This is a genomic window from Vibrio sp. 2-2(8) (assembly GCF_963888495.1).
Taxonomy (GTDB): Bacteria; Pseudomonadota; Gammaproteobacteria; order Enterobacterales; family Vibrionaceae; genus Vibrio; species Vibrio anguillarum.
The window spans coordinates 230,686-288,356 of the sequence record NZ_CAWPJM010000044.1 but is presented as its reverse complement, the minus strand read 5'-3'; the positions used below and the strand labels follow the sequence as shown (position 1 = coordinate 288,356).

At 44.6% G+C, this 57,671-nt stretch carries 52 protein-coding genes, 1 pseudogene and 1 riboswitch (2 of these 54 only partly in view); of the genes and pseudogenes, 26 read left to right on the top strand and 27 right to left on the bottom strand.

The window, feature by feature from the left end:
- The 3 genes from potC to AACV12_RS12425 form a co-directional block, all read left to right on the top strand.
- Positions 1-621, top strand: the 3' portion of a protein-coding gene (gene potC, locus AACV12_RS12435) for a spermidine/putrescine ABC transporter permease PotC (RefSeq protein WP_013856883.1). It extends 150 nt beyond the left edge of the window; the window shows 621 of its 771 coding nt (coding positions 151-771); the start codon falls outside the window, past its left edge; the stop codon is at positions 619-621.
- 106 nt (positions 622-727) lie between these two features.
- Positions 728-1,762, top strand: coding sequence for an extracellular solute-binding protein (locus AACV12_RS12430; protein WP_026027330.1), 1,035 nt, complete (start codon positions 728-730; stop codon positions 1,760-1,762).
- Positions 1,763-1,887: 125 nt separating this feature from the next.
- Complete coding sequence (locus AACV12_RS12425) at positions 1,888-2,925, top strand: extracellular solute-binding protein (RefSeq protein WP_013856881.1); 1,038 nt, start codon at positions 1,888-1,890, stop codon at positions 2,923-2,925.
- Between the two features lie 31 nt (positions 2,926-2,956).
- On the opposite strand, the gene cobB is transcribed toward AACV12_RS12425, so the two are convergent.
- The 3 genes from cobB to AACV12_RS12410 all read right to left on the bottom strand — a co-directional run bounded on the left by cobB (position 2,957) and on the right by AACV12_RS12410 (position 7,020).
- Positions 2,957-3,694 carry a Sir2 family NAD+-dependent deacetylase gene (gene cobB, locus AACV12_RS12420; RefSeq protein WP_013856880.1) on the bottom strand — a complete coding sequence of 246 codons (738 nt, stop codon included), beginning with the start codon at positions 3,692-3,694 and terminating at the stop codon, positions 2,957-2,959.
- A gap of 169 nt (positions 3,695-3,863) precedes the next feature.
- On the bottom strand, positions 3,864-5,084 hold the full coding sequence (locus tag AACV12_RS12415; protein WP_170900408.1) for an ammonium transporter: 1,221 nt from the start codon (positions 5,082-5,084) through the stop codon (positions 3,864-3,866).
- A gap of 346 nt (positions 5,085-5,430) precedes the next feature.
- A complete protein-coding gene (locus tag AACV12_RS12410) occupies positions 5,431-7,020 on the bottom strand; it encodes an ABC-F family ATPase (RefSeq protein ID WP_017042874.1) in 1,590 nt (529 codons plus the stop codon).
- A 236-nt stretch (positions 7,021-7,256) separates the two neighbouring features.
- Here AACV12_RS12410 and AACV12_RS12405 point away from each other — a divergent pair, with 236 nt between their 5' ends.
- The 9 genes and pseudogenes from AACV12_RS12405 (at position 7,257) to AACV12_RS12365 (ending at position 17,218) form a co-directional block, all read left to right on the top strand.
- Positions 7,257-7,892, top strand: coding sequence for a response regulator (locus tag AACV12_RS12405; protein WP_013856877.1), 636 nt, complete (start codon positions 7,257-7,259; stop codon positions 7,890-7,892).
- An 8-nt stretch (positions 7,893-7,900) separates the two neighbouring features.
- Complete coding sequence (locus AACV12_RS12400) at positions 7,901-9,520, top strand: MASE1 domain-containing sensor histidine kinase (RefSeq protein WP_170900407.1); 1,620 nt, start codon at positions 7,901-7,903, stop codon at positions 9,518-9,520.
- A gap of 87 nt (positions 9,521-9,607) precedes the next feature.
- Positions 9,608-10,939, top strand: coding sequence for an MFS transporter family glucose-6-phosphate receptor UhpC (gene uhpC, locus AACV12_RS12395; RefSeq protein WP_170900406.1), 1,332 nt, complete (start codon positions 9,608-9,610; stop codon positions 10,937-10,939).
- 126 nt (positions 10,940-11,065) lie between these two features.
- Positions 11,066-12,100: an ABC transporter substrate-binding protein gene (locus AACV12_RS12390; protein ID WP_013856874.1), complete on the top strand. Its 1,035-nt coding sequence runs from the start codon at positions 11,066-11,068 to the stop codon at positions 12,098-12,100.
- A gap of 109 nt (positions 12,101-12,209) precedes the next feature.
- Positions 12,210-14,306 (top strand): ABC transporter permease, encoded by a 2,097-nt coding sequence (locus tag AACV12_RS12385; RefSeq protein WP_026027999.1) that lies wholly within the window; start codon positions 12,210-12,212, stop codon positions 14,304-14,306.
- 17 nt (positions 14,307-14,323) lie between these two features.
- Complete coding sequence (gene fbpC / locus AACV12_RS12380) at positions 14,324-15,379, top strand: ferric ABC transporter ATP-binding protein (protein ID WP_017044718.1); 1,056 nt, start codon at positions 14,324-14,326, stop codon at positions 15,377-15,379.
- A gap of 268 nt (positions 15,380-15,647) precedes the next feature.
- Positions 15,648-16,235: a molybdenum cofactor guanylyltransferase MobA gene (mobA, locus tag AACV12_RS12375; protein WP_170900405.1), complete on the top strand. Its 588-nt coding sequence runs from the start codon at positions 15,648-15,650 to the stop codon at positions 16,233-16,235.
- A pseudogene (gene mobB / locus AACV12_RS12370) lies at positions 16,232-16,744 on the top strand (molybdopterin-guanine dinucleotide biosynthesis protein B); the annotation flags it as partial. The gene mobA and the pseudogene mobB, both read left to right, overlap by 4 nt.
- A gap of 198 nt (positions 16,745-16,942) precedes the next feature.
- Positions 16,943-17,218, top strand: coding sequence for a DUF2960 domain-containing protein (locus tag AACV12_RS12365; protein WP_026027239.1), 276 nt, complete (start codon positions 16,943-16,945; stop codon positions 17,216-17,218).
- A 79-nt stretch (positions 17,219-17,297) separates the two neighbouring features.
- On the opposite strand, the gene nagK is transcribed toward AACV12_RS12365, so the two are convergent.
- Positions 17,298-18,209: an N-acetylglucosamine kinase gene (gene nagK / locus AACV12_RS12360; RefSeq protein WP_170900404.1), complete on the bottom strand. Its 912-nt coding sequence runs from the start codon at positions 18,207-18,209 to the stop codon at positions 17,298-17,300.
- 156 nt (positions 18,210-18,365) lie between these two features.
- Complete coding sequence (locus AACV12_RS12355; RefSeq protein ID WP_017050512.1) at positions 18,366-19,097, bottom strand: tRNA-uridine aminocarboxypropyltransferase; 732 nt, start codon at positions 19,095-19,097, stop codon at positions 18,366-18,368.
- Between the two features lie 92 nt (positions 19,098-19,189).
- Here AACV12_RS12355 and AACV12_RS12350 point away from each other — a divergent pair, with 92 nt between their 5' ends.
- Entirely contained in the window at positions 19,190-19,981 is a 792-nt protein-coding gene (locus AACV12_RS12350) for a sterol desaturase family protein (protein ID WP_170900403.1), read from the top strand.
- Positions 19,982-20,018: 37 nt separating this feature from the next.
- On the opposite strand, the gene AACV12_RS12345 is transcribed toward AACV12_RS12350, so the two are convergent.
- Complete coding sequence (locus AACV12_RS12345) at positions 20,019-22,094, bottom strand: methyl-accepting chemotaxis protein (RefSeq protein WP_017050513.1); 2,076 nt, start codon at positions 22,092-22,094, stop codon at positions 20,019-20,021.
- Between the two features lie 58 nt (positions 22,095-22,152).
- Between AACV12_RS12345 and AACV12_RS12340 the strand changes: the two genes are divergently transcribed.
- Positions 22,153-22,665 carry a C40 family peptidase gene (locus AACV12_RS12340; RefSeq protein ID WP_017042506.1) on the top strand — a complete coding sequence of 171 codons (513 nt, stop codon included), beginning with the start codon at positions 22,153-22,155 and terminating at the stop codon, positions 22,663-22,665.
- Between the two features lie 11 nt (positions 22,666-22,676).
- Here the strand turns inward: AACV12_RS12340 and AACV12_RS12335 are convergent, their stop codons facing one another.
- Positions 22,677-23,018: a DUF3802 family protein gene (locus tag AACV12_RS12335; RefSeq protein ID WP_026027237.1), complete on the bottom strand. Its 342-nt coding sequence runs from the start codon at positions 23,016-23,018 to the stop codon at positions 22,677-22,679.
- A 404-nt stretch (positions 23,019-23,422) separates the two neighbouring features.
- Here AACV12_RS12335 and AACV12_RS12330 point away from each other — a divergent pair, with 404 nt between their 5' ends.
- The 3 genes from AACV12_RS12330 (at position 23,423) to AACV12_RS12320 (ending at position 26,272) form a co-directional block, all read left to right on the top strand.
- Positions 23,423-24,289 carry a fructosamine kinase family protein gene (locus AACV12_RS12330; RefSeq protein WP_013856861.1) on the top strand — a complete coding sequence of 289 codons (867 nt, stop codon included), beginning with the start codon at positions 23,423-23,425 and terminating at the stop codon, positions 24,287-24,289.
- Between the two features lie 157 nt (positions 24,290-24,446).
- Positions 24,447-24,650: a CPXCG motif-containing cysteine-rich protein gene (locus AACV12_RS12325; protein ID WP_010320526.1), complete on the top strand. Its 204-nt coding sequence runs from the start codon at positions 24,447-24,449 to the stop codon at positions 24,648-24,650.
- A 251-nt stretch (positions 24,651-24,901) separates the two neighbouring features.
- Positions 24,902-26,272 (top strand): MATE family efflux transporter, encoded by a 1,371-nt coding sequence (locus AACV12_RS12320; RefSeq protein WP_026027236.1) that lies wholly within the window; start codon positions 24,902-24,904, stop codon positions 26,270-26,272.
- 78 nt (positions 26,273-26,350) lie between these two features.
- On the opposite strand, the gene AACV12_RS12315 is transcribed toward AACV12_RS12320, so the two are convergent.
- The 9 genes from AACV12_RS12315 to AACV12_RS12275 form a co-directional block, all read right to left on the bottom strand.
- Entirely contained in the window at positions 26,351-27,199 is an 849-nt protein-coding gene (locus tag AACV12_RS12315) for a DNA ligase (RefSeq protein WP_047689512.1), read from the bottom strand.
- Positions 27,200-27,379: 180 nt separating this feature from the next.
- Positions 27,380-28,243 (bottom strand): patatin-like phospholipase family protein, encoded by an 864-nt coding sequence (locus AACV12_RS12310; protein WP_212754892.1) that lies wholly within the window; start codon positions 28,241-28,243, stop codon positions 27,380-27,382.
- Positions 28,244-28,400: 157 nt separating this feature from the next.
- Positions 28,401-29,585: a tetratricopeptide repeat protein gene (locus AACV12_RS12305; protein WP_170900402.1), complete on the bottom strand. Its 1,185-nt coding sequence runs from the start codon at positions 29,583-29,585 to the stop codon at positions 28,401-28,403.
- Complete coding sequence (locus tag AACV12_RS12300) at positions 29,582-30,202, bottom strand: energy transducer TonB (RefSeq protein ID WP_017044729.1); 621 nt, start codon at positions 30,200-30,202, stop codon at positions 29,582-29,584. Before AACV12_RS12300 ends, AACV12_RS12305 begins: the two co-directional genes overlap by 4 nt.
- On the bottom strand, positions 30,202-30,606 hold the full coding sequence (locus tag AACV12_RS12295) for an ExbD/TolR family protein (RefSeq protein WP_170900401.1): 405 nt from the start codon (positions 30,604-30,606) through the stop codon (positions 30,202-30,204). Before AACV12_RS12295 ends, AACV12_RS12300 begins: the two co-directional genes overlap by 1 nt.
- The gene (locus tag AACV12_RS12290; RefSeq protein WP_170900400.1) at positions 30,603-31,151 is read right to left on the bottom strand and encodes a MotA/TolQ/ExbB proton channel family protein; all 549 of its coding nucleotides are present in this window, start codon (positions 31,149-31,151) and stop codon (positions 30,603-30,605) included. Before AACV12_RS12290 ends, AACV12_RS12295 begins: the two co-directional genes overlap by 4 nt.
- Positions 31,151-32,491 (bottom strand): MotA/TolQ/ExbB proton channel family protein, encoded by a 1,341-nt coding sequence (locus AACV12_RS12285; protein ID WP_170900399.1) that lies wholly within the window; start codon positions 32,489-32,491, stop codon positions 31,151-31,153. The genes AACV12_RS12290 and AACV12_RS12285 overlap by 1 nt, the downstream gene beginning before the upstream one ends.
- Complete coding sequence (locus AACV12_RS12280) at positions 32,488-33,261, bottom strand: DUF3450 domain-containing protein (protein ID WP_170900398.1); 774 nt, start codon at positions 33,259-33,261, stop codon at positions 32,488-32,490. Before AACV12_RS12280 ends, AACV12_RS12285 begins: the two co-directional genes overlap by 4 nt.
- A gap of 155 nt (positions 33,262-33,416) precedes the next feature.
- Positions 33,417-34,193 carry an MBL fold metallo-hydrolase gene (locus AACV12_RS12275; RefSeq protein WP_115339916.1) on the bottom strand — a complete coding sequence of 259 codons (777 nt, stop codon included), beginning with the start codon at positions 34,191-34,193 and terminating at the stop codon, positions 33,417-33,419.
- Between the two features lie 165 nt (positions 34,194-34,358).
- Here AACV12_RS12275 and AACV12_RS12270 point away from each other — a divergent pair, with 165 nt between their 5' ends.
- The 3 genes from AACV12_RS12270 to AACV12_RS12260 all read left to right on the top strand — a co-directional run bounded on the left by AACV12_RS12270 (position 34,359) and on the right by AACV12_RS12260 (position 37,727).
- Entirely contained in the window at positions 34,359-35,066 is a 708-nt protein-coding gene (locus AACV12_RS12270) for a glycerophosphoryl diester phosphodiesterase (protein ID WP_017044733.1), read from the top strand.
- A gap of 126 nt (positions 35,067-35,192) precedes the next feature.
- A complete protein-coding gene (locus tag AACV12_RS12265; RefSeq protein ID WP_170900397.1) occupies positions 35,193-36,026 on the top strand; it encodes a CPBP family intramembrane glutamic endopeptidase in 834 nt (277 codons plus the stop codon).
- 189 nt (positions 36,027-36,215) lie between these two features.
- Positions 36,216-37,727 (top strand): M28 family metallopeptidase, encoded by a 1,512-nt coding sequence (locus AACV12_RS12260; protein ID WP_170900396.1) that lies wholly within the window; start codon positions 36,216-36,218, stop codon positions 37,725-37,727.
- A 40-nt stretch (positions 37,728-37,767) separates the two neighbouring features.
- Here AACV12_RS12260 and maiA read toward each other — a convergent pair whose 3' ends face one another.
- Genes maiA through hppD form a run of 4 tightly spaced genes read right to left on the bottom strand, consistent with a single transcriptional unit; the run spans position 37,768 to position 41,634 of the window.
- A complete protein-coding gene (gene maiA, locus AACV12_RS12255) occupies positions 37,768-38,418 on the bottom strand; it encodes a maleylacetoacetate isomerase (protein WP_094163527.1) in 651 nt (216 codons plus the stop codon).
- Positions 38,415-39,428, bottom strand: coding sequence for a fumarylacetoacetate hydrolase family protein (locus AACV12_RS12250; protein WP_094163529.1), 1,014 nt, complete (start codon positions 39,426-39,428; stop codon positions 38,415-38,417). Before AACV12_RS12250 ends, maiA begins: the two co-directional genes overlap by 4 nt.
- A 9-nt stretch (positions 39,429-39,437) precedes the next feature.
- On the bottom strand, positions 39,438-40,568 hold the full coding sequence (locus tag AACV12_RS12245) for a homogentisate 1,2-dioxygenase (RefSeq protein ID WP_170900395.1): 1,131 nt from the start codon (positions 40,566-40,568) through the stop codon (positions 39,438-39,440).
- Entirely contained in the window at positions 40,561-41,634 is a 1,074-nt protein-coding gene (hppD, locus tag AACV12_RS12240; RefSeq protein WP_017042492.1) for a 4-hydroxyphenylpyruvate dioxygenase, read from the bottom strand. Before hppD ends, AACV12_RS12245 begins: the two co-directional genes overlap by 8 nt.
- 559 nt (positions 41,635-42,193) lie before the next feature.
- Between hppD and AACV12_RS12235 the strand changes: the two genes are divergently transcribed.
- Positions 42,194-43,300, top strand: coding sequence for a M20/M25/M40 family metallo-hydrolase (locus AACV12_RS12235; protein WP_026028716.1), 1,107 nt, complete (start codon positions 42,194-42,196; stop codon positions 43,298-43,300).
- 68 nt (positions 43,301-43,368) lie between these two features.
- Here the strand turns inward: AACV12_RS12235 and AACV12_RS12230 are convergent, their stop codons facing one another.
- Together AACV12_RS12230 and AACV12_RS12225 are read right to left on the bottom strand one after the other, a co-directional pair.
- Positions 43,369-44,103, bottom strand: a complete 735-nt coding sequence (locus AACV12_RS12230; protein WP_013856842.1) for a hypothetical protein — start codon at positions 44,101-44,103, stop codon at positions 43,369-43,371.
- A gap of 19 nt (positions 44,104-44,122) precedes the next feature.
- Positions 44,123-44,281, bottom strand: a complete 159-nt coding sequence (locus AACV12_RS12225) for a hypothetical protein (RefSeq protein WP_010319274.1) — start codon at positions 44,279-44,281, stop codon at positions 44,123-44,125.
- A gap of 358 nt (positions 44,282-44,639) precedes the next feature.
- Positions 44,640-44,733: riboswitch (glycine riboswitch) on the top strand.
- A gap of 123 nt (positions 44,734-44,856) precedes the next feature.
- Here AACV12_RS12225 and AACV12_RS12220 point away from each other — a divergent pair.
- Positions 44,857-46,236, top strand: coding sequence for an alanine/glycine:cation symporter family protein (locus tag AACV12_RS12220; protein ID WP_170900394.1), 1,380 nt, complete (start codon positions 44,857-44,859; stop codon positions 46,234-46,236).
- A 335-nt stretch (positions 46,237-46,571) separates the two neighbouring features.
- Here the strand turns inward: AACV12_RS12220 and AACV12_RS12215 are convergent, their stop codons facing one another.
- Positions 46,572-47,204 (bottom strand): LysE family translocator, encoded by a 633-nt coding sequence (locus AACV12_RS12215; RefSeq protein WP_013856840.1) that lies wholly within the window; start codon positions 47,202-47,204, stop codon positions 46,572-46,574.
- Positions 47,205-47,424: 220 nt separating this feature from the next.
- Here AACV12_RS12215 and AACV12_RS12210 point away from each other — a divergent pair, with 220 nt between their 5' ends.
- Entirely contained in the window at positions 47,425-48,906 is a 1,482-nt protein-coding gene (locus AACV12_RS12210) for a carboxypeptidase M32 (protein WP_170900393.1), read from the top strand.
- A gap of 72 nt (positions 48,907-48,978) precedes the next feature.
- Here the strand turns inward: AACV12_RS12210 and AACV12_RS12205 are convergent, their stop codons facing one another.
- Complete coding sequence (locus AACV12_RS12205; protein WP_094163960.1) at positions 48,979-50,382, bottom strand: MDR family MFS transporter; 1,404 nt, start codon at positions 50,380-50,382, stop codon at positions 48,979-48,981.
- Between the two features lie 98 nt (positions 50,383-50,480).
- Between AACV12_RS12205 and AACV12_RS12200 the strand changes: the two genes are divergently transcribed.
- Positions 50,481-51,392, top strand: a complete 912-nt coding sequence (locus AACV12_RS12200; protein ID WP_013856811.1) for a LysR family transcriptional regulator — start codon at positions 50,481-50,483, stop codon at positions 51,390-51,392.
- An 89-nt stretch (positions 51,393-51,481) separates the two neighbouring features.
- Here the strand turns inward: AACV12_RS12200 and AACV12_RS12195 are convergent, their stop codons facing one another.
- Complete coding sequence (locus AACV12_RS12195) at positions 51,482-51,964, bottom strand: porin family protein (protein ID WP_017044743.1); 483 nt, start codon at positions 51,962-51,964, stop codon at positions 51,482-51,484.
- Positions 51,965-52,067: 103 nt separating this feature from the next.
- Positions 52,068-56,003 (bottom strand): ATP-dependent RNA helicase HrpA, encoded by a 3,936-nt coding sequence (gene hrpA / locus AACV12_RS12190; protein ID WP_094150916.1) that lies wholly within the window; start codon positions 56,001-56,003, stop codon positions 52,068-52,070.
- A 240-nt stretch (positions 56,004-56,243) separates the two neighbouring features.
- On the opposite strand from hrpA, the gene AACV12_RS12185 reads away from it, so the two are divergent.
- Positions 56,244-56,648 (top strand): hypothetical protein, encoded by a 405-nt coding sequence (locus AACV12_RS12185; RefSeq protein WP_017050533.1) that lies wholly within the window; start codon positions 56,244-56,246, stop codon positions 56,646-56,648.
- A gap of 84 nt (positions 56,649-56,732) precedes the next feature.
- Positions 56,733-57,176: a tellurite resistance TerB family protein gene (locus tag AACV12_RS12180; protein ID WP_026027231.1), complete on the top strand. Its 444-nt coding sequence runs from the start codon at positions 56,733-56,735 to the stop codon at positions 57,174-57,176.
- 6 nt (positions 57,177-57,182) lie between these two features.
- Here AACV12_RS12180 and AACV12_RS12175 read toward each other — a convergent pair whose 3' ends face one another.
- On the bottom strand, positions 57,183-57,671 hold the 3' portion of the coding sequence (locus AACV12_RS12175; RefSeq protein WP_047689084.1) for a 3'-5' exonuclease. The gene runs 42 nt beyond the window's last position; 489 of the gene's 531 nt are visible here — the last part of the coding sequence; its start codon lies beyond the right edge, outside the window; its stop codon occupies positions 57,183-57,185.

Genomic DNA, 57,671 nt, shown 5'->3' with positions numbered 1-57,671 from the left:
GCAAACGACAGCTTAGTTCAGGCCGCATGGCACTCGCTGAATGTAGCGGTTTTTTCAGCCACAGCAGCGACGCTGATTGGCAGTTTAACTGCTGTAGCCCTTTTTCGTTATCAATTTAAAGGTAAACGTGCAGTTAATGGTATGTTGTTTGTTGTGATGATGTCCCCAGATATTGTCATGGCAATTTCGCTACTTGCGCTATTCTTAGTGTTAGGTGCTCAGCTAGGTTTTCTTACTTTGTTGATTGCACACATTACATTCTGCTTACCTTTCGTTGTTGTGACTGTTTACAGTCGCCTCAACGGATTTGATGTAAAGATGCTCGAAGCTGCCAAAGATCTCGGTGCTGGCGAATGGGTGATTTTGACCAAAATCATTTTGCCATTAGCGAAACCGGCAGTTGCGGCTGGTTGGTTGCTGAGTTTCACACTGTCATTAGATGATGTGATCATTAGCTCGTTTGTAACTGGCCCTACTTACGAAATTTTACCATTGAAGATTTATTCTATGGTTAAAGTTGGGATTTCCCCAGAAGTTAACGCTCTGGCGACCGTGATGTTAGTTGTCTCATTGGCTCTAGTAATCACATCACAGTTGTTAGCAAGGGAAAAAGTGAAGTAGAATCGACATCTTGTAATACATTACGCGAAACAGAATGACAAATCGTCATTCTGTTTTTCTATCTAACGCCTAAAAATAGGCAACGTTTGGTTTGGAGCTAACGTCAATGAAAAAATGGGCTACTCTATTAGCTGGTAGTGCATGTGCGCTTTCTTTGTTCTCTGGAGCAGTAACAGCGGATGAAAACAAGGAACTAGTATTCATGAACTGGGGGCCGTACATTAACAGTGGTCTTCTAGAGCAGTTTACGAAAGAGACCGGCATCAAGGTCATTTATTCAACTTATGAATCGAATGAAACCCTGTATGCAAAGCTAAAAACTCACAACCAAGGTTATGATCTTGTTGTTCCATCCACCTACTTCGTTTCTAAAATGCGCGATGAAGGTATGTTACAAAAGATTGATAAGTCTAAATTAAGCAACTTTAAAAACCTTGATAACAACTATTTGAATAAACCTTACGATCCAAATAATGATTATTCAATTCCACACGTGGTTGCTATCACTGGGCTTGCGGTTAATACCGATATGTATGATCCCAATGATTTCCAAAGCTGGGGTGACCTATGGAACCCAGAGTTGAAAGGCCAGCTAATGTTGATGGATGATACTCGTGAGGTATTCCATATTGCCCTTCGTAAGTTAGGTTACTCAGGTAACACTACGGATGAAAAGCAAATTGATGAGGCCTACGCTGAGCTGCAAAAACTAATGCCCAATGTATTGGTATTTAACTCAGATAACCCTGCCGCTCCTTACCTCTCTGGTGAAGTTGGCTTAGGTATGCTGTGGAATGGCTCTGCAGCAGCGGCGCAAAAAGAAGGCTTGCCAATTAAGCTTGTTTTCCCTAAAGAAGGCGGTATCGGTTGGGTTGACAACTTTGCTATCAGTTCTGGTGCCAAAAACGTAGAAGCCGCACATATGATGATCGACTTCTTGCTACGTCCAGAAATTGCAGAACAAATTTCTCGCGACACGGGTTATTTAACTGGCGTGAAAGCGTCTAATGAGAAATTTAAAGACAGCCCTGCTCTTTTCCCATCTCAAGATGATTTAGATCGTGTTGAATGGCAATCTGCCGTTGGTGAAAAAACTGTGCAGTATGAAGATTACTTTATGAAGTTAAAAGCGGGTCAATAATTCCGCAAAAAGTATGAAATAGGCAGCACTAGCTGCCTATTTTCGTTAAAACTGGTATACTTTGCACTTTCGTATCACGCACCCTTGCCTAGTTAAGCTTTGGCACCGACTAAAATGGAAACGTAATGAAAAGCACACTGTATGCTGGCGCTATTTGCGCAGCAACTCTATTCACTACGCCTGCAATGGCTGCAGATCAAGAGCTTTATTTTTACAACTGGTCTGAATATATCCCCCACGACGTTCTCGAAGATTTCACCAAAGAGACAGGAATTAAAGTCATTTACTCAACCTATGAGTCTAATGAAAGCATGTATGCCAAGTTAAAGACTCAAGGTTCCGGCTACGATCTTGTCGTGCCATCCACCTACTTTGTTTCTAAAATGCGTAAAGAAGGCATGTTGCAGGAGATTGACCACGCTAAGCTTTCTCATTTTGCTGATCTTGATTCTAACTATCTCAATAAATCGTTCGACCCAAACAACAAATTTTCTATCCCTTATATCTGGGGCGCAACGGGGATTGGTATTAATACCGACATGCTTGATAAATCACTGATCAAAAACTGGGGCGACTTATGGGATGCCAAGTGGGAAGGTCAGTTGATGATGATGGACGATGCTCGTGAGGTGTTCCATATTGCACTGAGTAAGCTTGGTTACTCACCTAATACGACGGATCCTGACGAAATTAAAGCGGCCTATGAAGAGCTTAAAAAACTGATTCCAAACGTGTTAGTGTTCAACTCCGACTTTCCGGCAAACCCTTTTTTAGCGGGTGAAGTTTCTTTAGGTATGTTATGGAATGGCTCGGCGTATATGGCCCGCCAAGAAGGCGCTTCAATTGACATTATTTGGCCAGAAAAAGGCGCGATTTTCTGGATGGATAGCATATCCATTCCGGCCGGGGCCAAAAACGTTGATGCGGCTCATAAGATGATTGATTTCTTATTGCGCCCTGAGAATGCAGCAAAAATCGCATTAGAAATTGGTTACCCAACTCCCGTTAAAACAGCCTATTCACTGTTACCCAAATCTTTCGCCAATGATCCTAATATCTTCCCTCCACAATCTGTGATGGACAGCGGGTTTTGGCAAGATGAGGTGGGAGAAGCGAATGTGTTGTACGACGAATACTTCCAGAAGCTCAAAGTAAATAATTGATCATATTCAATGTTTAGATAACACGCCTACTCTAGGCGTGTTTCTTTTTTGGCATTTCTAACCCTAATATCTCTTCCACTAACCGCGGAACTTCAATACTGGCTTTACCGTAGCGTTTTTCCTCAAACTCACTTTCAACGGCACTCGGTTCTAAGTTGATCTCAATGGTGTGCGCGCCATGCATTCTGGCATCATGAACAAAGCCTGCAGCAGGATAAACAACACCCGATGTACCGATAGAGATAAAAAGATCAGCCGTCTCGAGTGCTGAATAAATATCGCCCATGCGCAGTGGCATTTCGCCAAACCAAACAATATGAGGTCGCATTTGAGCTGGAATTTGACAGCAATGACAAAGCTCTCCGCTCAGAATGTCGTCTTTATGCTCTATTACTTGGTTAGAAACGCTGCAGCGTGCTTTAAGCAGCTCACCGTGCATATGAATCACCTGTTTGCTACCACCCCGCTCATGAAGGTTATCAATATTCTGCGTAATAATCGTTACGTTTCCCTCTAGCTCTTGCTCTAATTTACCAAGCGCGATGTGGGCGGCATTAGGTTGTATTGATTCAGATTGGAGTTTTCGACGACGCTGATTATAGAAATCCTGTACGAGATCGGGATCACGTGCGAAACCTTCAGGGGTCGCGACATCCTCTATTTTATGGTTTTCCCATAACCCATCTTGAGCACGAAATGTTTTGATGCCTGATTCCGCTGAAATGCCTGCCCCCGTGAGGATCACGATATTCTTGTAAGGGAAATTCATACTATCTCCTTATTGCACGCTTTTTTGCTAGCTTAGCACCGATGCAATAACAACAGTAGTTTTGAGGGTTAGACCATAGTATAAAATGGCCATTGATTGCTTATTTTCTGTGACATAAACCGAGCTATGAAATAGACCGAAGTACCGCGCGGCTTCGGTCTATATGTAATCAATCTTCGTTAATGGCGGAGATTTTATGGATAGCCAAATCCGCGCCGTTAAATTCGTCTTCTTCAGATAAACGCAATCCAGTCAATACATTGAGAGAGCCATAAACGATTGCGGCGCCTAATACTGCCACTGAAATACCCAATAAGGTTCCTAGTAGTTGAACGGCGAGGCTGACACCACCTAGGCCGCCGAGTGATGATTGGCCAAAAATACCAGCGGCAATCCCGCCCCATGCACCACAAACACCATGTAATGGCCATACACCTAATACATCGTCTATTCTCGTTCGGTTTTGTAATTGAGTGAACAACCAAACAAATAAAGCACCCGCAACCACTCCTGTCACTAAGGCACCCAGTGGGTGCATCAAGTCCGATCCTGCACACACCGCGACTAATCCCGCTAGAGGACCATTGTGGATAAAGCCAGGGTCATTTTTTCCGACAATTAACGCTGCTAAAATACCACCAGTCATGGCCATTAAAGAGTTCATCGCGACTAATCCACTAATTCCATTTAATGTTTGCGCTGACATGACGTTAAAACCAAACCAGCCCACACAAAGAATCCACGCGCCCAATGCTAGGAACGGAATGTTGGATGGAGCAAAGTTGGTGTGCTTTCCTGCACGTACTCTTCCCTTACGCATTCCTAGAAACATGACAGCGATGAGTGCAATCCATCCGCCGACCGCATGCACGACCACCGAACCAGCGAAATCGTGAAAAGCAGCACCGAATTGAGCTTCAAACCAGTTTTGCACGCCATAATTGCCATTCCAAATCATTCCCTCAAACAGAGGATAAACAAACCCAACTGTGAAAAAAGTAGCAATGAGAATCGGGTAAAACCGAGCGCGCTCGGCAATGCCTCCAGAAACGATAGCAGGAATAGCGGCGGCAAACGTCAATAGAAAAAAGAACTTAACTAGATGATAGCCGTTCCCTTGGGCAAGGGTTTGTGCATCAGCAAAGAAATGAGCGCCGTAGGCTATCCAGTAACCGATAAAAAAATAGGCGATTGTAGAAATACCGAAATCGGCGAGAATTTTTACCAGCGCGTTCACTTGGTTCTTTTTACGCACAGTCCCCACCTCAAGAAAGGCAAATCCGGCGTGCATTAAAAACACCATGATTGCACCGAGCAGCAAAAATAGCGTATCAGAACTTTGAGTCAGGGCTTGTACGGCACCTTGAACCTGACTTACGGTTTGAGTCATCTTAGTGATTCTCCATTGAAATGTTGTGCACCAATCCTGTGCTACTTGATTATTTTCTCACCAATATAGTGAGTTATTGGTATTGAACAGCCTTAAAGCAAAATACATTCCAAAATAAACAAATGAATCAATAACTTTTCAATATCAAATAACTTATTGAAATAGAGTGAATTATATAAATATCAAGGGAGTTGTTGCATGATGGAAGAATAAACGCATTCATAAGAAGCGCACCAAATTGGAACGTGCGCTCCATTTTAATGCACTCTATTTTTTGGCTCGTTCCAGATTGCAGGCATTAAAAAGGCCTCCCGCAGGAAGCCTTTTCTTAAGAGTAAACCGTGGATTAGTTTACGCCACGAGATTTCAAGAATTCAGCATAAGTGCCTTTGAAATCGGTCAGTTTGTTATCACGGATTTCAATGATGCGCGTTGCCAGTGAATCCACAAATACGCGGTCGTGAGATACGAAGAACAGAGTCCCTTTGTAGTTCTCCAACGCCGTGTTGAGCGATTCGATCGATTCCATGTCCATGTGGTTGGTTGGCTCATCCATCAACAGCATGTTTGGCTTATGCATCATTAGCTTACCAAGCAACATACGGCCTTGTTCACCACCAGAGATGACCTTAACAGATTTCTTGATGTCATCTTGGCCAAACAACATGCGCCCTAAGAAGCTGCGGATCACTTGCTCGTCATCCCCTTCTTGACGCCATTGGCTCATCCAGTCAAACAGGTTCATATCTTCGGCAAAATCGTGCGCGTGATCTTGAGCGTAGTAACCAATGTTCGCGTTTTCAGACCATTTGTAGCTGCCGCTACGAGGCTCAAGTACACCCGCTAAGGTGTTAAGCAGTGTTGTTTTACCGACGCCGTTTTCACCAATGATCGCTACGCGTTCGCCTACTTCAAAAATGGCGTTGAAGTTACTGAATAGATCGTTTTCAAAACCTTGGCTAAGGTTTTCAACTTCTAACGCGTTGCGGAACAACTCTTTCGATTGTTCAAAACGAATGAAAGGGTTTTGGCGGCTAGAGGCTTTAACTTCGTCCAATTGGATCTTGTCAATCTGCTTAGCTCGTGACGTCGCTTGCTTCGCTTTAGATGCGTTCGCAGAAAAGCGTGCAACGAAAGTTTGCAGTTCAGCAATCTGTGCTTTCTTCTTGGCATTATCAGAGAGCAGACGAGCACGCGCTTGTGATGCCGCTGTCATGTACTCGTCATAGTTACCCGCGTAAAGACGCAGTTCACCATAATCCAAGTCAGCCATATGTGTACATACGCTGTTTAAGAAGTGACGGTCGTGCGAGATGATGATCATGGTGCAGTTACGTTGGTTTAGCGTATCTTCTAGCCAGCGAATGGTATCCATATCCAAGTTGTTGGTTGGTTCGTCAAGCAGCATGATGTGTGGTTCAGCAAACAAAACTTGCGCCAATAGCACACGCAGTTTCCAACCTGGTGCCACTTCGCTCATCAAACCAAAGTGCTGTTCAAGAGGAATGCCTACCGCAAGCAACAATTCACCGGCTTTAGACTCGGCCATGTAGCCGTCCATTTCCGCGAATTCAGTTTCGAGATCCGCAACCTTCATGCCATCTTCTTCGGTCATTTCAGGCAGAGAATAGATACGGTCACGTTCTTGTTTAACTTTCCACAACTCTTTGTGGCCCATGATTACCGTGTCGATAACCGTGAACTCTTCGTAAGCGAATTGATCCTGATTCAGTTTCGCCACACGTTCGTTAGGATCATAGCTAACGTTACCACTCGAAGGTTCAAGCTCTCCGCTTAGAATCTTCATAAATGTTGACTTACCACAACCGTTAGCGCCAATCAGGCCATAGCGATTACCTTCGCCAAACTTAACGGAAATGTTTTCAAACAGAGGCTTTGCGCCAAATTGTTGAGTGATATTCGCGGTGGAGATCAAAACCAGTACCTTAATAAATGTGAATTGTATAAAAAACTGCGCAACGTTACTTGTTCAAGGCTCGAACTGCAAGCGATGTTTTTGTTTCACTGCCCTCGTAGTGCGAGTAACTCGCTCATTTAATGCCTACCTGCCACTGATCATAAGTTTCGAGAGAGCAATCACATCCCCTGCGCTGGTTTTTGATACTTATTGATACATCTGCGACTATCACTGCAAACCTATAGGATACCCGTATGATTTCAGTTGCTTTGGTGGATGACCACCTCATGGTTCGCTCTGGTTTTGCACAACTGTTATCGGTTGAACCAGACATTCATGTCCACAGTGAGTATGGTAGCGCGCGCGAAGCATTTCGTGCTCTGGTGAACGCTTCTATCGATGTGGCAGTTATCGACATTTCAATGCCCGACGAAAGTGGGCTTGTGTTGTTAGAGAAACTGCGCCGCGCTCAGCCGGACTTTAAAGCCATCATTCTCTCTATTTATGATTCAGCGTCCTTTGTCAGTAAAGCGTTAGAAGCTGGCGCTTGTGGTTATTTATCAAAACGTTGTGGGCCTGGAGAGTTAGTGAGCGCCATTCGTACCGTGGCTAATGGTGATCGCTATTTGTGTGCCGATGCCTTAATTAACCTAAGCAATGCTTCAGGTACGCCATCTGTCCTTGAAGGGTTAACTAAACGCGAAAGAGAGGTGTTTGATCACCTGATTTTAGGCAAAGACGTCAAAGAGATTGGTTACGATTTATCAATTAGCCACAAAACGATTCACGTGCATCGGGCAAATATTTTAAGCAAACTGGGGCTTACCAACAATGTGGATCTCATCCGCTTTGCTATTACTCACCAACTGTTGGTTAACGAGACGTTATAGAAGCGACTATGCATTTTCATCATCGATTTTCTGAAGCTTTACCTCGGTTGTCTCTCTCCTCTGGCTTTAGCTATGCATTTGCATGCGTTTTGTATTCAATTGGTTGGTTTTGTTTATGGAACATCAGCCGCTACTTAACTCCTGATTTATTGCTGGCTGGTCTGTTTTTGCCCACAGGCTTAAAGCTGGCCACACTCGCTCTTGCACCACGTCGTTTTTGGCTTGGGATCACTTTATGCGAAATGGCTATAGTGGTGTCGCTCGGGCATGTGTTGGCTATCGCTGCTCATGAATATCTATTACTGCTGTTTGCATTGATCGCTTATTGGCTGGCGATTGCCTTTCAATCTCTCTGGACATCACTGCACGTTTATTGGAAAAAACTGTTGGCGCTTACCGGGTTGACGGTCGTTTACGGCATCTTATGTGGGAGCTCGGTTTTGCTGTTGGTCAAACCGCTCAACCTCGAACTGCATTACGTGGCACAAGCGACCGTTTCAGCTCTGACCGGCGGTATACTGCTCACTCCGTTCTTATTTCTCCTGTACGATTATCTACATCAGCAGATCTGGAGACCACTGTCACCCGATCTCATCCATCAGGACGTAACACTTCGCCCCTCTGCGTTGCTGTGGTGTTTGCTTTTTTTTAGTGGCGGATTGATCGCGGAGTTAACCTTGCTAGAGCAGCTCAAACCGATCGCCCTGCTCATTTTCCTGCTTCCCAATATTTTTATGGCTTATAAATACGGTTGGCAAGGCGGCGTATTGGCTAGTCTAATGAACAGTATTTTGCTTGCTACGGCACGGCAAATGACAGGTTCATTTGAATCCGATATTGAACTACAAAGTTTTATAGCGACGCAGGCTTTTGTTGGTTTAGGGCTTGGTATTGCGATTAGCCGTCAATATTTCTTGGCGCAACGCTTAGCTAAAATTAACCAAAAGCTGGCAATCGAACTCGCGAACAAACAGCAACTGGCTCGGCAATTAGTCAAGGTTGAAGAGCAAATCCGAAAATCAGTTGCACGCGAACTGCATGATGAAATTGGCCAAAATATCACCGCGATACAGATCCAATCCATGCTCGCTAGTCGCTTGGCACAAAATGAAAAACAAACCAACATCGCTGAGACGATCAACACGCTCGCGCTACGAATTCACTCATCGACACGTCAATTATTAACCGAGCTTCGCCCTCATGCGCTTGATGAATTGGGGCTTGAGAGCGCAATTCGGCAGCTTGCAAGTGAAATGAAATTTGCGGAACGACACGTCGATTTTCGTCTGAATTTCGGAATTTTTGCAGAGCGTTTAGATGACATTACGGCCGTTACACTGTATCGAATTATTCAAGAGCTGCTTAATAACGTGTGCAAACATGCACAAGCATCAGCCGTGCAATTAAGCCTTGTTCCCGGTGACATGTTCAGTGTCGAGCTGCGTGATAATGGCATTGGTTTAGCTTCCGATTGGCGCAGCAAAGGCCAAGGCTTACTCGGCATCGAAGAACGCGTCAGCGCACTGGGTGGCACATTTTTAATTGAATCGCAGCGTAGCCAAATACCGCTTGGGACGCGCATAACTGTTAACTTGCCCACAAAACCGCTCACAATATCAACAAACTAGGAAAATTTCCTAGTCACTTATAACTTTGTCTCATTCATTTGATGAATCACTCCGATACCATCTCTTAGCACTAGGGAGAAACAAAGCATGCTGGGTTTTCTGATTTCAAAACCGACATCAGCACCTATAGAACCACAGGACATTGATGCAACCTATCGTTACTGGCGCTTGCATTTAATGTTATCGATGTACGTCGGCTATGGGGTGTTTTATTTCACACGCAAAAGTCTCAATTTTGCCATGCCTGCGATGCTCACTGATCTCGGGCTTGAACATTCCGATGTTGGTCTGCTTGGTACGCTCTTTTACATGACCTACGGTTTGTCAAAGTTTGTTTCTGGCATGGTCAGCGACCAATCAAAACCGAGTTACTTCATGGGTTTGGGGCTGGTTGCAACGGGCGTGATCAATGTGCTGTTTGGTTTGAGCTCTTCCCTAGCCGCATTTACCGTGCTTTGGACATTGAACGCTTTTTTCCAAGGTTGGGGATGGCCGCCGTGCGCTAAATTGCTCACCACCTGGTATTCCCGATCTGAACGTGGGTTTTGGTGGTCTATCTGGAACACTTGCCACAATTTAAGTGGCGCACTCATTCCGATAAGCATTGGTTTTATCGCTGTGACTTTTGGTTGGCGGTACGGATTTATTGCACCGGGTTGCTTGGCGATCATCGTTGGTTTAGTGCTCTGCTTTCGCATGCAAGATAAGCCCACAACGTTAGGGTTACCCCCAGTGGGTGAGTGGCGTAACGATGAATTAGAAAAGCGCCATGAGTCTGAAGGTAAAGGGCTGCCATTTCGCCAAATTTTAAGTCGTTACGTGCTAGGGAATAAGTACATTTGGCTGTTATGTAGCTCCTATCTACTGGTGTATGTGGTGCGTATCGCGCTAAATGATTGGGGTAATTTATACCTCACTGAACGGCATGGTTATGAGCTTTTTTCGGCCAACGCTGCCGTATCAATGTTTGAAGTCGGAGGATTTTTAGGATCGCTATTTGGTGGTTGGGGCTCGGACAAATTTTTTAAAGGCAATCGAGCGCCGATGAACTTGATTTTTGCGCTAGGCATTTTCATTTCAGTGGCCGCGTTATGGCTAACACCGATTGACAACTTTGTGGTGTTGTCGAGCTGCTTCTTTTCCATCGGATTTTTTATTTTTGGTCCGCAAATGATGATAGGAATGGCCGCCGCTGAATGTTCGCACAAGGATGCGGCTGGAACCGCGACCGGTTTTGTCGGCTTATTTGGCTATCTTGGTGCAGCGTTAGCCAGTTACCCATTGGCTGTCATTATTGAACAATTTAGTTGGGAAGGATTTTTCAGTGTCATTACCCTCTCAGCCGCACTGATTGGATTACTGATTTTGCCCTTTTTAAAAGCGCAACAGCGTGCAGGGAATGCCGTCACTATGTCATAACCTTTCCTCACGTTGTTTTCTGATTTCGCTGTGTCATGCAGCAAAAACGAAATCACAGGAATGTGATGAAACTTAACGCTGCCCTACGTCTACGTTAAGTAATGAAAATAACAAGAGGAAACAGACATGAAAGATAGATTACCTCGCAGTGTACTTGCTACCTGCATTCTCGGTGCTTCGCTTGCCGCGCCTCAAGCATTTGCTGAAGGCCGACTCGTGGTTTATTGCAGTGCCACTAACGCCATGTGCGAGACAGCGACTAAAGCCTTTTCTGATAAATATGACGTAAAAACCTCTTTTGTTCGCAATGGCTCTGGTAGCACGCTGGCCAAAATCGAAGCAGAGAAGAAGAACCCACGCGCGGATGTTTGGTATGGCGGCACGTTGGATCCTCAATCACAGGCGGGTGAAATGGATCTCTTACACGCTTACCAATCCCCGCAGCTTGAATTCATTATGGATGGATTTAAAGATCCAGCGAAACGCAAAGGGAACTACTCTTCGGCCGTTTATATGGGTATTTTAGGTTTTGGGGTGAATACTCAACGTTTGGCTGAAAAAGGATTACCGATCCCGCGCTGCTGGAATGATTTAACCAAACCTGAATACAAAGGAGAGATTCAAATCTCTGACCCACAAAGTTCGGGGACTGCCTATACCGCATTAGCCACCTTCATTCAACTTTGGGATGAAGATAAAGCCTTTGATTATTTCAAAGCACTCGACAAAAACGTCTCTCAATACACCAAATCAGGTGTTACCCCTTCACGTAACTCAGCGCGTGGTGAAATTGCGATTGGTATTGGTTTTTTGCATGACTACTCACTCGAACAATCGAAAGGAGCACCGCTGGAGCTGATTTCGCCTTGTGAAGGTACAGGTTATGAAATTGGTGGTGTGAGCATTATCAAAGGGTCGCGTAACCTTGATAACGCGAAACGGTTTGTTGACTGGGTCATGTCAAAAGAAGGACAAGAGCTGGCATGGAAAGAAGGTCAATCTTTCCAAATTTTAACTAACACTCAAGCGGAACAATCCCCCAACGCCCTCGACCCTAAAAAGTTAACCTTGATCGATTATGACATGGATACCTACGGATCCTCTGATGAACGTAAGCGATTGATTAATAAGTGGGTTAATGTTGTAAAAATGGGTGAATAGCCAACGCATTCCCTTATCTTAGCCTCGATGGGCAGTGCCTACTGCCCTTTTTATAAAGCCAATACCAGGCTTATCACCGTGTGGCTACAAATAACTTTGGTACAGAAAAATGAATGAATTTACAGCAGGCACTGCACCACATCGGCCGCTAAAAACCTCGCATAGGGACCCGATTTTTTATTGGATCCTGACGTTATTGTGTGCGTTTGTGCTGTTGCCCTCTTTTGCACTTGATTACGGAGTGTTTGATTCAACATCGCAAGAGTTTTATGCCGCTATGGGTTGGAGCCGTGCCAATATTTCTTGGTTATGGTTTGCGCTTCCGGGTGTACTTCTCATTCGCCCTTGCTATGCAGGTAATAAGTACGCCAAACACCGTCACTATTTTGATATCGGTTATTCAGCGGCATGCATGTTTTTCGTGTTGGTCAGCTCTTGGTATACCCAGCAAGGTTTAGGTTATTCAACCATTGCACTATTTATTGCCTTAAGTGCTGTCATGACATTGGCATTGGCTCGTCTTGAGTTTTTGGGCGGTGACAGCTTCGTGATTGGTGCTCTGATCTCGATTATTCTCTTGATCACGATTTTTATTATCTTTCCGAGTATCGCCATCTTTGTACCGATGTTCCAAGATGAAATGGGGAACTTTGTTGCGTGGCAATTCATTGAAATTTTGAGCCGAGCGCAGATCATACAAATTGTTTGGAACTCCGTACTGCTTGGCGTATCTGTGGGTATAGGTGCCACTTTCTTTGGTTTGATCTTTGCTATCTATACCACACGCATTGCCACTCGCTCCGCTTTCATTGCGCGAATTTTTTCTATTCTTCCCATTGTGACTCCCCCTTTTGTCGTTGGGCTTGGGGTGACTTTAATGCTTGGGCGCTCCGGTTATATCACCGAACTCATGGTGGATTGGTTTGGGTTACAACAGACAAACTGGCTGTATGGTTTTACAGGCATTTGGATGGCACAAGTGCTCGCCTTTGCTCCTATGTCATTCATGATTTTAGATGGCGCAATGAAATCCCTACATCCATCACTGGAAGAGGCGTCCTACACGCTGCGTGCCAATCGTTATCAAACTTTTTTTAAAATTGTCATGCCATTGCTCAAGCCTGCTTTGGCCAACAGTTTCTTAATCATCTTTGTCCAATCACTGGCCGACTTTAGTAACCCGCTTGTACTTGGGGGCAGTTTCGATGTGTTGGCCACTCAGATTTACTTCTACATCGCAGGAGCTCAATTAGATTACGCTTCCGCCAGTACACTTGGGGCCGTCTTGTTGCTATTTTCGTTGGCGATCTTTGTTGTCCAATATCTGTGGATAGGAAAGCGTTCATACGTCACCATTTCCGGCAAATCATATCGTGGCGATGTGCAAGCGCTGCCTACCTTACTTAAACATACGGTTTCGGCACTGCTCTATTTTTGGATGGCATTTAACATCTTGCTTTATGGCAGCATCATCTTCGGCAGCTTCACCGTGAACTGGGGTGTAGATTACAGTTTAACGCTTAAAAACTATATTCATCTGTTTGGCATGGGAATGAGTGAAGGTGCTTGGCCATCACTTATCACGACGATGATTTATGCCGGCGTTGCAGCGCCATTAACCGCCTTCTTTGGTCTGTTGATTGCGTATATCGTTGTCCGTCAGCAATTTTACGGTAAGAAAGTGATTGAGTTTGCAACCATGCTTTGCTTCGCCGTTCCGGGCACGGTTGCGGGGGTATCTTACATTCTTGCATTTAATGATGCGCCTATTTACCTCACCGGTACCGCGGCCATTGTTGTGATTTCCATGGTGATGCGTAACGTGCCAGTAGGCATTCGCGCAGGTATTGCAGGGCTAGGCCAGCTTGATAAATCGCTCGATGAAGCGTCACTCAGTTTGCGGGCTAACTCCTTTAAAACCATTACTCATATTCTGTTGCCGTTATTACGACCAGCAATTCTCTCAACACTGATTTACAGCTTTGTTCGAGCAATGACGACCGTCAGCGCCATTATTTTCTTGGTGACACCAGAAACACGGGTGGCAACGTCTTACATCCTGAATCGTGTAGAAGATGGTGAGTATGGCGTTGCGATCGCATATGGCTCGATTTTGATTGTTGTGATGTTGGCTATTATTTTAATTTTTGATTTTATCGTTGGCGAGGCACGTGTTTCTCGTTCTAAAGCCAATAACCAAGAATAACCATTGGAGATATCACCATGGAAAATGAAAACTTTGTTGTTTTAAAGAATGTCTGCAAGCGTTTTGGCGATAAAACCGTCATTGGTAATTTGGATTTAGAAATCAAAAAAGGCAGCCTTGTAACACTGCTCGGCCCTTCAGGATGTGGAAAAACGACCGTGCTGCGTTTGGTCGCAGGGCTCGAAAAACCAACCAGCGGCCAAATTTTTATTGATGGTGAAGATGTCACAAGCACCTCCATCCAGCAACGTGACATCTGCATGGTGTTTCAATCTTACGCTCTGTTTCCTCACCTTTCTTTACATGACAACGTAGGTTATGGCCTAAGAATGATTGGCTTGAGTAAAGATGAAGTGAAACAGCGAGTGGATGAAGCCTTGAAATTGGTTGATTTAGAAGGCTTTGGGGAACGTTACGTTGACCAAATTTCCGGAGGTCAGCAACAGCGAGTAGCACTCGCTCGCGCGTTGGTGCTTAAGCCTAAGGTATTGCTATTCGATGAGCCGCTCAGTAACTTGGACGCCAATTTAAGACGCAGCATGCGTGAAACTATTCGAGAGTTGCAACAGCGTTTTAATATCACCTCTTTGTATGTGACGCACGATCAGGCTGAGGCCTTTGCCGTTTCTGATACTGTGATTGTGATGAAAGATGGCGACATCATGCAGCAGGGCTCACCAACTCAACTGTATAAGCACCCAACCTCGATGTTTATGGCCAACTTCATGGGCGAAGCCAATATTTTTGAGGGTCAATATGATGGTGAATACCTGATCATCAATGGCTATAAGATCCCCGCTAATGATGACAGTGTCACGGCTTTGCCTGCGGGGAATTATCAAATTGGTGTTCGACCAGAAGCTATTTTGCTCTGCGCGGACGGTGATGCCTGCCAACAGTGTCAAATTACCAGTATTGCTTACATGGGGTCGATGTATGAAGTGTTGGTTAAATGGCACAACAAAGAGCTGTTACTGCAACTCAACTCGTCACAATTTGACCCCAGTTACGCTGATCACCCTTACCTGACGATCAACCCCGTGGGGTTATTCCTACTACCTGAAGATGCATAATACTGCCTAGCTTGACCAAACGCCTCCAAACTAATGGAGGCGTTTGTGTCTTAGTGAGAGCAATGAACAACTTAACGAGAGCAATGAAAAAGATCCACCCGCGCAAGTGAGATTGGTTATAATCATCAGCCAGTTAGCACCAAGGCATGAGTTGGGTTATCATCCTTACCTTGGTTTGTCGCCACTAAAAATGGGCGAGTGATGCTCAATCAATGAGTTTAACTTGTCTGTACGGCGCTCTTCTCATCGCACAATTAAGAGACATTTCATGTTACTTCCCACACAAACAAGTTGGGTTATTTTAGCGGGTGGGCAAGCCAGCCGTATGGGTGGACAAGACAAAGGGCTGATTGAACTCAATGACCAACCTTTGATTCAACATGTCATGAATAAGCTTAAGCCGCAATCTACTAACCTGACGATTAACGCTAATCGTAACCATGCACAGTATCGTCAGTTTGCGCCTGTCATTTCCGATACCATGGCTGATTATCCCGGTCCACTCGCTGGAATTCAGGCAGGGTTAACCCATGCACAAACCGATTGGGTCGGATTTGTCCCTTGCGATTGCCCGTTGATCAATGACGATCTTGTTGCGCGTTTTTGCCATGCTGCTCAAGACTCGCATGATATTTTAGTCGCCCATGATGGTCACTTCGCTCAACCCGTATTCACCCTTATTCACCAACGTGTGCTGCCAACACTGACTGCATTTTTAGAACGTGGCGAGAGAAAAATCACCCGTCTTTATCAAGAATGCCACACAGATTACGTTGACTTTAGCGACTCGCCAAACTGCTTTTTGAACCTCAACACGCCTCAAGATCTGGCACAATTTGGAACTTTGACATCATGAAATATCAAGCGCCTTCATGCCCTTTGCTTGGCTTTGCGGCCTACTCTGGTACAGGAAAAACAACCCTGCTTGAAGCCTTGTTGCCCAAGTTAAGGGCAGCAGGCCTAACATTAGGCGTACTTAAGCACGCGCACCACGATTTTGATATTGATAAACCAGGTAAAGATAGCCATCGGCTGCGTAAAGCGGGGGCAAGCCAGATGTTAGTTGCATCGCGCTATCGTCATGCCATGATGACTGAGACGCCAGAAGCCGAACCCGATTTCGAATATCTTTTGTCTCGCTTTGATTGCGATAAACTCGACGTAATTTTAGTTGAAGGGTGTAAAAACCTCACCTTTCCAAAAATTGAATTGCACCGTGCTGAAGTGGGTAAACCTTGGCTATATCCAAATGATGAAAATATCATCGCTATCGCCGCGGATGAAGTTGTGAAAAGTGCTTTACCACAGATGAACATCAATGATCTCGATGCAATAGCGGCGTTTGTCATTGAATATGTACAGCGTTGTAAATGAAATATCCTGCGCTATTTCAGTGGTGAAAGCGTGACAATTATCCCACTTAAAGGCAAAATCTAGCCCATTACATGTTGGTTAGTCATGTTTCAGCGCTGCCAACGCCCCCATTTTCAATTGGTTGATAGTAAGCGATCAGCCTTTGTTTATTTTCCCGAAATTGGGAATGACGATTTTAGAGAGATGATCATGGCTCGCACCATTTTGTACACTTACAAAAATGAAGATAAAACGCTGACTTTTTCTTACGAAAAGCATCACAACATTCAAGAAGCAGTAGCCGAAGCAGAAGGTATTGATATTACTGATTTTTTAAAAATGGAACAGCAGCTGGAAATGATTTCTGACGCAAAAGCGGTACGCAATTACCGCGATAACCACTTTAAAAAGTTAGGTTTTAGCAAGCTAACACTGCAACAAAAAGAAAACGTAGGTGTGGGTAAAAAAGGTGCTAACACCAAATAAACAGAACTTAGGTTAAAGAGTTAACTTTTGACTGATATAAAAAAGGGCCCGTTTGATTATAGGCCCTTTTTGTTTGATTTTATGATTTGATATTAAGGAAAGCCGCACCACGTACGCCGCCTGAATCACCATGTTTTGCTTTGATGATCTTCGGACATTTCGCGACAGAAAGCAGGTATTTCGGTACGCGTTTAGGCATCTCTTGGTAGATCAATTCAAAGTTTGATAAACCGCCACCGAGTGCAACAACGTGTGGGTCATTGGCTGTGAAAATGTTGGCAAAACAGATGGCAAGTAGTTCCATAAAGCGCTCAACATGCTCAACGGCTTTCGCTTCACCTGCTTCATTGGCGTGAATGATATCAATCGCTTTTTTGTGCTCGCTATAATAGTGCTCGTACAATAGCTCAAAACCGCGGCCAGAGAGATAACTGTCTAAGCATCCTTTCTTGCCACAACCACAGCCGAGCATCGGCGCGTTATCACCAAGATGTAACCATGCATCAAGAGGCAGACGCATATGACCAAACTCCCCTGCGACGTGGTTACGGCCAGAGAACACTTTCCCTTCATAGATAAGGCCGCCACCAAAACCTGTGCCGAGAATTAGGCCCATAACCGAAGGCTCATTTTTCAGCTCATCGTCCCATGCTTCAGAAAGCGCAAAGCAGTTTGCATCATTTTCAATCTTCACGCTGCGGCCAATTTTTGCTTCTAAATCAGCACGCAATGGTTTGCCTTTTGCAGCAGGAACGTTGACGGTTAATACCGTAGCATCATTAGCGTCTTCCATACCTGGTAGGCCAAGGCCTATTTTACCTTCCACACCCAATTGCGCGTCATATTTACTCACCAACTGCGCAATGGTTTCAACTAGCAGATTGTAGTCGTTTGTTGGGGTAGGAACGCGCTCCGTTGCTACGCGTTCTAACTTCTCATTAAACGCACCAAACTCAATTTTAGTGCCACCGACATCAAAGCCGTAGTACATGCAATCTCTCCTAAAATTTGCTCATCAATGAGCTAAAAATAAAACTTTGGGCATTATCCACAGAGCTCAGCCTACAATCCGTGACCGAGTACCAATTTATCTGGTCTATAGGTTCGATTGAGCAATTACTCATCACCGAATCGATCAACTTTAGAGTCACGTCTCGCTTTGCTGCTGGTCGATGAAACGTTTCAAGACTGGCCTGCTCAAATCATGCTTTAGGCGGGTTTTGCTCAGCAAGTAACTTTCCCGAAACACTTCAAACCATTGGCTTAATAGCAGAGAGGCTTGATGCTCACCCACTTCAGCCAATACCAATGACGCCACTTCAGCCGTTGATAAATGCTGCTCATTATCAGATTTACGCATCATATATTGCGATACGCTTTTAGGTGCGATAGACATCACCGGAAGCGCATCCAAATAAGGTGATTTACGAAACATTCGTCTTGCCTCGCGCCAGCTTCCATCAAGTAATATCAACAGTGGTTTGCGTTTATCGTGCGCGCTGGGAGGGCTTTGTATTACTCGAGGCTTTTCATCCACATACTCTTCGGGAAAAATGACGACTGGTTGATAAGCGGGATTATTCAACAGTGCTAGCATTTCCGCGTGAGGTTCGGTGCGATTCCACTGATAAACGTAAGTTTCTTTAATCACATCGGCAATTAGTCGACCAGTATTACTGGGTTTAAATACTTCATTTTCAGAAACCAGCAGTAATACTGCGATATCCGTATCCATATCCGGTTGATGGCCGCATAAGCAGTATTGCGTGGCGACCTGACAATAGGCGCAACGTTCAACTTTCGCACCACGAGCTTGAAAAGGTTTGGTCGATAACGCTAAGCGATGTTGGAACAAATGGTTAAATGCGTGGATTCTCATAAATCAGGGCGGCAAGCTGGAAAGTGCTGCCGATTGTACTTACAGTACAAGCAGATTCCTAGCACAAGACCATTGAAGATGAGCCATTAAGTATGAACCTGAACCCTGAATTGATCCGTTTGAGCATATTTTTCGCTGTATTTATGCTTTGTGCGCTGTGGGAATGGTCTTGCCCACGTAAAACACTCACCCAAAGTAAAGCCACTCGCTGGCTGAATAATTTAGGTTTGGTTGGTTTAAATAGCGTGTGCTTATCGCTATTGATGCCAGTGTTAGCCATTGAAGCGGCTTATTGGGCGCAGCAAGACTCGATTGGCCTTTTTAATTGGGTGGATTTACCACAAGTAGCTGAAATTGTGCTGTCAGTTATTATTCTTGATGGCGTGATTTACGCCCAGCATGTGCTTTTTCACTTCTCTCCTTGGTTATGGCGTTTACATCGCATGCACCACACTGATCAAGATATTGATGTGACCACTGGCTCGCGGTTTCACCCACTTGAGATGATCCTCTCTTTGTGGATCAAAATCACTTGCGTGATCATTTTGGGTGTCAGCCCATTCGCGGTATTGATATTTGAGGTGGTGCTCAATGCGAGCGCGATGTTTAACCACAGTAACGCAAAATTACCGTTGAAAATGGACCGTTGGCTTCGTTGGTTGGTGGTGACACCTGACATGCATCGGGTGCATCATTCAGTCATTGTGCGAGAAACTCACTCCAATTTTGGTTTTTTCTTGTCATGTTGGGATCGGCTATTTCGTACTTATCGTGCGCAGCCAGAATTGGGCCATAAGCAGGTCATTATCGGCCTACCACTCTTTCGAGAGAAGCGTGAGCAGTGGTTGGATAAAATGCTTACCCAACCATTTAGAAAAAAGTGACAACGTCATGAAAATACAGAAATCCGCGCTGGATAAGCTAGTTGAGCGTATATTTATGCAACATAGCCTGCTGTTCACCCGCAACTTCAGCCACCTGCTCTGAACTTTCGACCATGGCTTCAAGCTGTAATTTGGTTTGCTCTCCTTGCGATGAAACTTGGCTGATAGATTGACTTACATCGGCCGTCGCTCGTTCTTGTTCTTCTGTTGCAACGCTTATCTGTTCAACTCGAGCACGAATCTGTTCCACTGCTTTTTCTATCTGCTCAAATGTTGTTTTGACTTCTTGACTCGATTGCAGCGCATTACTCATCTCTTGGCGCGAATCCGATACCGCTTGACGAGAGCGCTGCGTTGCATTGGTGAGTTCATTCATCATGTCTCGGATATTGGTGGTTTGCTGTGATGTATCGCTGGCCAATTTGCGTACTTCATCGGCTACAACCGCAAAACCACGCCCTTGTTCGCCAGCTCTTGCCGCTTCAATCGCGGCGTTCAACGCCAGTAAGTTGGTACTGTCAGCAATACCGCTGATCATATCCACCATCTCGCGAATTTTCTTCACGCGCTGGTCAAGCTCGTGCATTGCTTCATCGTTTAAATGCAGTGTATTTTCAAGAGATTCCAAGCGAACACGGTTTTGTTCCACTACTTTCACCCCTTGCGTAGAAAACTGGCTGGCAGCCACTGATTCTTCATAAGATTCACTGGTCACAAGCGCGATATTCCGAATCGCCGATTCCAACTCACTCACGGTGGAAACCATGTTAACCAACGAATCATTTTGTGCGGCTAAACTGCGGTTGGATTTATCGGCTGCATCGTGACTGGTTTCGGCATTTTGGTAGAGCATTTCACAATTGCGCGTTACGGTAGAAATTGAATATTTTGTTGATTCAATAACTTGGTTTAGTTGTAGAGCAACTTCTTTAAATTCACTCGGGCCAATCAAGCGAGCGGGTTGAGAAAAATCGTGTTGAGTTAATAATGCAAGCTTGGCCAATAAGTTATTCAGCCCCAGCTTTAGCCAGTGGCGTAACCCTAGCCATGCTAGTAAAACCAAAGCGACCAGAATAATGCCGCCAGTATATTGTACTTGCTTAACCATTAGCATTGCGTCATGAACCACGTTCTCACTGTGTTTGATCAACTCACTTGCGGTGGCAGAAATCGTATTTAGCAGTGCTACCGTGTCTTTGGCTAGCTGCGCAGCTTGTGCCATTTCTTGTCGCTGCTGCTGTGCTTGCTCAATTTTATTTAAGATCAGTGCTAAAATGCCATGCTCAACAAAACCCGCTTTAACCATTTCATAAGGTGCCGTCAGGCTTGCAAACTCCATAACATCAGGATGCCACTCTTTGAAATCATCAAAGGCTAGCTCAATTCCCGCCATGCGATTACGGATTTCTTTAAATTGCACTTTGGCCTGTTCAGGATCGTTTTGCATCATTAACAGTAAGAAGGTACTTTCCATCGAACTTGCACTGGCAATAAAGCGGTTAGCCGCATCCATCGATTCCGGGTTATCTAATGCGAGAAATGAACTGATCCGGTTCATCTCCGGTCCAATGGAGCTTAATCCGTAACGAAACGCGGTGGCGGCGTTATCGATAGCATTCTGCTGTTCAAGCAAAGAGGCCTGCGTTGATAAAATAGAATAGGTGAGCTGCTGAAATGCCGCACTTTTGCTGCGTAACGACACTTGATGATCTTGAGTAATCGCGTTACCGATACGAGTAGCGATGGAGAAAAGCTGGTCAGTAAGTTGGTCAGTCTGCTGGTTTAAGTGGCTTAATTGCTGGTTTACCGCTTCTAATTCTGCCGATTCCGTTGTGCGGATGCCATCTCCGAGAGATTGTACTTGTTCTAATATATTTTGCGTCAACCTTGCATTATTTAATGCCAAAGGTAGTGTTTGTTCAGACAATCCAGAAAACTGTAGCCCTACCTTATCGATGCTTTTTAGACTGGTGATGGATAAAAGGACCACCAGTAACGTCATCGTGATGAAAATGGCACTGATGGTTTGAATCAACGACAGTGAATGTCGATTATTTATTGAGGAATTCATGATAAATGCAACTAAGTGATTAGAGAATGTGTTAAGGCTCAACCATAGTAGGAATGCAATATTTCAAAAATGTTTCAGTTACATTTCATTGGGATGATAAATGATTAAAAGTCCAATACTCTTCGCATTATCAATAACTAGTGTGCTAACGGGTTGCGTAGGATCGCCTATTTCGTCCAATTCTGGCCCTACTTATGTTACTCAAGAAGAGATTCTGTCAATTGTCCAAGATAAAGACGATGGATTAGGCACGGTTTTTCAGCGCTGGCAAGGAGTGCCGTACCGATTAGGTGGTGAAACGTTGAACGGAGTCGACTGCTCAGCATTTGTGCAAATAGCGTTTAAAGATGTATGGCAGATCCCTCTACCACGAACCACACGCTCACAGAGTCAAACGGGGTTTGAGGTAAATTATCAAAATGCGCAGCGCGGGGATTTGGTCTTTTTTAGAACATCAAGGACGAGCAATCATGTTGGAGTCTATCTAGGAGACAAAAAATTCATGCACGCCTCTACGTCTAAAGGTGTGATGATCTCAAGAATCGATAACCCCTATTGGGCTTCTAAATTCTGGCAATTTAGGCGGATTATAAGCCCGCCTAACTCTGATTAGTCATACTTCAATTAGTCGTACTTCGCAACGGCAGTATCGAACAGATTCTTCACTAAGGCGATGTATTCATCAAGAAAAAGGATCTGTTCATTGGTCGCAGGTTTACTCCAAACACCCGCCAATACTTCACCAAGATCTTCCACTACAGAATCGGCTTCTTTGAGCAACTGGAATCGAACACTGGAATGTAGCTCAGGGTTTTGTTCAAAAATAGCCATGATGTTGCTTGAAACCATGTCGGTCACAACATCTTCTACACTTTCAGCGCCAATATCTCCGCCTGATGTGAACACATCCATATTAAAAGAGAGATGCTCTATCAGAGCCAAATAACCATCGGTTTCTACAACCACTTTAATTCTCCGCTTTACCGCTAAATTGCTAGTAATCACTGTACCTTCAATAATACTAAGCCATGTCAGCCCATTTTCACAGATTTGATAGTTTAGACGTTCAAATTTCCCGCGATTTCTTGATAAGCATCTATTTCACGAGCATTTATTTTCCCCAAAGTAGGATACGCCATCCTATAAATTGGGTTACTAGCACCTAAGCAAGATCAACTTATGGAAAATATAGCGTTATTTTTAATACTATTTCTGTATTCGCATCTGCAAATTCTTGCACTTAATCACATTTATGAGCATTGGTGCTCCCTCAAAAGGAAAGTGGCTAAATTATGTGTCACGCACTTCTGAAATATTCGTAACCATGACCTAAACTACGAATTATTAAGTAAATCAAGGCAGAGGTCGTTATGTGGCAAACTCTCATTCAGCAGTTATCCGATACGCTCATGTTTGAATTTAACCCTGTTGAAAAAGAAAAAGTCAGCGGTGGTGACATTAGTGATTGCTACATGATCAGCGATGGCGAGCAACGCTATTTTGTTAAAGTAAACACACGAGACTTCTTAGCTAAGTTTGAGATTGAGGGTGAAAACCTACGTTCGCTTCGTGAAACGTCAACAGTACAGGTTCCCGAGCTAGTGATGATTGGAACCAGTAAAAATCATGCTTTCATTGTTTTAAACTATCTACCAACCAAACCCCTAGATAACGCGACGAACAGCTATGAATTCGGTGTACAACTGGCCAAACTGCATCAATGGGGAGAACAAAAAGAGTATGGGTTTGATGCAGACAATTATATTGGTTCCACTTTGCAGCCAAATCCGTGGGACAAAAAGTGGGGTCGTTTTTTTGCGGAACAACGTATCGGCTGGCAATTGCAATTGTTGCGTGAAAAAGGAATTGAGTTGTTCAATATCGGCGAGTTGGTCGATGTTGTCCAATCTCGCTTAGCTAACCATAGCCCTCGCCCATCTCTGCTGCATGGAGATTTGTGGCACGGGAATGTGGCAAACTCTGTATTTGGTCCAATTTGCTACGATCCCGCCTGTTATTGGGGTGATCGTGAATGCGATATCGCAATGACAGAGTTATTTGAAGGTTTTCAACCTGAGTTTTACCAAGGCTATGAGAGTATCTTACCTTTGAGTTTGGACTATGTGGAACGTAAGAATATTTATAACCTCTATCATGTCCTCAATCACTACAATCAATTTGGTGGCCACTATCTGGTCGAAGCGGAAAGTTTGATCAAGAAAATCCTCTCCTTTTAACGGTGTAAACAACCGAGCTGTATAGACAACAAATGAGCCTTAATAAATGGCTCTTTTGTTGTTTTATGGGCCAATTCAAAGTTTGAACTTAATTTGCCGCTTAAAGGAACTTAGCGACTTAGTATTAAGGTATCTCCAAGGATGTAAGGAAAGAGATATGAAAAATTATACGGAAAGAATGGTCAACTGCCCTCACTGCGGTCATTCCATTAGGATCACCCTAGATGCATCAAATGGTAGCCAAGAGTTTTATGACGATTGCCCCGCCTGTTGCCATGCGATTCATCTCAATATGATGGTTGATGAACGTTTAGACAAAATAGAGTTGTTTGTTGATGCCGATGATGAACAAATCTTTTAAAAAGTGAGCGCTTGGCAAGCGCTCTTCTTAATGGTTACGTGCAACACGCCAAGCCCCCTATCTAGCCTAATCAAGCTTTGTCTGAAATAGATTTCACCGCATATAGCGCGACGAGCAACCTTCCCAATAAACATTAGGTAATTTCATCAGTTTTTCATGGAGCTTAGTGTGACATTTCTTTATCATCCATGCCTACGCGATAAGTTGATTATTGGTCGCGATTTTTGCTTGTCCTTCCTCTGGAGATATTTGTGCATCGTTATAAACAAGAAGCTTCAAATTTAATCAAATTGGCAACACCTGTGTTGATTGCCTCTATTGCTCAAACTGGAATGGGCTTTGTAGATACCGTCATGGCAGGTGGTGTGAGTGCGATTGATATGGCTGCGGTATCGATCGCGGCGAGTATTTGGCTACCTTCGATTCTGTTTGGTGTTGGGTTGTTAATGGCGTTGGTTCCTGTGGTAGCGCAACTCAACGGATCAGGGCGGCAAAAGAAAATTCCTTTTGAAATACAGCAAGGCGCAGCGCTAGCTTTGTTTGTCTCTATTCCCATTATTGGTGTTCTTTTTCAAACTCAATGGATTTTGGGGTGGATGGATATTGAGCCGTTGATGGCTGAAAAAACTAACGGGTACATGTACGCCGTGATGTTTGCCGTACCTTCTTATTTACTATTTCAAGCATTGCGCAGTTTCACGGATGGTATCTCACTGACTAAACCCGCTATGGTGATTGGTTTCGCGGGCTTATTAGTTAACATTCCACTTAACTGGATTTTCGTATACGGAAAATTTGGCGCACCAGAGCTAGGCGGTGTGGGTTGTGGTGTGGCGACGGCAATTGTCTATTGGTTGATGTTTTTTATGCTGCTGTTTTATGTCGTCACTTCTAAACGCATGGCGCACATTAATATCTTTGGTGAATTCCATAAACCACAATTGAAAGCGCAAATTCGCTTATTCAAGCTTGGTTTTCCTGTGGCGGCAGCGATATTTTTTGAAGTTACTCTATTTGCTGTGGTCGCATTGTTGGTCGCTCCACTCGGTTCATTGGTGGTGGCGGCTCATCAAGTCGCTTTGAATTTCTCATCATTAATTTTTATGTTACCGATGAGTATCGGCGCGGCAGTGAGCATCCGTGTTGGCCATAAGCTGGGCGAGAAAAATATTGAAGGGGCAACCATCGCTTCGCAGGTTGGCTTGTTAGTCGGTTTATCTACTGCAATTATCACGGCGACGTTAACGGTCCTATTTCGTGAATATGTGGCTTTGCTTTATACGGAAAACCAAGCCGTTGTAGCCATGGCGATGCAGTTGCTTATTTTTGCGGCTATTTATCAATGTATGGATGCGATTCAAGTCGTTGCAGCAGGAGCGCTACGTGGTTATAAAGACATGACGGCGATTTTTAATCGTACCTTTATCGCTTATTGGATGATTGGCTTGCCAACGGGCTATGTATTAGCAATGACAGATTTCATTGTCGAACCTATGGGTGCCAGTGGGTTCTGGATAGGATTTATCGTTGGCTTATCTTCTGCTGCTTTAATGCTGGGTATCCGCTTACACTGGATGCATCAACAAGCCGATAGCGTGCAACTCGATTTTGCATCGAAATAACAGCTTGATTCTCTGAATTTCAACGTGGCGAAAAGGCGTTGCGATGAAATAATAAGGTCAGACATTGTCTGGCCTTATTTATATTGCTGGCCTTTCTCTCATAAAACGTGCAAATCTTGGTTTCCCTTCTGCAGTGAGATCATTAAAACGAAAAGTAATAATGGATCCGATCTTTGGCGGATTATTTCTGATCTCATCAGAAAAACCGCTGCCGATATAGAACTCAACACCGTTTTCTAAGCGCACTAGCACTGATCCCATCATACCTTGATACTTGCCAGAACCCAGTTTATAACCAATGACCGTAGCTTCAGCATCTTGGTGTTTTTTAAGCTTAAGTAAATCGTTACTGCGGCCGGCTTGGTAATGGGCATTAATTTTTCGCAGCATCACCCCTTCACCCTGCCCATCACTTACGTTGTCTAAATACCCAAGCAGCTCTTTTTCTGAGTGAATTGGTGAATGTTCAATATAGGTAATGTGCGGAGCATTCATGAGTGAGGATAAGTGGATGAGATTGCGGTATCGCTTTTGGTAGTCACCGATCGCTTCGGGCATATCAAACAGCATAAAGCGGATGCTTTGCCACGCTTCATCGGTTGGTATGGTATCCAATACCGTTTGTTGAACGTGATGAAACTGACCTCGTCCAGCCCAGAGCTCTCCTTCTAATGCCTTATTAGGTAATGGTGCAGTAAACCAAGCAGGCGCATTGATCTTATTACCATTACGCGTATGAAGATATTGTCCATTCCAGATGGCGCGAATTCCATCCAGTTTTTCACTTTTCCAGTACTCAGCAACATCAATGCCATGTTGGTAACTATTGGCTGCTGTGACCGGAATAAACATCTGAAAGTTTTCCGTTGCAGTGACAGGAATTGTGTTCAATAAAGCGATGGAGAGTAGCGATAGTTTCAGTTGCATGCCATCAGGCTCGATCAATCAAAATGTGGTACATACTTAGCACGTACCACTCATATGAAAACCATAAACAAGATAAATTGCGATGAAATTCATACTCAATCATCTCTAAAAAACAGCTTATTACATAGACAGCTACGACATGTAGATAGTGTTTTATCAGCCTTTTGAACCTAAGCGTTTTTAGGCTGCACGTGTGTATTCAAGCCACTCCAAATGATTTTGCCCTGCTTTTAAGCCCATGTCATAGCCTATGTTGAGCAACGGTAACTTCATCGTCAATCTCTTAACGGGAAACCCTTCAGGTGGCGCGATTACTCGAATGATGGCATCAGAAGGTGGATTGCGAATAAATTCAAGTGATTGGTTGTAATGTTTCGCACGAAATAGCATTGATTTAGCCATATTTGGATGGCGTGAAAAGAGTTTTTTCATCATCCACTTACTTTTAGGGGGCGACATGATATAGCTAAGTGGATGTGATAAAACAACCGTAATATCTCGTGCTCCACGGCGATACGCTTCTTTAACAGGGATCGAGTCAGCAACCCCTCCATCAGTGTAGCAACCACCATGGAAACAAGGCGTATGCTTATAAACTATCGGTAGCGCGGATGTGGCTTCAATGGCCGTACTCAAGTTTTCTTGAGTCACTCGATAATAATCGGCTTTACCCGTTTCGATATTGGTTGCAACGGCAAAGAAAGGGACTGAGTTAAACAGTTTGTCTTCATCAATCGGATAACGTCGGTTGGACTCATCGATTAGCCAACGCACATCGACGAGATTTCCCCCCTTAATAAAGCGAATTGGGTTAAAAAAAAGACGGTTGGTGGCAAGCTGAGTTACAACGAGATAACTGCGTCTCGGTTGCTTCGCAAGGTAGCCGATTAAGTTTGAAGCTCCAGCTGAAACACCTAATACAAAATCAAATGGGTTATGCTGATGTTGTAAAAAACTATCCAAGACTCCACTGGCAAAAATGCCGCGCATCGCACCACCTTCAACCACTAACGCTTTCATCATGATTCTCTCTCTGTACTTCATCGTTAAACGTTATGGTACGGAAAAAATCAGAAAGACAATAATAGGTTCTCTTTATCACTAAGATAGGCAAAACCGAACCAATGTCAGTCTTGATAATGACGATTCAAAAATCGTAAAAGGTCAGACGCCTCATCATCGGGCAGATGAGGCGCTATGATCAGATATTAGCAGTTTGCGCTTGCTGAACTTTTTGTAAACGAGAAAGGAATTTGATCCATCCTTTGGCATGGCTTGATGGGTTTAGGTTTTCAGCTTGCTTGGCTTGGTATAGAGCATTATCGAGTTGATTGAGTTTGTACAGCGCATGAACTCGCGCTAACGCGACATCGGCTTTTTTCTCGCGCGTGGTGACTTTATCCAACGCCTGTAACGCTTCTTTAAATTGCCCTTGCTGGTTGTACAGCAGCGCCACTTGCCAATAATATTGCTCATCCTGTTCAGCTGCTTTTGTCCATGTTCTGATCGCTGATTGCCATTCTTTGGCTTGCTGCCAGTAAGTGGCTTGCTCTTTCAGTAAAGTTAAGTCTTGATCAGCATCAGATAATGTTTGCAGAACTTGCGCCGCACGTTCTGGAATGCCGTTTTGCGCATACAACTGCGCGAGCAAGTGTTTATCCTTATCGGTTAATTCCACACCTTGTAATTTGGCTAACGCTAAACTGTTTAATGCTTGACGACGCTGATCTAAACGCAGATGTAAACCGACTAACTGTCGCCACCAACTGGCTTGGTTAGGCTCCAGCATGATCAGTTTTTCTAAAGTTGGAATGGCCGCCTTCCATTGTTCTAGCTGAAGCTGCGCACCTAATTTAAGTGATAATGGATTTTTAGTATTAAGTGGTGTCACGGTTTGGTATTTATCCAACGCATGCAGCACTTTTTCCCATTGTGCAATTTGGTAGTGGGTCTGTGCGATACGCAACCACAGATCGTCTACTTTTTGTGAAGGTGGAACGGATTTCAATAATTGGTAGTAGTGCGGTAACGCCTTTTCAAATTGTTGTTCATTGACATACAGATCAGCCAACATACGTTCGGTGGTCCATGCCTGCTCATCTTGCAGCTCTCCACTCTCTACAGCGTACTTGATCTGTTTGATAGCCGCTTTGGGCTGACCACTTTGCCAATAAAACACACCAAGCATCCGGGCGACAAATGCTTTATCGTAAAGACGTGACGTTTCAACACTGCTCAGTACCTCAATGGCTTGAGTGAGGTTCTCTTCTAATGCAAATTGCTGTGCTTTTTGCACTTTCAGGACTGTTGTCGCACTTAATTCGCTCGCATTTAAAGAGAGCGAGCCGATAACAAGTGATAAGCCAATCAACATACGTTTCATCATTTGGCGATTTTAAACTCCACAGTCACGGTTTGTCCCGGCTGCTCAATGGCTTTACCGTCGACAATCTGAGGTTGATACTTCCATTTTTTCAGCGCTTGCATCGCTTCACGCTCAAACATACGTTTAGGATTGGCATCGACGACATTGATGTCGACGGCTTTTCCTGTTGTATCAATGGTAAAGCTTAATGTAACGAAACCTTCTACACCTCGCTTTAGGGCTCGGCTTGGATAAACAGGCTCGACACGATATAACGGCATTGCTTGCTGGTTTGAACCGAAATCACCAAAAGTTGGTGCGCTAATCGCCACCCCATTAAGCGCTGTATCCAAACCCAAAGCTGGTAAACTAGTGAGTGATGTAGCGGCCGTAGCGGTAGTTTGTGACTGTGTCACTTGTGCTTGCGGTGGCGGCTCAGGCAACTTTAAAGGTTCCGGAACGCTACGTTGGCGACGCTGTAAATCGTGTTCTTGTTCCATCATCACCATGTTAAATCGCAGTGCTTGAGTTGGTTTTACAGCGTGTTGGTTACCGTTATCCACCATCCACGCCATAAAACTGAACAGCGCCAGCGAAATCGCTCCTGCAATTGGCAAAGCAAGCAGTAAACGTCCCATTAACGCTTCTCCGCCGCCAATGCGATATTTTTCACTCCGGCCCCTTTGGCCGCATCCATCACTTTAACAACCGTACCGTTATAAGCATGTTCATCCGCTTGAATCACTAACGCCGCATCTGGTTGTTCGAGTCGCAGATGTTCTAGGGTGGCCTCTACACGTTCAACATCAATCAAGCGTTTGTCGATGTAAATATCATTGGATGCATTGATAGCGACAAAAATACCCGCATCTTTCTGGCTCACCGCGTGAGAAGCTTGAGGACGGTTAACCTCAACACCTGATTCACGAACAAATGAGCTGGTGACAATGAAAAAAATCAGCATGATAAAGACGATGTCGAGCATCGATGTTAAGTCTATCTGCGCCTCATCATTTCTTGGTTGGCGTCTGCCTAATCTCATCGCAAACTCCTTAACGATTTTTCTAATTTTAATTCAAGTAGATGACACTTTTTTGCAAGACGAGCATGCACAAACATGCCCGCAAGGGCCGCGACCATTCCGGCCATTGTCGGTAATGTGGCCAATGAAATGCCAGATGCCATCAATTTAGGATCGCTATTGCCTTGATTTGCCATCACATCAAACACAGAGATCATTCCGGTGACGGTGCCGAGCAGCCCTAACATTGGGCAAAGTGTGACGAGCAGTTTGATCATGTTAAGGTTGTGGCGCAGCATCTGCTGTGCTTCACCAAGCCAACCCTCGCGAATGGCATGGGCATACCATGAATGGTGTTCCGCGCGTTGATGCCATTGCTCTAACCACCCTTTTCGATATTTAGGAAAGCTCAATACCACAAACAGTACGCGTTCGATGATCAACAACCAATAAAGCGCCACCACCCCAGCTAGCCACCATAAGACGATACCCCCTTGCTGCATAAACTGCTGTAAGGTTGTTAGCCAGTCATTGCTGAGCAGTGCGCTTGGCAATACGCTGTTCATTACGCCGCATTCCTCATTGAAGCTTGGCATTCTTGTTCTGCTTGCGCAGCAACGAGGCCAATCCCCTGTTTTTCTAAAATAGAGCGAATACTTTCGGCTTGAGAGCTTAAGATATTATGAGCTAATAATAGTGGAATCGCAGAGACTAAACCCAGAACGGTAGTCACCAAGGCCATTGAAATACCGCCTGCCATTACTTTTGGATCACCGTTACCAAATTGTGTGATCACTTGGAAGGTTTCAATCATGCCGGTCACCGTACCCAATAGCCCAAGCATCGGCGCAATCGCGGCTAATAACTTCAGCATCGATAAGCCTTTTTCCAAATTCGCTTGTTCATCGACCACCGCTTCCAGCAAGCGCAGCTCCAACGCTTCTACGCTGCGATTTTGCTCTTTGTTATAGACGCTGAGCACACGCCCCAATGGGTTATTACCAATTTTCTGTACATCTTTAAGCTGCGCTTTGATCTTGTGGTGAGTCATCACCAATGCGAAGCCGCGATAGAAAGCGATGATTAAACCAATACCAAGCAGTACCAAAATGATGTTACCGACCGCACCACCCATTTGTAGCCGTTCGGCTAATGTTGGTGTAAGGGCTAGCTGTTCAAGCATGATGCCACGCGAAGGATCGACCACTAAGCTTTCGATTTCTCCCGTATTTAGGCCAGAGAAAATCGGTCCATTGTCCGGTTGTTTCAAATAAGCGGTGGCGGCTTGTTTATCCCCGTTCCATTTGACATAACCTTGCTCTGTCACCAAACCAAAGGTTCCAATACGATAAGCGGCCACATTTTTCGTGACACCGTCACCATTGATAAATGCGATCTGAACGCGGCTTAGCTCACCACTGGCGATGATCTGTTCAACATAGCTGTGCCATAACCCCGTCAGCTGCGGCATCGAGGGTAAAGATTTTGCGGCGACAATTTCTTGTACCCGCGATGTATACTGATGGCGATCAACCGCAGTGATGGAAGATTCCAATTCACTGCTTAATGCTTTGGCATTTTGGCGTACCACACCAAACAGCTCTCCAAGGCTTCCTGTTTCTAAGCGAAGCTGCTCTTCTAAACGTGCTAGTCGGTTTTCATTATTACTGAATTGCGTGCTTAGCTTATCCGCTTGCGCTTGTAAATCTTGGCGCTGAGCTTTTAGCTCTGCTTTGGCGCGGCGTAGCTGCTGTTCGGTTTGTTTAAAACCCGCTTCGCGTTCGATATTGTGCTGCTGCTGCTGTTTGTTTTCCACTTTGGCGTTGCTGACTAATTCCGTAGAAGCAAAGCTGTTGAAAGCCAATAGTGTTAAACAGAGTGATGAGAGAGAGAAAACCATCTTCATTTGTTTTGCTCCTCTACTAACTCAAGTGAAACAGGTATCGTCATTAAGTTTGGTGTAATTAAATTGTTGGCCATTTTGAAAGCGGTATCTAAATCGGCATATAACCCACTATCGACATCGGTCCACTGGTGCGAGTTTTGGCTCCAGCTCCAATACTGTTTGCCATTTAAGCTACGAGCCACCAGCGATAAACGGCCAACGTATAAAATGTCAGCTTCAATGGTTTTGTTTTCATTGAGCACCACTGCGCCTTGATAAACACCCAGTTTAGTCCCGTAATCAATTTCGATTTGGTACGCTTCAAGAATACGGCGGTATTTTTCAGCATCGCTGACATCCGATCGCACCATCATCGATTCCAGCTTTTCTAAACGCTCTAAACGCGTTTCGCGCTTTAATGGTTTGTCGTTTTCGATTAGGGTACGTAGCCCGTCGATCATCTGATACATCAAAGGAACGATGCCTTGGCGAGTCAGTTTTATCTCATCAATTTGTGACGATAGACTTTGCGCTTCCTGATTCTGGTTTTCCACCAGCGATGCCAAGTGATTACGATAAATAGTGAGATTTTTCACTTCTTCTTTTAACTGATCGATGTCAGCTTGCATCAGCAACGCTGATTGAGAACTGTGATTGATGTTCTGTTGGCTGGCGACTGAAGCCGAATTGGTTTTATTTTGGATGGCATTCGCGTCACTGAGTGTAGAAGCATTTACTGCGAACAAACTGGTAGTCGCCACCAAGGACAAGCTGATTTTTAAAAGATTCATAGACGTTATTCATTACCTTCAACGAAGTGTTATCACCTTGTTGATAAAAGCTCTCATTATCATCAAGGATCGCATTCTAACGATTTTTTCCGGTGCAAACAACCACAGTATGCGGCGAACACTCTTTGCTGATGAGTTTTAAAGCCACCTACCCTTTATTTACCTTTGCTGACCCCAAATTGCCAAACAGACTTCATTAAACTTTTGACTTTTATTTTGACCACTCGCCAATGTGTGATGGGCCGTATAGGTGCGGTATTTAGCAGGTGTTGGTAGGTTTTTTCGCTCAAACGCCCCTCTTTGCCGTGTGCAAGAAGCAGTGTTTCTGGGTTGAGCTTGAAGATCCGTTCAAGTGACTGGCGATATTGATTGGGATGGAAAATAGGAAAAGGGGCAATCAACTGCTTTTTCACTTCAACCATTAAATCGGCAACATACACAATGCCTTGTTGTGCATGGTAGACAGACAAATCTCTGTCGGTATGCCCTGGGGTTTCTAAGATTTGCCATTCGTTAAAATGAGGAATAGTGTCGCCATCGTTGAGCTTAATGTCAGGCTTTAAGACACGTGGATACCATAAATTCTGCCGCGGGCGGCCTAGGCGATTCGCCATCCAACGCGCAAGCGCAAGATCGGCTAAATGCATACAAAATCCGTCCAAACCACAATACCAATCATGATCTTTATTGGCAGAGATAATTTTACAACCCGTTAATGCACGCAATTGATGAGCCGCCCCAGCGTGATCTGGATGCATGTGAGTTACCACAACGGTATGAAGATGAGAAAAAGGACGGTTCAGTTCATTCTCAATGAAGTGCTGCAACGTAGGTATGTCTGCTCGACTTGCACCGTCTAGCAGTAATAATCGTTCTGGATATTCAGCCAGATACATATTCTGAATATAGCCTTTGATCGTATGTAGCTTCACCGTTATCCCTACTTGACAGATCAGACCTCCTGCCTGATGTTGGATAAGCATAGCATTAGCGAAAGTGATGTCCAAAGCGCGTCGTCTCTCATTTCCATCAATTTGAAGACAAAATAGAAGGCGCGCGCTATGCTGAGCTGGTTTTAATTGTGTAGAGATAACGCTATGAAGCCTATGATTATTGGCCACCGCGGAGTGGCCGGCCATTACCCTGAAAATACGCAAGTGAGTGTGCAAGCCGCTATTGATTTAGGCCTAAAGTGGGTTGAAGTGGATGTGCAACCGACTCAAGATCACATATTGGTTGTTTGCCACGATCACACCATTGATCGTTGCAGTAATGGTAAAGGGCGCATTGATTCTTACACGCTTGAGCAATTACAACAGTTCGATTTTGGCGGTTGGTTTGATCCTCAATTTGCAGGCGAACCCATCATGACATTAGAGACGTTGCTGACACTCGCAAAGCAGCACAGCCTTGGTTTAAACATTGAAGTCAAAGTGGATAAACACGATGTTGCTCAAGTCGCTGCTCAGCTTAAAGCGCAACTGGATCAATGTGGATTACCGAATGAACAGATTGTTCTCTCCAGTTTTAGCCACGCTATCATGCGCGAGCTTTATCAGCATTGTCCGGGCTATAAATTGGCGGTGTTGAGCGAGCGATTAACGCGTAAAGATAAGCAAGTGTTAGCCGAAATTGACGCCTTTGGCTGTAACCTTAATTATCAATGGATCAGTGCAAAGCACATTGCCGAGTTACATCAAGCGGGTTACCAAATTTGGTGCTACACGGTGAATAATCCGAAAAAGTTCAAACATCTCAACTCGGTTGACGCCATTTTTAGTGACGATCCACAGTGCTTTTTGTAAGCCTGCAAGCGTTTAGCTGACTGGTAGAATCTCTTTATTGAGAATGATTCTTCATAATGCGCCACTCTTCCACTCTTCCACTCTGTCATCACTCAATAATATGGATGATTTCCTAAGGTACTCTCTATGATACTTGACTCATCGTTATGGATTTGGATCCCGCTGCTTTTTGCCGTTATCTTCAGTTTTCAAAAGCAGTTACGTCCAGCATTCGCCTTGCTAGCACTGTCGTTAGTGGGCGGATGGTTCACAGACCGATTATCGTTAATGGCCCTGCTGTATGTCGGCATTGGATTATGTGGTGCTTATTACATTCCACAACTGAAAGGCCGCTGGAAATGGTTTGCTCATGGTGCGTTGCTATTATGGGCAATTGCACTGCTGCTGCATGCTATTCCTGGTTTTAATAATCCTAAAGTGCTGGATAATGTGGTTGCTGGTGCCAATAGTGCCCCCTTTCGTCTCTACTTGAACCTAGATAAACCTATGGTATTTTTTGCTTTGCTACTCGCTTGGCCGCCACTCCTTGGCAACCATCAAACCATTTGTTGGGCCGCGATCGGTAAAGTGTCGATTCCTCTTTTTGCTTTGCTTTTTGTCGCATGGGCGCTTGGCGCGATTAAGCCCGAGTTATCTTTACCAACTTGGTGGTGGCTCTTTGCTCTCAATAATTTGCTTTTAACCTGTGTGGTGGAAGAAGCATTTTTCCGGGGCTATTTACAAAAAGCCGTTAGTGAAAAATTCGGTCTATGGCTCGGTATTGCGCTCGCTAGTACCCTATTTGGTCTTGCGCATTTTTCTGGCGGCGTGACTTTGGTGCTATTTGCCACATTAGCTGGTATTGGCTACGGCGCGATCTATCATCTAAGCGGGCGTTTATGGACGGCTGTACTCTTCCACTTTCTCTTTAATTTTTCCCACCTTATTTTCTTCACTTATCCAGTATGGGTACAGCGTTAAAACCTCTAAGCCAGCTGAAGTTTTCGCTGGCTTTTTTCTTTTTATCAGTCGATGAAATACCTTATTGATAGTTTAGTGACAACCGTTATGAACAACTGAGTATAAAACGAATTGTTCTCATTATTCCTATTTTTGGCCTAGGGTTTATGGTCAACGTCATGTTGATAATAATACTCCAGGGAGGAGAGAATGAACCAGAAACAAACGTTATTGGCGATTGCGCTAGCAGGCTGTTTCAGTACCGCTTATGCAGAAGAAAAGGTGTGGATTTCCATTGGTGGTGACGCGACGCAAACGGCGCTTCGCTCTGGAGCCCAAAGCCTATTACCTGAAAATCTTATCAATCAAACATCAGTATGGGTTGGGCAAGTACCAGTAAGCGAGTTAGCGACGCTTTCACATGAAATGCACGAAAATCATCAGCGATGTGGTGGTTATATGGTGCATCCTTCTGCACAAAGTGCGATGAGTGTCAGCGCAATGCCGCTGAATCTAGACGCTTTCAGTGCACCAGAAATAACTCAGCAAACCACCGTTAATGCTTGGCTGCCATCAGTATCAGCGCAACAAATCACCAGTACCATCACCACCTTAACCCAGTTTAAAAATCGCTTTTATACCACCTCGACTGGTGCTCAAGCATCGAATTGGATTGCAGATCATTGGCGCTCACTCTCTGCGTCACTGCCCGCAAGCAAAGTGGAACAAATCACACATTCAGGCTACAACCAGAAATCGGTAATACTCACAATTACAGGCTCTGAAAAACCTGACGAATGGGTGGTGATTGGCGGGCATTTAGACTCGACACTTGGTTCTCGAACCAACGAAAGCAGTATTGCTCCGGGTGCGGATGACGATGCATCAGGTATCGCGGGCGTGACAGAAATCATCCGTTTGTTGTCTGAGCAAAATTTTCGTCCTAAACGCAGCATCGCTTTCATGGCTTACGCTGCTGAAGAAGTGGGCCTTCGAGGTTCACAAGACTTAGCCAATCGTTTTAAAGCCGAAGGTAAAAAAGTAATGTCTGTGATGCAGTTAGACATGACTAACTACCAAGGTTCACGCGAAGATATTGTCTTCATAACCGATTACACCGACAGTAATTTTACCCAGTATTTGACACAACTATTGGATGAATATTTACCGTCATTAACCTATGGATTTGATACCTGTGGCTATGCCTGCTCTGATCATGCCTCTTGGCATGCGGTTGGTTACCCAGCTGCGATGCCTTTTGAATCCAAATTTAATGATTACAACCCTAATATTCATAGCCCGCAAGACACTCTGCAAAATTCCGACCCAACAGGATTGCATGCGGTGAAATTTACTAAACTTGGATTGGCTTATGTGGTTGAAATGGGTAATGCCTCAACACCGCCTACACCGAGTAATCAACTGAAAAATGGCGTACCTGTGAACGGTTTATCGGCCAGCAGAAATAGCAAAACCTGGTATCAATTTGAACTGCAGGAAGCGAGCAACTTGAGTATTGTATTGTCAGGGGGAAGCGGCGATGCCGATTTATACGTTAAGTATCAAACTGATGCTGATCTACAGCAATACGACTGCCGTCCTTATCGCAGTGGCAATAATGAAACGTGTCAGTTCTCCAATGCTCAACCGGGCCGCTATTCTATTTTGCTGCATGGATACAACAATTACAGCAATGCAAGTTTAGTGGCGAATGCTCAATAAACAGCGCAAAGAAAAGCCAGCCGCAAGGCTGGCTAATCGATTAACTCTCAGCATCGGGCTGGTTTTCTGGTGCGGCGGCAATAAACGCAGGATGAGCACGAAGCTCTGCAGTGATTCGTTTGATGATCGGAAACTGCGCCATATCAAGATTAAAGCGCTCTGCGTTATACACTTGTGGTACTAAACAAACATCCACTAAGCTCAGTTGATCACCAACACAGTATTCTCCTGATACTGTGGCCAATTTCTTTTCCAAGGCATGAAACCCCGTGGCTATCCAATGCCGATACCAGTCTCCTTTTTGACTTTCATCCACGGCCAGTTCACGCGTTAAATATTGTAAAACTCGGAGATTGTTCAGTGGATGAATATCAATAGCAATGTCTTGCGCCAGTGCTTTAATCTGATATTTCTCTTTACCTGATAGCGGAACCAAACGTACTTGGGGATACTGGTCATCCAAATATTCGATGATGGTTAACGACTGAGTAATGCAATGCCCGTTATCTTCTAGTACCGGAATTAACTCACTCGGGTTGAGAGCGCTAAACTCGGCTGAATGTTGCACTCCGCCCTCCTTAACTAAATGGATAGCAATCGACTGGTAATCGAGCGCCTTGAGGTGAAGTGCGATGCGTACTCGGTAAGCGGCTGAAGAGCGCCAATACCCATATAACTTGAGGCTACTCATGACCCTTTCACCACGCGTTGATCGATTAAACCAAACAGGCTGTTCCCTTTATCATCACGCATTTCTAACGTTATCCTGTCACCAAATTTCATAAATTCGGTGCTTGGTTTACCGTCCCGAATGGTTTCAATCATTCGCACTTCTGCAATGCATGAATAGCCGACTCCCCCTTCAGCAATCGCACTGCCAAAATCGGTTCCCTGTTTATTAGAAACTGTACCAGAGCCAATAATAGTGCCCGCGCACAATGGGCGCGTTTTTGCTGCGTGAGCAATTAACTGTGGGAATTCAAACGTCATGTCCACGCCAGCATTGGGGCAACCAAATGGTTTATTGTTATAGGTTGATAGCAATGGCAGGTTGAGTTTTCCGCCGTCCCAATGGCAGCCTAGTTCATCGGGTGTCACAGCGACAGGAGAGAATGCTGAAGACGGTTTGGATTGAAAAAACCCAAATCCTTTAGCAAGCTCTTGAGGGATCAAACCACGCAGCGACACATCGTTAACCAACATCACCAATCGAATCGCTTGCGCCGCTTCACTTGGGGTTGCACCCATTCTGACATCATCGGTGATCACGGCCACTTCGGCTTCAAAATCAATTCCCCATGCTTCATCTTGCATTTGAATATCATCACGCGGTCCAAGAAAAGCATCCGAACCACCTTGATACATTAACGGATCACTCCAGAAGCTTTCAGGGATCTCCGCACCTCGTGCTTTTCGTACTAACTCGACATGGTTGACGTAAGCAGAACCGTCAGCCCATTGATACGCTCTAGGCAGCGGCGAATGACACAAGGTTTGATCAAACGGCATCTCTTGCAGCAATTCGCCTTCATTCAGCGCCGTATAAATTTCGCTGAGCATCGGTGCGGTTTCCTGCCAACGGTCTAAGGCTTGCTGTAAATGCTCGGCAATCTCAGGCACAGCAACGCATTTTGATAAGTCATGGCTGACCACTACCAATAAACCATCTCTTGTGCCGTTTTTTAGCGTAGCTAACTTCATGTCACTTCCTTATTCGCTCTTCCAACTGTAGACGTACTGTTGATTTTCAACCTGCTGCGCCGCCTCACTAAAGTGTAATGCATGCCGCGTATCAATCATCACAGCCACTTCATCGGTAAATTTTTTCTTATGCTCTTGCCCAGCTTGGAACGCTTTCGGATGTGGGCCATGGGTAAACCCGGCAGGATGAAAAGTGACCATGCCAGCTTCAATATTATCGCGGCTAAAGAAATCACCCGCATGGTAGAAGAGCACTTCATCGTAATCATCATTGTTATGATAAAACGGAACCTTTAAAGCGCCGGGGTCACTCTCAATCGGCCGAGGCACAAAGGTGCAGACCACAAAACCTTGGCCAACAAAGGTTGTGTGAGCAGAGGGCGGCAAATGATAGCGATGCGACATCAACGGCCGAATGTCTCGCCAGTTGAGTTTCACCACAGAAAGATCACCGTGCCAACCTACTGCATCCAATGGGTTAAATGGATAAGTAATGACGCTGATTTTCTCATGACGTTTTAAATGAACTTGGGTGGTCTTTTCTGAATACTGCGCTTTAAACTCTGGATTAATCGACGGGACTTGCAAAACCGCAGGATCGAATATGGCGTGGTTCCCTATTAGCCCTTTTTCTGGCAAAGCATACGCCGCATCCGTATTCTCTATCATTAGAATGAACATCGGCTCACTTGGCTCAAGCCGCCAATTGGTTGAGCGCGGGATCAACACATAATCCCCTTGTGAAACGCTCAAATGCCCGTAATCGCAATAAAAATCAGCGCTTCCTTGATGAATAAAAAGTAACTCATCCCCATCGGCGTTACGCACTAAATGATCCATCGCTTGAGCCAGCTTCCATACTCGGACTTTACATTGTGCATTATGCAATAGATGCGGCACGCTCCATGGTGAACTTTGCTTGGCTTGCTCGATCAAATTAAAATTAAAGGCTCTCGGCCTTAACTCACCTTGCCATTCACTCCACCCAGTCGGTGCATGTTGGTGATGGAAATGGGCCGCAGGGCCAAAAAAACCACTGCGCCCTGCTTCTCTTTCATAGATAGCCTCTTGCGGGAAGTCGGCATGAGCTTGGTTTGAACATACCCCTTCCCGATGAGGAAATGTGATCCATTTATGCATCGCTGAGTACTCCTCGCCGAATTTGATCTTCTTCAATCGACTCAAATAACGCTTTGAAATTACCTTCCCCGAACCCTTCATTACCTTTACGTTGAATGATCTCAAAAAAGACTGGGCCAATGACGGTTTGAGTAAATATTTGCAGCAAAATTCCATCTTTCATCGGTGCGCCATCAATCAGGATCCGCAGCGCTTTTAACTGATCAACATCTTCTTGATGCCCTTCAACTCGATCACTGACTTTTTCGTAGTAAGTATCCGGTGTCGGCATGAAATCCATCCCTCGTTCGCGCAGAGTACGTACCGTCTGATAGATATCATCAGTGGATAAAGCGATGTGTTGGATCCCCTCACCATTGTATTCACGAATAAACTCTTCTATTTGTGATTTATCGTCAGACGATTCATTGATTGGGATGCGAATTTTGCCGCAAGGCGCTGTCATTGCGCGGCTAACTAACCCAGTTAGCTTCCCTTCAATATCAAAATAGCGAATTTCACGGAAGTTACCGATCCGCTCATAAAAGCCAGACCAAACGTCCATGTGGCCTTGTTTGACGTTATGCGTTAAGTGGTCAATTTCGAACAGACCAACATTGGCGTGAGTCATTCGTTGATTGGCATCGGCATAGAACTTGAAATCCACATCATAAATGCTCTGGCTACCATAACGATCGACAAAATAAAGCAAGCTATCGCCAATTCCATAAATCGCGGGAATACTCAGCTCCATTGGGCCAATTTGTGTTTTGTATTCTCGCCCGCCATTTGCCTGCACATGCTGCATGGCGACAGATGCATCATGAACGCGAAACGCCATCCCACACACTGAAGGTCCATGTACTTTGGCAAACGCTGCAGCTTGGCTATGGGGTTGAGAGTTAACGATAAAATTGATATCCCCTTGACGATATAACCACGCCTCTTTTGAGCGGTGCTTGGCTATCTCAGCAAAGCCAAGAGAAGTAAACAGCTCTTTTAACTGCGCGATTCCAGCGGGATCAGCCGCGGTGTACTCCACAAATTCAAAACCGTCTGTTCCCAATGGGTTAAATGTTGAGGTCATCTCGCGCTCCTTTTTTGTTAACGCTTGTGTTGAGTATTGCGAACATGGCGTAATTTTCAGCAAAAATGAACCCTATAACGAAAAACGGTTTAGCAGAGAACAAATAGTGTCAATGTAATGAAAATGTTACACAAATCTATTAATGAGCAGTAGGATAGTAAATTAGCGAATTTTACAGAGATAAATTGTTTTTATTTAACTGAATATTAATAACTTTTTCTTAATTGACCACGTTAATCACAAGTCAATCATAACCAGTTGCTCAGTAAGATAAATAGCACGGCGTAACATTTTAGCTACATTTATTAAAAGCCGACGCTACCTCTGGCGAAAAACACACAATCGGGCGAGGTGTTAGGCACACATGATTTTTATATGCCGAGCTACACGAACAAAACATTAGGCCAACACAGGTGAATCATTAAGTTAAAAATAATAGTCATTGGCTATATGTAAGCGAAAAATTCGGTTGTTTTGTCGTGCTTCTTTGATTTATCGCAGAACATCGCGTCATCCACACGCGATATGGTATGGCTTCTGTTTCCTACGAGATAACAAAATGACCATGATAAATGAACAGCGCTTGGTTGAGCACTTTCTACAACTAATTCAAATTGACAGCGAATCGGGTAACGAAAAACAGATTGCAGAAACGCTGTCTGAACAATTGGGTGAGCTTGGTTTTTCAGTCCAAAAACTGCCCGTACCTGAACATGTTTCCAATGGCTTTAACCTTTATGCTCGCCTAGCAGGACAACTCGATGACAGTATCGTACTGAGCTGTCACATGGATACCGTCAAACCGGGGATTGGTATCACACCCGTCATTGAAAATGGCGTCATTCGCTCTAACGGTGAAACCATTTTGGGCGGCGATGACAAATCGGGTATTGCGGCCATTATGGAGGCGATCCGAACGATTAAAGCGCAAAAACAACCTCATAAAACCATTGAAATTGCATTCACCGTCCATGAAGAAGGCGGGCTACAAGGCTCCAAACACTTTGATATGTCTCATATTCAATCGGCTAAGGCGATTGTACTCGACACTGGTGGTCCAATAGGAACCATCGTTAAAGCCGCCCCAGGACAGCAAAAAATCATCGTTAATATCAAAGGCAAACCCGCACACGCAGGCCTTGCTCCTGAAGAAGGTATTAGCGCTATCGCCGTCGCAGCCGATGCGATTACCCAAATGAAATTGCTGCGTATTGATGAGGAAACCACGGCGAATATCGGCCTTGTTCATGGCGGTGGCGCAACGAATATCGTCATGCCTGATCTTAGAATTGTCGCTGAAGCCCGCTCATTGAATGATGATAAGTTGAGCCTACAAGTTGAACATATGGTGTCAACCTTTCAGGCCGCGGCGAACAAGCATGGCGCGCAGGTTGAGATTGAATCTACTCGTGCTTACAACGCCTTTGTATTGGATGAAGAGCATCCGCATATCGCTGCGATCAAAAAGAGCTTTGAATCGGTTGGGATTGCACCAAAAACCAAACGTACTGGTGGAGGCAGTGATGCAAACAACTTTAACGAAAAAGGATTAGTGACCGTCAATTTGTCAACGGGCATGGCGAAAGTTCACACCACCGAAGAGTATATTGCGATCAGTGATATGGTGAAGATTGCAGAATTCCTAACAACGTATTTGACCGAATAAGCCTTACGATAAAACAGGCCTCATTTTCGCGAGGCCTGCTAAAGAAACATTGGTGGGATTTGTATAAATTATAAGCCTATATTTTCCGTTAACGCTTTGATTTGTTCTAAATCCATGCGGTGAACTTGGATCATCTGATCGATTTGGCTAATTCTTGAATTCGCTTCATCTTGCTTATCACATGCGTCTGATTTTGCATCCCACGACTTACCTTCTAAGTAGACATCACAATCGGTTTTGAGCGTTTTGAGCTTCGGTACTAAAGTTTCTTTCTCTTTTTGCAGCGCTTCTAACTCTTGCTTAATTTTCAATTCTCGTTGGAACAGTTCGCGTGAACGTTCAAAAATCGTTGCCTGCATATCGGCTTGCCGATTTAATTTAGAATTTTTGTTCTCAACTTGCGCTAGTGCATTTTCCTGTGTATTGAGTTTCGCTTGCAGCGCTTTATTTTCTGCCATTAACGCTTGGTATTGGCTTTGCGCTTGATCCAGCTCTTGTTGATACTGCTTTTGTTGCTCTTCTAATGCTTGTTGAAGTTTATTTGCTACTTCAGCGTCGACACTGGCGACTTTTAATTGCACTTTTTCAGCTAATTGGCTTTTATCTTGGGTGAGCTGTTCATATTTTTCTTCTAGCTGATGGTATGTTTTTTGCCAGTTATTCGTGGTGATACTTGAACCGATTAAGCCACCTAATGCTAACCCCAACACCCCTGCTAACGCGATGTAGACGTAGGTGCGTTTGTCTCGTTCTTCAATCACTACGACATCGTCTTGTGCATCAATGTCCGTCTGTTTGTTCACTCTTTCGCTCCTATCTATCTCAGCGAGTTAATTCAGTAATCACAATTGAGGCAGCATAAATGACAAAAGCAGTGAGTAAAGAAACCACCACACCTTTTTGCAACTTTTCGTTGGTACGATAACGAATAAAAATAAAAGCAATGGCGATCAATAAAATAATGGTGATGAGTCGTGTCATTAGCCTATCCTCTCACGTAGTGTATATCATTTATAACACGCGATAAGTCAGAAAAAAGTAGAACAATCGACAACAAGCGTAAAGTTTTCACCCCTCATCCTACGTTTACGTCTATAAATGGTTAACAAACCACCAAACGGCAGCAAATTGAGATCAAAAGCACAATTTTTCTTGTCTTGAAAAACGCTTTATGTAACATATCTCGCCTTGATGGTAAGCGCACTTATCATCAGTTCCGATGAAGACTGCAGGAGAGTAGCCTTAGTTTATTCAAAGTATGAGTAAACAGGCTCGCCGAAGAAGTAAATCTTTCAGGTGCTAATGCTCTCTCTTATGAGAGCTGGCGAGGACTGTAGTTGGAGGAACCTCTGGAGAGAACCGTTTAATCGGTCGCCGAAGGAGCAAACCCTATTTGGGGTGAAACTCTCAGGCAAAAGGACAGAGGAGTGGAAAGTTACAATCATAAATAGGTGTGGTTTCTTCACCACTGGCCTGCTGTGATCTTTTTGTGGGATCTTTTCAGATTACTGCCCTTTCCCTCTTCTCCTTAACTGTCGTTTTATTAAGGGGAACTAATGAACAACCTGCAATCTATTCTTGAATCTATAGACAACTTTGTCTGGGGACCACCACTTTTAATTTTATTGGTCGGTACAGGCATCTATTTTACGTTTCGTCTCGGTCTTATCCAATTTCGACATTTACCTACCGCACTTAAGATGGTGTTTAGTAAAGACAAAGACGCCGGTAAACAAGGCGATGTATCAAGCTTTTCCGCCTTATGTACCGCACTTTCCGCGACGATTGGAACCGGTAATATCGTTGGCGTAGCGACAGCGATTAAGCTCGGTGGGCCGGGCGCGCTATTTTGGATGTGGTTAGCCGCGCTGTTTGGTATGGCGACCAAATACGCTGAATGTTTACTGGCAGTAAAGTATCGTCAAGTGGATGACAAAGGCCAAATGGTTGGTGGCCCGATGTATTACCTGCAATATGGCGTGGGCTCGCGAACTTTGGCGGTTTTATTCGCCCTATTTGCCATCGGCGTCGCTTGTTTCGGCATTGGTACATTCCCACAAGTCAACGCGATTTTAGATGCTACTGAAATCTCTTTTGGTGTGTCACGCGAAATATCAGCAGTGGTTCTAACGCTGTTAGTCGCATTTGTCACGGTCGGTGGTATTCAATCAATTGCTAAAGTGGCTGGGAAAGTGGTACCTGCCATGGCCCTTTTTTACATCCTTGCGTGTTTGAGTGTGATCATCAGCAACAGCGATCAATTACTCACGGCCATCAGTTTAGTTATTACTTCTGCCTTCACTTCCACAGCCGCTACTGGTGGTTTCTTAGGAGCGAGCATCATGCTAGCGATTCAATCAGGGATTGCGCGCGGTGTATTTTCTAATGAATCTGGTCTTGGCAGCGCGCCAATGGCCGCGGCGGCAGCGAAAACTGACTCTTGCGTAAAACAAGGGTTGATTTCAATGACTGGTACTTTCTTTGACACCATCATTATTTGCACCATGACCGGGCTTGCGCTGATCTTAACTGGCGCATGGCAAAGTGATTTTTCTGGTGCCGCTATGACAACCTATGCATTTGCCGTGGGCTTAAATGCGGAAACCTTGGGCCCGATGATGGTCTCCATTGGTTTGATGTTTTTTGCTTTTACGACGATTTTAGGCTGGAACTATTACGGTGAGCGCTGCGTGGTATTTTTGTTTGGTACCAAAGCAGTAATGCCTTATAAGCTGATTTTTATCGGTTTGGTGGCATCAGGTGCGTTCTTGCACCTTGATATGATTTGGATTATTGCTGATATCGTTAACGGTTTAATGGCTATCCCTAATCTGATCGGATTAATCGCATTACGTCATATTGTGCTTGAAGAGACCAAGCTATTTTTTGAAAAACAGTCAGCGCCTTTGGCGCGTAATCCTCAAACTCAATACTGAGTAACCACATCGCAGGTAGGCATTAAATCGCCTACCTGCGGTTTGAAGCCTGTCTTTTCCGCTTTTTAATCTGTTTATCCAAACAAGAATACGATAAGTTTAAAACAGCTAAAATGATTATCGAGGTAGGAACACCGTATCCCAAGGCTAATCCTTCCAGAAACAACAAAAAACACACTAAGATAACTGCACAAATAACCAATATATTCAAATTACCCTCAACACGTGATGTCTCGTAATCCATGCAAGGTTTTATATCGTAAATTTAAAGCAGTAACTTCAAAAAAATGTCATTCTAGCTTTGTTCAGAAAACTCCTACAACTAATTGATTAAATTATCTTTTCTCAAGCATTAATTTTAGACCCAGAGCAACTAGAACCACGCCTGTTGTCCCTTCCATCCATTTCATAAACGACGCATTCTTGAGTAAGTTTTTTGCAAAGCTTAATGCGCCCGCTAAACCGCACTGCCAACACATAGCGATAACAAAATGAATGGCAGCCATCAAAAGTGATTGCAACAACGGAGAATATTCTGGGTTAATAAATTGCGGCAAAAATGCGAGATAAAATACTGCCGTTTTAGGGTTCAACACATTGGAAAGAAAGCCTTCACGCAATGACCGCTTCAGCGTAAATTCACTGTGTGAAATCGCCGTAACCTGCATACCTTGGCTATTTTTCAGCAACGCTTTTAAGCTGGATAGTCCCAGCCAAATTAAATACGCCGCACCAATCATTTTAACCACATGAAACAGCTCGGCCGATTGTGCCAAAATCGCCGAAATACCGACGGCGGAAAAGGTCGCATGCACAAATAGCCCCATGCAAATACCCAAACTTGTTATGCTGCCGTCAGTGAACCCAGCTCGTGATGTGTTACGAATCACCAGTGCCGTATCTAGCCCCGGAGTTAGCGTTAATATAGTAATTGCGATCAGAAAGGCTTCAACGTTTTGGATATACATACCCGTCCTTGTATAAAAGAAATGTCATCGTTTGCCTTTTTATACCTGAGCTCTTTTATAAAGTCTTTAACAGTTTTCACTGGATAAGAAAATAATGAAATCCCCTCAGCTTTGTTGGTTTGGGTCACGCTCTTTCACCTTGATTGACTTGGATAGCCTTGGTTAGACACTTAATGGTTGCTACACTTACTTCTCTTTTACGTCACGGAAGGCTAATTCCATGGATGCATTCAATCAATTAGTTCAACACTCTAAGAAAATTTCACATTTCAATCATTTAGCGGCTATTTGTGGCTGGGATCAAGCCGCAGTAATGCCTGCTGGCGGCGCTCAAGCTCGCTCGGAAGCGATGGCGCAATTGTCCGTTCATATTCATAGTTTACATACTCAACCTCAATTGGCTGAATGGTTTGATAAAGCACAAAATGAGCCATTGGACGATGAGCAAAAAGCAACTCTGCGTGAACTTAAACGCCACTGGCAGCAGGCAAACGTACTGCCTGAAGCTTTGGTGCAAGCGAAATCTCTTGCTGGTTCAAAGTGTGAACATGCTTGGCGTACCCAACGCAAAAACAATGATTGGGTCGGTTTTGAGAAAAACTGGGCTGAGGTGGTCACACTCTCACAGCAAGAAGCGCAGATCCGCGCTGATGCTACAGGTTTAACGCCTTATGATGCGATGCTCGATCTTTACGAACCGGGTACAACCACTCAATCATTGGACGCTGTTTTCAGCGATGTTAAAACTTGGCTGCCAACGTTAATCGATCAAGTCATAGAGAAGCAACGCGCCGAAGAGATAATCATACCGACTGGCCATTACCCTGCTGAAAAGCAAAAGGCGCTAGGCTTAGAAGTCATGAAACTGCTTCAGTTTGATTTTGAACACGGTCGCCTTGATGAAAGCGTTCACCCTTTTTGCGGCGGTGTTCCAACCGATGTTCGGATCACCACTCGTTATAATGAGTCGGAGTTTATTCAGTCTCTAATGGGCATTGTCCATGAAACGGGCCACGCACGTTACGAGCAAGGCTTGCCTAAACATCTTGCTGGTACACCAGCAGGAGAAGCGCGTTCGATGGGTATTCATGAATCTCAATCGCTCTTCTTTGAAATGCAGATGGGGCGCAGTGAAACCTTTATTGAGCACTTAGCCACCCTAGCCGCCCGCTATTTTTCAGGTAGTGAAGATAAAGTATTTGCACAAGCGAATTTCCAGAAGATCTACACTCGCGCTGAAAAAGGCTTTATTCGTGTCGATGCCGACGAGTTGACTTATCCAGCGCACGTCATTTTACGTTATGAAATTGAACGTGATTTGATCAATGGTCATATCAAACATACCGATGTGCCTGAGCTATGGGATCACAAAATGCAGGCTTACCTCGGCCTTTCTACCCAAGGAAATGACCAAAACGGCTGTATGCAAGACATCCACTGGACAGATGGCGCTTTCGGATATTTTCCAAGTTATACACTTGGCGCGATGTACGCTGCGCAGTTTATGGCAGCAATGAAGAAAACGGTGGATGTGGATGCCGCCATTCGCAGTGGTGATTTATCACCAATATTTACTTGGCTTGCCGATAATATTTGGCGGAAAGGTAGCTTATTAACAACCGATGAATTGGTGAAACAAGCGACTGGGGATGTGCTTAACGCTCAATATTTCCAAGACCACCTAAAGCATAGATACCTTTAGCGCCAAACTTAAAAAGCAGCTTAAATCGCTGCTTTTTTTACACTTAGTTAACGCTCAATAACACGCAGGAATTCATGATGAACTTTTCATCAATGCATCTTTACGCAAGCGCCATACTGTCAGTAACATCGCCAGTAACGCTAGCACGCTCATGCCAATATAAACCAAGCTAAAACCTTGTGATAATACCTGAGTGGAAACGCCGGCCTGCTCGGCACTGTGTTCAGCAACCATGACTTCGCTTGGCACTCTCAGATAAAAGAGCGCGGAACAGAACGCAACACCGAGTGCACCGCCGAGTTCTCGTCCAAAATTAAATAGTGACATGCCAATGCCGCGATCACGTGCGGGTAAGACACTTTGTACAACAACGCCTAAGGCCGGTAAGGTTAAACCAATACCTATACCCGCAAAACCCAATGCAAATTTCACCCACATATCGTAGTGAACTTGCCACAATGCAGCCATAGCCAAAGCAAAACCGACGATCACTAACATCTTATAACGACCAAACTTCGCGATGAGCTTCCCACCCACATAAGCGCCAGAGGTAATACAGACCATGAAGATCACCATAATGGCACCGCTTTCTGACGGAGTGAGTCCTTTTTGCCATTGAAACTGCAGTGGTAAATAGACCAAAAGCGCAAACATCAGCATTTGCGATCCCATAATAAGAACAATCGCGGTCAGATAATTCGGAAGACGTGCTAAACGCGCCGGTAAAATAGGATCACTCACTCTGCGTTCAACAACCACCAAAGCAACTAAACACGCCAGTAATACAAACGCACCCCAGCCAGTAGGGATAAATGAATGTGAAGAAAGTAATAACAGCAGCAAAGTCGTCGCACTCATGAGTAACGCTGCTCCCACCCAATCAAAGCGACTATCTCTGCGTTTATTGAGATGCTTCAAATAGCGGTTAACCATGTAAAGTGCCACCAACCCTAACGGTAAATTAATACCGAATACCCACCGCCAACTGAGGTAGTCAGCAAAATAGCCGCCAAGCAGTGGCCCTGCAATACTGGACACCGCATAAACCGCTGAAATATAACCTTGGTACTTGCCCACTTCGCGCGCAGGAATTGAATCGGCGATAACGGTAAATGCCAGAGCTATTAAGCCTCCACCGCCAATCCCTTGAATCACACGAGCACCAATTAAACTGGGTAGATCAAAAGCAAAGGTACACAGCGCGGAACCCAACATAAAGATCACGATACTGACATTTAGCATCCGAACTCGTCCGAACAAGTCGCTCAGTTTACCGTAGACGGGCAATACAGCGGTCGATGCTAATAGATAAGCAGTAATCACCCATGTTAATGCTTGTCCTGCCGAGAGATCTTGCCCAATAAGAGCCAATGGTGTGGTAACGATGCTTTTTTCAAGCGAGCCTAAAGCGATGACTAAAGCAACGCTGGCAAAAATAATTTTCGGATTAGCCGAATAAGTTGAATCGGTAGGCATGTGCCCCTCATATGAACTTGATTAGAATGCGCGACCGACACGATAACGTAATAGTGCACATCCTAAAATAGGATAGAATGGGATGGCTTATTGCATAAATGGGATTAATGATGAAACTTGATGATTTATCACTCTTTTTAACGGTAGTGAAATGTGGCAATTTTACGCTGGCAGCAAAACAAAAAGCCTTGTCCACCAGCACGTTGAGCCGCAGAATTCAGCAGTTGGAGCAAGATATTGGCAGCATTCTACTGATCAGAAACAGTAAAGAAGTGGTACTAACGAAAGAAGGCGAGCATTTGTTTGAAACCTATGCCAACCTATTTAGCCAAATAGAAGATAAACAAGCACAAGCTTTAAAAGCCAAACAAGAGTTTAGAGGCGAGATCGTCATTAACGCGCCAATCCTACCCATTCGGCATCAGCTAAGTCCATTAGCACTGGAATTTTGTCAGCAACATCCTAAAGTCAACATTCGTATTCAAGTCGGTGCAGGGCTGGATTATCATACCCAGCACGACCTTGATATAGCGCTACGTTTTGGTCCACAACCTCAATCCGATTGGGTTGCGCGCAAACTAGCTAATAACCCTTCCGTGTTGTGCACAAGCCCTGACTACTCGGCCTCTTTGCTGCTAAAACATCCAGAGCAATTACTTTCTCTGCCACTACTCACTTTAAATACCAAACAAGCGTGGATATTTGAACATCAGCAAAGCAAAGAACGTTTTCAATTTATCCCTCAGGCACGTATTAGCTCTGAGGAAATTGATACGATTTTGCAAGCCACATTCATGAATATGGGTATTGCAAGGTTACCTAAAGGATTAATTGATAAGGAGTTAGAGGAGAAACGATTAGTGCCATTATTGCCTAACTGGCAGATTGAAGGAGCGGATGTTTATTTGCTGCACCCTCAGAGACGTTTTCTTCCTGAGCGAACTCAGGCATTTATTGACTACATCATCAATCACTGGTCGCGCTTTGCTTTCAGTTACTGGCGTACTTGAGAATGTACACCACACCATACTGCTCAAATAAAAAACCACTTCTTGCTACTAACGAGCAAGAAGTGGTTGAAAGCGATTGAGTGACTAGATTAAAGAAAGTGGAAGGTCGCGTTGAATGAAACCGTACCAATATCGTCATCGCCCAGAGTGTAATTCATGTAACTTGCACCAACTGAAATGGGCCCCATCAGGAAGTATTCAGCGCCTACACCGTACATGATGTCAAAACCATCATCTATTTTATTGCTGTTTAATTTTTTATCCCAAGAATGCAAACCACCCTTGGCATACACATGCAGAGGGCCAAAATCAATGCTTGGTTTTACCGCAAAATAAACAGAAGAGGCCGCGATTTCATTCGTGGCAGTGACTTCAAATTTGCCATGGTCGGTGTAACCCGCTTCGAGACCAATCAGAGGAAGAATACCAGTACCGGCATGAATGTTGTACGAAGTACCGCTTTTACCATTCAAATCCGATTGGCCTACCGATGCGCCGCCATAAATCCAAGAGTCAGCAAACGCCATTGAAGATGTACTGATCAGCGCCAGTGCGATTAAAGTCTTTTTCATGATGAACCTTCTTTATTTAATTTGGCAGTGGCCTCAAAACGGCGACCGATTGCCACATAGCGTCAAATTATAGTGAACTGTTGGTTAGATGCAAATCTTATACCTAACAAGCATCAATCGCATTTTTTATACGTTTATCTGAAACTGGATAAGGAGTGCCAAGTTGCTGAGCAAATAAACTCACGCGAAGCTCTTCAATCATCCAACGGATCTCTTTAACATTTTCAGGTACTTCTGCACCACGAGGTATCTTGTTTAGTAGCGCTTTGTAATCATTAGTTACCGCTTCAATTTTCAACATGTGCAAACGATCCTTATTTGGATCAATGGGTAACTTCTCCATCCGACGTTCAATCGCGCGCATGTAACGCAGAATATCCGGCAAACGCTTCCAGCCGCATTCGGTGGCAAAGCCTTTAAAGATCAAACCTTCGATCTGCGCTTTGATATCCGATAACGCAAAAGCCATCGTAAAATCGATTTTCCCTTTCAGCTTTTTATTAATGTTGAATGCCGTGGTAAGAATCGTCTCCACTTGTTGGGCGATATCGACCACAGTATCGCCCAATTCAGCGCGCACAAACTCTTTCAGTGCCTCAAACTGCTCCGGCTCCCACACTAAACCGCCTTGCTGCTCAATTAACTTATCAATCCCACAAGCAATACAGTCATCAATCAGGTCCAATACTTTGCCATACGGGTTAAAGTAGAGCCCCAATTTTGACTTGTTCGGTAAATTGGTGTGCAGATATTTAATCGGTGAAGGAACGTTCAGCAAAATCAGACGCCTTTGCCCTGCTTTCATTGCATTGAGTTGTTCTTGCTCAGTCTCAAAAAGCTTAATTTCAACACTTTCTTTACTATCCACTAACGCTGGATAGGCTTTAACCTCGAAACCGCCGCGCTTTTGTTGGTACACTTTCGGTAATTCACCAAAGCTCCACGTATGCAAACCTTGCTGTTCAATATCATCGTCTGCCACTTGAGAGAGTGTTTCTTGTACTTTCTCTTTCAAACTCTCTTTCAGCTGATATAAATCTTTATGCTCGTTGAGTTTGCGATTTTTATGATCCACCGCGCGAAAAGTGATTTTTAAATGATCCGGAACTTGCTCTAACTTCCAATCTTCACGCTTCACCTCGACGCCCGTCATGCGTCTTAACTCTTTTTCCATCGCATCCAATAAAGGCAATTCCATCGGTGTGACACGAGCTAAAAACGCATCCGCATAGTTAGGTGCCGGTACAAAGTTTTTGCGCAGTGTTTTAGGCAAAGACTTGATGAGGCTGACAACCAATTCATGACGTAACCCGGGGATCTGCCAATCAAACCCTGTCGGCTCAATTTGATTTAGGATCGGCAATGGTAAATGCACCGTGACACCGTCACTATCCACGCCAGGTTCAAATTGATAGCTGAGCTTCAGCTTAATACCGTTTTGATGCCAAAAGTTGGGATAATCTAAATCAGTGATGTGGCTAGCATCACCTTTAAATAGCATCTCTTTTTCAAAGTTGAGTAGATCTGGGGTGGCTTTGCTGGCTTTTCGCCACCACGCATCAAAATGACGCCCAGAGACCACATCAGTTGCGACTCGCTGATCGTAGAACTCGAAAAGCTGTTCATCATCAATCAAAATATCGCGGCGGCGAGATTTATGCTCAAGCTCCTCGACTTCAAGTAATAAGCGACGGTTTTGCTTGAAAAACGCATGTTTGGTTTCCCAATCACCTTCAACTAATGCACTGCGAATGAAAATCTCACGACATAGTGGCTCGTCAATGGTGCTGTAGTTAATCAAACGTTTAGGCACAATAGGAATGCCATATAACATCACTTTTTCATAGGCCATGACGGCGGCTTGTTTTTTTGACCAATGCGGTTCGCTGTAGCTACGCTTGATCAAATGCTGTGCCAGCGGTTCCACCCATTCAGGCTGGATTTTAGCTGCAATACGCCCCCACAGTTTAGAGGTTTCCACCAATTCGGCGACCATCACCCACTTGGGCTGCTTTTTAAACAGACCAGAAGCGGGAAAGATATTAAAGCGGGCGTTACGAGCCCCTTGGTATTCATTTTTCTCTTGGTCTTTGATACCGATGTGCGACAGTAAACCAACCAAAATTGCACTGTGGATACTTTGGTAATTGCCCGGTTCGTCGTTCAATTTGTAATCCATTTCACGCATCGATTGGTGAATTTGGAAGTAGACATCCTGCCATTCGCGTACCCGCAAATAATTGAGGTAATCTTGTTTACACTGCTTACGAAATTGGCTGCTGCTTAACGCTTTTTGCTCAGTTTGAATGTGGTTCCACAAATTCACTAGGCTCAGGAAATCGGACTCTTCATCAAAAAATCGGCGATGTTTCTCATCTGAGGCTTGTTGTTTATCTGATGGGCGTTCACGTGGGTCTTGAATCGAAAGTGCAGCGGCAATCACCATCAGCTCTTTTACGCAGCCAAGCTTTGGCGCTTCGAGCACCATACGCGCCAAACGGGGATCAATCGGCAAGCGTGCTAATTTGCGCCCCATATCCGTCAACTGCTTTTTGCTGTCGTGACCGTGTTTATTGGTATCAGGAACAATCGCACCAAGCTCTTCAAGCAAACGCACACCATCTTGAATGTTGCGTTTATCCGGCGCTTCCACAAATGGGAATGCTTCAATATCACCCAGCCCAAGTGCGGTCATTTGTAAAATAACCGAGGCTAAGTTGGTACGCAGTATTTCCGGATCGGTAAATTCTGGGCGTGAAAGAAAATCCTCTTCGGAATAGAGGCGTATGCAGATCCCTTCTTCAACACGGCCACAACGTCCTTTACGCTGATTTGCACTCGCTTGAGAAATTGGTTCAATCGGCAAACGTTGGACTTTGGTGCGGTAGCTATAACGGCTGATACGCGCCGTACCTGGGTCAATGACATATTTGATCCCCGGAACGGTAAGGGATGTTTCTGCCACGTTGGTGGCTAAAACAATGCGCCGCCCTATATGGGGCTGAAAGATTTTATTCTGCTCACCGGCGGATAATCGTGCATAAAGCGGCACAATTTCAGTATCACGTAAGTTACGTTTACTGAGCGCATCGGCCGTATCACGAATTTCTCGTTCACCATTCATGAAGATCAGAATATCGCCAAGTCCTTCAGCACAGAGTTCATCGACGGCTTCAAAAATACCTTCAAGTTGATCGCGGTCTGCGTCCTCTTCACCAAGCAGTGGTCGATAACGCGTATCGACCGGATAAGTACGACCCGACACTTCAATGATAGGCGCGCCACTAAAATGGTTAGAGAAGCGTTCAGGATCGATGGTGGCCGAAGTAATGATGACTTTGAGATCCGGACGACGCGGCAGCAGTTCTTTCAAATAACCTAAGATAAAATCGATATTTAAGCTGCGCTCATGCGCTTCATCGATAATGATGGTGTCGTACTGATTGAGAAAACGATCATGCTGGATTTCGGCCAACAATATCCCGTCAGTCATCAATTTGATCTGAGTCTGCTCGGAAATTTGATCGTTAAAACGAACTTTATAGCCAACAAAGCCACCCAGTTCTGTTTCCATCTCTTGCGCTATTCGGCTCGCGACCGAACGCGCAGCAAGGCGACGTGGTTGCGTATGGCCAATCAGGCCATATTTACCGCGCCCAAGTTCTGCGCAAATTTTGGGTAACTGAGTCGTTTTGCCTGACCCTGTTTCACCCGCCACAATTACCACTTGGTTTTCAGCAATCGCTTTGGCGATATCATCGCGTTTTTGGCTTACGGGCAATAAATCAGGGTAGTCGATGGTAACGCGGCTGTTGAGACGCTGCTGCGCCACCATCATTGACTGAGCAATATCGAGCGCAATTTGATCAAAAACGGCATGTTTGGCTTGCTCATTTTTTATTTTGCTCGCACCAGAGATGCGTTTACTCAGACGAAAACGATCACGCATCATGCATTCTTTCAATGCATTGCGCAGAGATGCCGCACTGTTGCTGCTAGCGTTCATTGACTTGTGTTGATTGGGCTGTGACGAGGTCAAAGCATTTCCTATTCATTTCATTACATAAAACTGAGCGGATTGTAGCATAATCAACGCGCCTGCAATCAGTTATCCTTTCACAAACGGCGAGCATTTATTCGCTTCCTCCTCGATTCCGGTATGTTTTGCCATCGTTCGTATGATTAAGCGATTTAAAATTGGGTAATCGGATCAGGATTTCTTATGTTTATAAGAAAATCGCCGCTACAATAGCGACATGATTACTGAAACGATAAAACTGTGAAAGCATCTGAACTGAAACACATACTCGATTCACTACCCGATAACACCGATCCAGAATTGGTGATGGGTGAGGCTTGGTTGCCTGAACGTCTTATTGACACACAATTGGACGGCCATTTTCTGTTTCTAGAGTTTGATAATGCGCCCGAGGAAGGTGAAGGAGAGGAAGAAGGTCGCGGTTTTGTTGAACATGAGATTGCCATGATACGGCGACGCTTTGAAGAAATTTTGCTAGAAAAAGCGGACAATAAATCCAAAGCCGATGCCATGTTAGCGCTTTTCCTGATGGGGCATGAATACTCAAGTTCAGAAGTCATTGAAATACTAGAAGACCCTAGCGTTCCTCAAGATCCGAATGATTTTTATCACGAGAACGATGAAGATGAATCTCTTGATATTTAGAATCTCACTTTATTCTGACTTGTGTTTTGCTCAATACGTCACTATTTAAACAATAATGACTCGAAATTTTCAGTAGGTTTTTTTATGTTTAATGCCATTACATCGCTATTCAAGCAACTCTTGGACGGAGAAGATTTAGGCCAGCGTTCCAACACTAACCCCAACCTAGCGATTGCTTGTTTGCTCAGAGAAGTGGCAGGAGCCGATCATCAAATTGACACACGAGAAAATGACGCTAAGTTTCAATTAGTTAAACGACTATTAGCGTTAGATGATACAGAAACCACGGAACTGCTCATTCGGGCAGAACAAAGCGTCAAACAGTCAGCTTCATTGTATGATTTCACTTCACAATTACGCGAGCTCTCGCAAGATACGCGATATGAACTTATCAAGGCGATGTGGCAAGTGGCGCACGCGGACGGTGAGATAGACCCACTCGAAGAGGCGGTGATCCGCAAAGCGGCAGAATTATTGTATGTCGACCACAGTGAATTTATCCGCGCTAAACTTTCCGCTCAAAAATAGAGCGGATTACAACATCGTTAACGCCAATTTCGCAAGGTTGTAGGCATCAACATAAGCGGAGTGCTGTCGCCCTTCCCACTCAATACCTTGCGCTTCTTGTGCGGCGCGGTGACCAATACGTTTTTCTTTCATTCTCTGCTGAATACGGTAGAGCGTTGCTAGGTTGATGAACTCGCTAAAAGGCATAACGATCCCCTTCTGCTCACACTCTTTAGCTAAAATTTGGTCATCACGCCCCCACGAAACATAAATCTTGTTTGGGCCGCCAAAATTCTTGACCATTGATTGAACGACACCTGCAAGTGGTCGCCCCTGTTTTTCAATTTTACGCGGAGTTATCCCGGTTAACTCACTACAAAACAGCGAAATTTCGTCTTGCTCTGGCCTGACATAATATTGAGCGCGCTTCACAATCGTGCCCAATTGCACATCAATTTCAGCTAAACCCACTTCAATGATTTCACCCGTTGTCCCAACCCCATTTTCATTCCAGCA

Excerpts from the sequence above, each read along its gene's own strand:
- AACV12_RS12200 (WP_013856811.1), top strand. The coding sequence starts at position 50,481 with ATGGGATTAATGATGAAACTTGATGATTTATCACTCTTTTTAACGGTA.
- AACV12_RS12265 (WP_170900397.1), top strand. The coding sequence starts at position 35,193 with ATGATACTTGACTCATCGTTATGGATTTGGATCCCGCTGCTTTTTGCC.
- AACV12_RS12315 (WP_047689512.1), bottom strand. The coding sequence starts at position 27,199 with ATGCAACTGAAACTATCGCTACTCTCCATCGCTTTATTGAACACAATT.
- AACV12_RS12295 (WP_170900401.1), bottom strand. The coding sequence starts at position 30,606 with ATGAGATTAGGCAGACGCCAACCAAGAAATGATGAGGCGCAGATAGAC.
- AACV12_RS12280 (WP_170900398.1), bottom strand. The coding sequence starts at position 33,261 with ATGAATCTTTTAAAAATCAGCTTGTCCTTGGTGGCGACTACCAGTTTG.
- mobA (WP_170900405.1), top strand. The coding sequence starts at position 15,648 with ATGTTACTTCCCACACAAACAAGTTGGGTTATTTTAGCGGGTGGGCAA.
- AACV12_RS12365 (WP_026027239.1), top strand. The coding sequence starts at position 16,943 with ATGGCTCGCACCATTTTGTACACTTACAAAAATGAAGATAAAACGCTG.
- cobB (WP_013856880.1), bottom strand. The coding sequence starts at position 3,694 with ATGAATTTCCCTTACAAGAATATCGTGATCCTCACGGGGGCAGGCATT.
- AACV12_RS12330 (WP_013856861.1), top strand. The coding sequence starts at position 23,423 with ATGTGGCAAACTCTCATTCAGCAGTTATCCGATACGCTCATGTTTGAA.
- AACV12_RS12305 (WP_170900402.1), bottom strand. The coding sequence starts at position 29,585 with ATGATGAAACGTATGTTGATTGGCTTATCACTTGTTATCGGCTCGCTC.
- nagK (WP_170900404.1), bottom strand. The coding sequence starts at position 18,209 with ATGTACTACGGCTTTGATGTCGGTGGCACTAAAATTGAGTTTGGTGCG.
- AACV12_RS12415 (WP_170900408.1), bottom strand. The coding sequence starts at position 5,084 with ATGACTCAAACCGTAAGTCAGGTTCAAGGTGCCGTACAAGCCCTGACT.
- AACV12_RS12310 (WP_212754892.1), bottom strand. The coding sequence starts at position 28,243 with ATGAAGTACAGAGAGAGAATCATGATGAAAGCGTTAGTGGTTGAAGGT.
- AACV12_RS12260 (WP_170900396.1), top strand. The coding sequence starts at position 36,216 with ATGAACCAGAAACAAACGTTATTGGCGATTGCGCTAGCAGGCTGTTTC.
- AACV12_RS12210 (WP_170900393.1), top strand. The coding sequence starts at position 47,425 with ATGGATGCATTCAATCAATTAGTTCAACACTCTAAGAAAATTTCACAT.
- AACV12_RS12390 (WP_013856874.1), top strand. The coding sequence starts at position 11,066 with ATGAAAGATAGATTACCTCGCAGTGTACTTGCTACCTGCATTCTCGGT.
- AACV12_RS12290 (WP_170900400.1), bottom strand. The coding sequence starts at position 31,151 with ATGAACAGCGTATTGCCAAGCGCACTGCTCAGCAATGACTGGCTAACA.
- AACV12_RS12325 (WP_010320526.1), top strand. The coding sequence starts at position 24,447 with ATGAAAAATTATACGGAAAGAATGGTCAACTGCCCTCACTGCGGTCAT.
- fbpC (WP_017044718.1), top strand. The coding sequence starts at position 14,324 with ATGGAAAATGAAAACTTTGTTGTTTTAAAGAATGTCTGCAAGCGTTTT.
- AACV12_RS12250 (WP_094163529.1), bottom strand. The coding sequence starts at position 39,428 with ATGAAGTTAGCTACGCTAAAAAACGGCACAAGAGATGGTTTATTGGTA.
- hppD (WP_017042492.1), bottom strand. The coding sequence starts at position 41,634 with ATGACCTCAACATTTAACCCATTGGGAACAGACGGTTTTGAATTTGTG.
- AACV12_RS12385 (WP_026027999.1), top strand. The coding sequence starts at position 12,210 with ATGAATGAATTTACAGCAGGCACTGCACCACATCGGCCGCTAAAAACC.
- maiA (WP_094163527.1), bottom strand. The coding sequence starts at position 38,418 with ATGAGTAGCCTCAAGTTATATGGGTATTGGCGCTCTTCAGCCGCTTAC.
- AACV12_RS12405 (WP_013856877.1), top strand. The coding sequence starts at position 7,257 with ATGATTTCAGTTGCTTTGGTGGATGACCACCTCATGGTTCGCTCTGGT.
- AACV12_RS12205 (WP_094163960.1), bottom strand. The coding sequence starts at position 50,382 with ATGCCTACCGATTCAACTTATTCGGCTAATCCGAAAATTATTTTTGCC.
- AACV12_RS12430 (WP_026027330.1), top strand. The coding sequence starts at position 728 with ATGAAAAAATGGGCTACTCTATTAGCTGGTAGTGCATGTGCGCTTTCT.
- AACV12_RS12270 (WP_017044733.1), top strand. The coding sequence starts at position 34,359 with ATGAAGCCTATGATTATTGGCCACCGCGGAGTGGCCGGCCATTACCCT.
- AACV12_RS12180 (WP_026027231.1), top strand. The coding sequence starts at position 56,733 with ATGTTTAATGCCATTACATCGCTATTCAAGCAACTCTTGGACGGAGAA.
- AACV12_RS12220 (WP_170900394.1), top strand. The coding sequence starts at position 44,857 with ATGAACAACCTGCAATCTATTCTTGAATCTATAGACAACTTTGTCTGG.
- AACV12_RS12225 (WP_010319274.1), bottom strand. The coding sequence starts at position 44,281 with ATGACACGACTCATCACCATTATTTTATTGATCGCCATTGCTTTTATT.
- AACV12_RS12355 (WP_017050512.1), bottom strand. The coding sequence starts at position 19,097 with ATGAGAATCCACGCATTTAACCATTTGTTCCAACATCGCTTAGCGTTA.
- uhpC (WP_170900406.1), top strand. The coding sequence starts at position 9,608 with ATGCTGGGTTTTCTGATTTCAAAACCGACATCAGCACCTATAGAACCA.
- AACV12_RS12300 (WP_017044729.1), bottom strand. The coding sequence starts at position 30,202 with ATGGGACGTTTACTGCTTGCTTTGCCAATTGCAGGAGCGATTTCGCTG.
- AACV12_RS12340 (WP_017042506.1), top strand. The coding sequence starts at position 22,153 with ATGATTAAAAGTCCAATACTCTTCGCATTATCAATAACTAGTGTGCTA.
- AACV12_RS12425 (WP_013856881.1), top strand. The coding sequence starts at position 1,888 with ATGAAAAGCACACTGTATGCTGGCGCTATTTGCGCAGCAACTCTATTC.
- AACV12_RS12195 (WP_017044743.1), bottom strand. The coding sequence starts at position 51,964 with ATGAAAAAGACTTTAATCGCACTGGCGCTGATCAGTACATCTTCAATG.
- AACV12_RS12215 (WP_013856840.1), bottom strand. The coding sequence starts at position 47,204 with ATGTATATCCAAAACGTTGAAGCCTTTCTGATCGCAATTACTATATTA.
- AACV12_RS12235 (WP_026028716.1), top strand. The coding sequence starts at position 42,194 with ATGACCATGATAAATGAACAGCGCTTGGTTGAGCACTTTCTACAACTA.
- AACV12_RS12245 (WP_170900395.1), bottom strand. The coding sequence starts at position 40,568 with ATGCATAAATGGATCACATTTCCTCATCGGGAAGGGGTATGTTCAAAC.
- AACV12_RS12400 (WP_170900407.1), top strand. The coding sequence starts at position 7,901 with ATGCATTTTCATCATCGATTTTCTGAAGCTTTACCTCGGTTGTCTCTC.
- AACV12_RS12350 (WP_170900403.1), top strand. The coding sequence starts at position 19,190 with ATGAACCTGAACCCTGAATTGATCCGTTTGAGCATATTTTTCGCTGTA.
- AACV12_RS12285 (WP_170900399.1), bottom strand. The coding sequence starts at position 32,491 with ATGAAGATGGTTTTCTCTCTCTCATCACTCTGTTTAACACTATTGGCT.